At 71.3% G+C, this 49,555-nt stretch carries 36 protein-coding genes and 1 pseudogene; 11 read left to right on the top strand and 26 right to left on the bottom strand.

Annotation, left to right across the window (positions count from 1 at the left end):
- Nucleotides 1–22: 22 nt before the first annotated feature.
- Nucleotides 23–550: pseudogene (locus EES42_RS29440) on the bottom strand (DinB family protein).
- A 246-nt stretch (nt 551–796) separates the two neighbouring features.
- On the opposite strand from EES42_RS29440, the gene EES42_RS29435 reads away from it, so the two are divergent.
- Nucleotides 797–2,026, top strand: a complete 1,230-nt coding sequence (locus EES42_RS29435) for an MFS transporter (RefSeq protein WP_241196648.1) — start codon at nt 797–799, stop codon at nt 2,024–2,026.
- Here EES42_RS29435 and EES42_RS29430 read toward each other — a convergent pair.
- From EES42_RS29430 to EES42_RS29375, 12 genes are all read right to left on the bottom strand, one after another.
- A complete protein-coding gene (locus EES42_RS29430) occupies nt 2,013–2,780 on the bottom strand; it encodes an urease accessory protein UreD (protein WP_124721303.1) in 768 nt (255 codons plus the stop codon). The two genes, EES42_RS29435 and EES42_RS29430, sit on opposite strands and share 14 nt — an antisense overlap.
- Entirely contained in the window at nt 2,777–3,445 is a 669-nt protein-coding gene (ureG, locus tag EES42_RS29425) for an urease accessory protein UreG (RefSeq protein WP_124721574.1), read from the bottom strand. Before ureG ends, EES42_RS29430 begins: the two co-directional genes overlap by 4 nt.
- Nucleotides 3,446–3,548: 103 nt before the next feature.
- Nucleotides 3,549–4,214 carry an urease accessory protein UreF gene (locus EES42_RS29420; protein WP_124721302.1) on the bottom strand — a complete coding sequence of 222 codons (666 nt, stop codon included), beginning with the start codon at nt 4,212–4,214 and terminating at the stop codon, nt 3,549–3,551.
- Complete coding sequence (locus EES42_RS29415) at nt 4,214–5,917, bottom strand: urease subunit alpha (RefSeq protein ID WP_124721301.1); 1,704 nt, start codon at nt 5,915–5,917, stop codon at nt 4,214–4,216. The genes EES42_RS29420 and EES42_RS29415 overlap by 1 nt, the downstream gene beginning before the upstream one ends.
- 1 nt (nt 5,918) lies before the next feature.
- The gene (gene ureB, locus EES42_RS29410) at nt 5,919–6,239 is read right to left on the bottom strand and encodes an urease subunit beta (RefSeq protein ID WP_124721300.1); all 321 of its coding nucleotides are present in this window, start codon (nt 6,237–6,239) and stop codon (nt 5,919–5,921) included.
- Nucleotides 6,236–6,538, bottom strand: coding sequence for an urease subunit gamma (locus tag EES42_RS29405; RefSeq protein ID WP_124721299.1), 303 nt, complete (start codon nt 6,536–6,538; stop codon nt 6,236–6,238). Before EES42_RS29405 ends, ureB begins: the two co-directional genes overlap by 4 nt.
- A 243-nt stretch (nt 6,539–6,781) precedes the next feature.
- Complete coding sequence (locus tag EES42_RS29400; protein ID WP_241196647.1) at nt 6,782–10,450, bottom strand: S8 family serine peptidase; 3,669 nt, start codon at nt 10,448–10,450, stop codon at nt 6,782–6,784.
- 194 nt (nt 10,451–10,644) lie between these two features.
- Entirely contained in the window at nt 10,645–11,796 is a 1,152-nt protein-coding gene (locus tag EES42_RS29395; protein WP_124721297.1) for an XdhC family protein, read from the bottom strand.
- Nucleotides 11,797–11,851: 55 nt separating this feature from the next.
- Complete coding sequence (locus tag EES42_RS29390) at nt 11,852–13,303, bottom strand: NCS2 family permease (RefSeq protein ID WP_124721296.1); 1,452 nt, start codon at nt 13,301–13,303, stop codon at nt 11,852–11,854.
- Nucleotides 13,304–13,720: 417 nt separating this feature from the next.
- Entirely contained in the window at nt 13,721–16,105 is a 2,385-nt protein-coding gene (pucD, locus tag EES42_RS29385) for a xanthine dehydrogenase subunit D (RefSeq protein ID WP_124721295.1), read from the bottom strand.
- A 2-nt stretch (nt 16,106–16,107) separates the two neighbouring features.
- Entirely contained in the window at nt 16,108–16,701 is a 594-nt protein-coding gene (locus EES42_RS29380; RefSeq protein ID WP_124721294.1) for a (2Fe-2S)-binding protein, read from the bottom strand.
- Nucleotides 16,702–16,703: 2 nt separating this feature from the next.
- Entirely contained in the window at nt 16,704–17,594 is an 891-nt protein-coding gene (locus tag EES42_RS29375; protein WP_124721293.1) for an FAD binding domain-containing protein, read from the bottom strand.
- A gap of 270 nt (nt 17,595–17,864) precedes the next feature.
- On the opposite strand from EES42_RS29375, the gene EES42_RS29370 reads away from it, so the two are divergent.
- Nucleotides 17,865–19,616 (top strand): PucR family transcriptional regulator, encoded by a 1,752-nt coding sequence (locus EES42_RS29370; protein ID WP_124721292.1) that lies wholly within the window; start codon nt 17,865–17,867, stop codon nt 19,614–19,616.
- Nucleotides 19,617–19,778: 162 nt separating this feature from the next.
- Complete coding sequence (locus EES42_RS29365) at nt 19,779–20,564, top strand: hypothetical protein (protein ID WP_124721291.1); 786 nt, start codon at nt 19,779–19,781, stop codon at nt 20,562–20,564.
- A 93-nt stretch (nt 20,565–20,657) separates the two neighbouring features.
- Here the strand turns inward: EES42_RS29365 and EES42_RS29360 are convergent, their stop codons facing one another.
- Nucleotides 20,658–21,404, bottom strand: coding sequence for a GntR family transcriptional regulator (locus EES42_RS29360; RefSeq protein WP_124721290.1), 747 nt, complete (start codon nt 21,402–21,404; stop codon nt 20,658–20,660).
- A gap of 146 nt (nt 21,405–21,550) precedes the next feature.
- Between EES42_RS29360 and EES42_RS29355 the strand changes: the two genes are divergently transcribed.
- Complete coding sequence (locus tag EES42_RS29355) at nt 21,551–22,399, top strand: (2Fe-2S)-binding protein (RefSeq protein ID WP_124721289.1); 849 nt, start codon at nt 21,551–21,553, stop codon at nt 22,397–22,399.
- Nucleotides 22,400–22,591: 192 nt separating this feature from the next.
- Nucleotides 22,592–23,668: a DUF2637 domain-containing protein gene (locus tag EES42_RS29350; protein WP_124721288.1), complete on the top strand. Its 1,077-nt coding sequence runs from the start codon at nt 22,592–22,594 to the stop codon at nt 23,666–23,668.
- Between the two features lie 80 nt (nt 23,669–23,748).
- Here the strand turns inward: EES42_RS29350 and EES42_RS29345 are convergent, their stop codons facing one another.
- Nucleotides 23,749–24,111 carry an ATP-binding protein gene (locus tag EES42_RS29345; RefSeq protein WP_124721573.1) on the bottom strand — a complete coding sequence of 121 codons (363 nt, stop codon included), beginning with the start codon at nt 24,109–24,111 and terminating at the stop codon, nt 23,749–23,751.
- 393 nt (nt 24,112–24,504) lie between these two features.
- Between EES42_RS29345 and EES42_RS29340 the strand changes: the two genes are divergently transcribed.
- Nucleotides 24,505–24,903: a guanyl-specific ribonuclease gene (locus EES42_RS29340; protein WP_124721287.1), complete on the top strand. Its 399-nt coding sequence runs from the start codon at nt 24,505–24,507 to the stop codon at nt 24,901–24,903.
- Between the two features lie 95 nt (nt 24,904–24,998).
- Nucleotides 24,999–25,388: a barstar family protein gene (locus tag EES42_RS29335; RefSeq protein WP_124721286.1), complete on the top strand. Its 390-nt coding sequence runs from the start codon at nt 24,999–25,001 to the stop codon at nt 25,386–25,388.
- 99 nt (nt 25,389–25,487) lie between these two features.
- Here EES42_RS29335 and EES42_RS29330 read toward each other — a convergent pair whose 3' ends face one another.
- The gene (locus EES42_RS29330; RefSeq protein WP_241196646.1) at nt 25,488–27,875 is read right to left on the bottom strand and encodes a M9 family metallopeptidase; all 2,388 of its coding nucleotides are present in this window, start codon (nt 27,873–27,875) and stop codon (nt 25,488–25,490) included.
- Between the two features lie 345 nt (nt 27,876–28,220).
- Between EES42_RS29330 and EES42_RS29325 the strand changes: the two genes are divergently transcribed.
- Nucleotides 28,221–29,693, top strand: a complete 1,473-nt coding sequence (locus EES42_RS29325; protein WP_164495361.1) for an aminopeptidase P family protein — start codon at nt 28,221–28,223, stop codon at nt 29,691–29,693.
- A gap of 205 nt (nt 29,694–29,898) precedes the next feature.
- Here EES42_RS29325 and EES42_RS29320 read toward each other — a convergent pair whose 3' ends face one another.
- The 7 genes from EES42_RS29320 to EES42_RS29290 form a co-directional block, all read right to left on the bottom strand.
- Nucleotides 29,899–30,627 (bottom strand): GntR family transcriptional regulator, encoded by a 729-nt coding sequence (locus EES42_RS29320; RefSeq protein ID WP_124721284.1) that lies wholly within the window; start codon nt 30,625–30,627, stop codon nt 29,899–29,901.
- Between the two features lie 88 nt (nt 30,628–30,715).
- Nucleotides 30,716–31,660 carry an ornithine cyclodeaminase family protein gene (locus EES42_RS29315; RefSeq protein ID WP_164495360.1) on the bottom strand — a complete coding sequence of 315 codons (945 nt, stop codon included), beginning with the start codon at nt 31,658–31,660 and terminating at the stop codon, nt 30,716–30,718.
- On the bottom strand, nt 31,657–32,658 hold the full coding sequence (locus tag EES42_RS29310) for a proline racemase family protein (RefSeq protein WP_124721283.1): 1,002 nt from the start codon (nt 32,656–32,658) through the stop codon (nt 31,657–31,659). The genes EES42_RS29315 and EES42_RS29310 overlap by 4 nt, the downstream gene beginning before the upstream one ends.
- Nucleotides 32,659–32,790: 132 nt before the next feature.
- Nucleotides 32,791–33,699 (bottom strand): dihydrodipicolinate synthase family protein, encoded by a 909-nt coding sequence (locus EES42_RS29305; protein ID WP_124721282.1) that lies wholly within the window; start codon nt 33,697–33,699, stop codon nt 32,791–32,793.
- A 191-nt stretch (nt 33,700–33,890) separates the two neighbouring features.
- Nucleotides 33,891–35,357, bottom strand: a complete 1,467-nt coding sequence (locus EES42_RS29300; RefSeq protein WP_124721281.1) for an FAD/NAD(P)-dependent oxidoreductase — start codon at nt 35,355–35,357, stop codon at nt 33,891–33,893.
- On the bottom strand, nt 35,338–35,664 hold the full coding sequence (locus EES42_RS29295; protein ID WP_241196645.1) for a (2Fe-2S)-binding protein: 327 nt from the start codon (nt 35,662–35,664) through the stop codon (nt 35,338–35,340). Before EES42_RS29295 ends, EES42_RS29300 begins: the two co-directional genes overlap by 20 nt.
- 40 nt (nt 35,665–35,704) lie before the next feature.
- On the bottom strand, nt 35,705–36,871 hold the full coding sequence (locus EES42_RS29290; protein WP_124721279.1) for an NAD(P)/FAD-dependent oxidoreductase: 1,167 nt from the start codon (nt 36,869–36,871) through the stop codon (nt 35,705–35,707).
- A gap of 155 nt (nt 36,872–37,026) precedes the next feature.
- Between EES42_RS29290 and EES42_RS29285 the strand changes: the two genes are divergently transcribed.
- Complete coding sequence (locus EES42_RS29285; RefSeq protein WP_124721570.1) at nt 37,027–40,146, top strand: alpha-mannosidase; 3,120 nt, start codon at nt 37,027–37,029, stop codon at nt 40,144–40,146.
- A 39-nt stretch (nt 40,147–40,185) separates the two neighbouring features.
- Here the strand turns inward: EES42_RS29285 and EES42_RS29280 are convergent, their stop codons facing one another.
- The 3 genes from EES42_RS29280 to EES42_RS29270 form a co-directional block, all read right to left on the bottom strand.
- Nucleotides 40,186–41,928 (bottom strand): pyruvate dehydrogenase, encoded by a 1,743-nt coding sequence (locus tag EES42_RS29280; protein ID WP_124721278.1) that lies wholly within the window; start codon nt 41,926–41,928, stop codon nt 40,186–40,188.
- Between the two features lie 65 nt (nt 41,929–41,993).
- Nucleotides 41,994–43,661: a protein phosphatase 2C domain-containing protein gene (locus tag EES42_RS29275; protein ID WP_124721277.1), complete on the bottom strand. Its 1,668-nt coding sequence runs from the start codon at nt 43,659–43,661 to the stop codon at nt 41,994–41,996.
- Nucleotides 43,662–43,788: 127 nt separating this feature from the next.
- Nucleotides 43,789–47,559 (bottom strand): S8 family peptidase, encoded by a 3,771-nt coding sequence (locus EES42_RS29270; protein ID WP_124721276.1) that lies wholly within the window; start codon nt 47,557–47,559, stop codon nt 43,789–43,791.
- Nucleotides 47,560–47,769: 210 nt separating this feature from the next.
- Here EES42_RS29270 and EES42_RS29265 point away from each other — a divergent pair, with 210 nt between their 5' ends.
- The gene (locus tag EES42_RS29265; RefSeq protein ID WP_124721275.1) at nt 47,770–48,759 is read left to right on the top strand and encodes a helix-turn-helix transcriptional regulator; all 990 of its coding nucleotides are present in this window, start codon (nt 47,770–47,772) and stop codon (nt 48,757–48,759) included.
- 125 nt (nt 48,760–48,884) lie between these two features.
- Nucleotides 48,885–49,367 (top strand): DUF456 domain-containing protein, encoded by a 483-nt coding sequence (locus tag EES42_RS29260; RefSeq protein ID WP_124721274.1) that lies wholly within the window; start codon nt 48,885–48,887, stop codon nt 49,365–49,367.
- The last annotated feature ends 188 nt before the right edge of the window (nt 49,368–49,555 follow it).

Raw genomic sequence — 49,555 nt, 5'->3', positions numbered from 1 at the left:
CGGGCGGCGGGCGGCGGGCAGATCAGTAGTGGCCCGTCCGGCCGTCCAGGAGCTCCCTGATGGCGTCCAGGTGGCCCGCGTGCCGGGCGGTCTCCTCGATCATGTGGAACATGATCCAGCGCAGGCTCGCGCCCGACGCCTCGAAGTCCGGGTGTCGGCCCACGTCGTCGAGCGACCGTCCCGCGAAGATCTCGTTCGACACCGCGACCTGCCGGTCGTAGTCGTCGAGAAGCTTCGCGAGCGGAACGCCCTCGACCCTCATGTCGGAGTCCTCGGGCTCGTCGAACACCGGCCCCACGGCCGGGCGGCCCAGCAGGACGACCTCGAACCAGAGGTGCTCGGCCCAGCGGAGGTGTGACATGACACCTGCCGTCGTCATGAGCGGCGAGGACGGCAGAACGGCGCGGTGCGCGTCCGCCTCCGACAGCTCCTCGCACTTTCATCGGGCCGTCGCCCGCTGCGTGTCGAGCCAGCCGACGAGCTGGGTCCGCTCGTCCGCTTCGAAGTCGGGGCGCACGCGGGAGGGGTACGAGGAGGGCGGCATGGGCATCGACACTACCCGCGGCGATGTCACATGGCACCTCACGTGCCGGCGGACACGACCGCCGAACTCCCCCTCCCCCCGGGCCTGTCGCCCTGATACCTTGGCCGCCATGTTCCTCTCCCGTGCGTAGGACCCCGTACTGACCGCACCCCCGCTTCCGCCGGGTGCGGCACTTCGGTGTCCCCGCATGCCCGCAGCGCCCTCTGCCGCGCTGCCCTCACAAGGAACAGATCGATGCTTTCGCCATCACCCATGCCTTCACGCACGCCTTCGTACGCCACCGTCCTGCGCACCCCTCATGCCACCCGCACCTTCGGCGCCGCCCTGCTGGGGCGGCTGTCGTACGGGATGGTCTCCCTTTCCCTGATGCTGGCAGTGAACGCCTCCACCGGCTCCTACTCCGTCGCCGGGGCTGTCATGGCGGTGTTCGGGGCGACCAGCGTCTTCCTCTCCCCCGCCCGTGCCGCGCTGATCGACCGGTACGGGCCGCGCCGGGTCCTGCCGCCGCTGGCCGGCCTCTACGCGGTGCTGCTCGCCGCGCTGGCGTACGCCACCTGGCGGCCGGGGGCCCCGGCGTTCCTGCTGGGGGTGCTGACCGCCGCGGCGGGGGCCTCCACTCCACCGCTGGGGCCGGTGATGCGGACCCTGTGGAGCGACCTCGTCGCCGACCGGGAACTGTTGCGGCGCGCCTACAGCCTGGACGGTGTGGCCGAGGAACTCCTCTTCGTCAGCGGCCCGTTGCTGGTGGGCCTGGTCGTCAGGTCCGCCCCGCCCGCGGCCGGGGTCGCGATCAGCGCCGCGCTGGTCTTCGTGGGCACGCTGGCACTGGTCTCCTCACCGGCGGTGCGCGGCAGGGGTTCGGCGGCGCCCGAGGAAACGGCGGCCGGTACGGACGTCCCGCCGGCCGGGCGGCGGCTGCTCGGCATCGCCGGGCTGCGGCGCGCGGTGCTGGTGACGGCGGCCGTTGGGCTGTGCCTGGGAGGTCTGGATCTGCTGGTGGTGGCGTTCGCCGAGCAGCGTCACCAGAGCGGGGCGGTGTCATGGGTGCTCGCCGCGCTCTCGGCCGGAAGCGCGGTCGGTGGACTGGCCTACGGCGCCGTCTCCTGGCGGGCGTCGAACCGGGTGCGGCTGCCGCTGCTGGCCGTCGGCCTGGGCGTCACCATGGCCGGAGCGGGGCTGTCGCCCAATGTCTACGTCCTGGTCGTGGTCACCGCGGTGGCCGGGCTGTTCATCGCGCCCGCCCTGACCACCGCGTACCTCATCGCGGACGAGTCGGTGGGCGCGGGCAGCCGTACGCAGGCGGGTGCCTGGGTGAACACCGCGATCAACGCGGGGTCATCGGTGGGCGTCGCGGTGGTGGGCCTGCTGGTGGACCACCTGTCGCCGGCCGTCTGCTTCGCGGTCGCGGCGGTCCCCGCGCTGTTGTGTGCGGCCGTGGTGACTCGCGGCTCGACGGACGGCGGTACGGTCAGCCGGTCGTGACCGGCTGACCCGGCACTCCCGGTCCGCCGTCCGCGAGCCATTGCTCCCAGACGGCGGCCAGTTCCGCCTCGGCGGCCGGCGCCACCGTGTCCAGCAGCCGTACCTGCGCACCCGGCCCCGCCAGGTCCGTGCGGTACGGGTGGGGCCGGCCGCCCGGGGCGGTGCCGAGGGCGGTGACCGAACCGATGACGCGGTTGGGGCCCAGGATGCCGGGGAGTTCACGCGTTTCCGGGTCCATGAGATCCAGGTCCTCGACCAGCAGCTCACCGCCGTCGTACGTGGCATGCGTCATCGCCCGCACACCGCCGCCCCGCTCTCCGGAACGCCCGAGGACCAGGGTGTCGCGCCACAGCATGCGCGCCCCGGCCGCCAGTGACACCTCCATCGAGCGCTCGACCCGGGCACCCGCCGAGATCACGAACGGCCGTGCGTCCCAGTGGAGTTCGCCGCCCTCGGCGATGTCGACGCGGGCCCGCCAGCTCGACGTGCCGCCACGGTGGTCGTACGCGACCAGGCCGGACGGCTCGACCAGCTCCAGCCGGGCGCCGGGGCCGACCGAGACGTCCAGCCGCAGATCGTCGCCCGCGAGCAGGCCCGCCCGGGTGCCGACCAGCGCGATCCGCAGACGGTCGGGGGACGGCAGCAGGGGCCGGGGCGCGAGGAAGGCGCCGGGGCGCAGTTCCCGGGCGATGTGGCGGCCCGAACAGTCGAGCTCCACGGTGACGACCGTGGGCTCGGCGGACTCCCCGGTCACGAGCCGTCGTGGCTGTGGCTGTGGCTGTGGGGCGCCATCGGGCCCGGGTCCGTGGGGACATGGGTTCCGGAGCGGTGACGCACGAGCAACTCCCGTACCCAGTCGGTGAGTTGGGCCACGGAAGCCGGGTCGTGCCTGGAGAGCGCGAGGACCGGCAGGCCGTCGCGGGCCCGCGACGCGTCGGCGACCATCGCCGCTACGTCGACCTCCACGTGGGGCGCGAGGTCGGTCTTGTTGATGATCAGGAGGTCGGCACCGGTGATGCCGGGGCCGCCCTTGCGGGCGACATCGCCGCCGCCCGCGACATCGATGCAGAAGAGCTGGGCGTCGGCGAGGGCCGGGCTGAAGGTGGCGGTGAGGTTGTCGCCACCGCTCTCCACGAGCACCAGGTCGAGCGGTCCGTACGCCTCCTCAAGGTCCTCGACCGCGTCGAGGTTGGCGCTGACGTCGTCCCGGATCGCGGTGTGCGGGCAGGCGCCCGTCTCGACGGCCCGGATGCGCTCGGTGGGGAGCACTCCGGCCGAGCGGAGGAACCGGGCGTCCTCGTCGGTGTAGATGTCGTTGGTGACGACGGCCATGGCGAGTTCGCCGGCCAGCTCCCGGCAGAGGGTGGCGAGGATCGAGCTCTTGCCCGTGCCGACCGGCCCGGCCACACCGAGGCGCAGGGCGCGCCGGGGGTGGCCGTCGGGAAGGTGCGGGGTGTTGTGGTCGGGGTGCCGGTCGGGCGTGGTGTCGGGGTGCCGGTCAGGCGTGGTGTCGGGGTGCCGGTCAGGCAAGGAACAGTCTCCGTTCTCGTTGTGCGTGTTCGAGCGCCCACTGTTCGGTGAGCGGGGGTGTACGGGCGGGCAGCCCGGCCGGGGTCCGCACGGCGAGGGCCTCGGCCACCGCGGCCGCCGCGTGCGGCTCGGCGTCGAGGATCCAGACGACCGAGTCCAGCGGGTCGCCGGGCAGCAGCTTGAGCGCCGCGGAGGTGATGGTCTGCAGTTCGTCGTAGACGACGCCCCGCGCCAGCTCCTCCTCCGTGACCCGCATGACGGCCCCGAGCGCGCCGAGGGCGACCGGCCGCAGCGGGCGGGGGCCGATCCCGGACAGGGCGGCGACCGCCGGGTGCCCGGGATCCAGCCTGCGCGCCAGGCGCTGTACGCCGCGCCCGAGCGTCGCCGATGCCTCGCGCAGGGGCGCGGCCGGGGTCCGGGCGGCGAGTGCCTGCTGTACGGGGCCGTAGTCCACCGGGTCCCGCCCGGCGGCCCGCAGGGCGAGTACCGCGGCGGCGGCCTCGGTGACGGCCGCGGTGTGCAGCCGGGCCCGCAGCAGGGCGGGGATCCGGTCCCGGGTGAGGCCCGCCGCGACGGCCGGTTCGAGTCCCGCGCTGTAGGTGTACGCGCCGACCGGGAGCCGTCCGTCCCCGAGCAGCAGGTGTGCCAGGCCGGCCATCAGAACATGGAGTACCGCTGGGCCAGCGGCAGTTCGGTGGCGGGCGCGGGCTCCACGAGCTCTCCGTCGATCCGGATGGCGAAGGTCTCCGGGTCGACGTCGATGTCGGGGAGGGCCGTGTTGTTCGGCAGGTCCGCCTTGGTGAGGTGGCGGGTGGGCCGTACGGCGACCAGCTCCCGTACCAGACCGAGCCGTTCGGCCAGTCCGTCGTCCAGGGCGGCCGGGGCCACGAAGCTGACCGAGAGGTGCGGGGCGGCCTCGGCTGCGGCGGTGGGGCGCATGAGGACGGGCTGGGTGGTGGGGATCGCGGCGTTGGCGTCGCCGAGCGGCGCGTACACCACCATGCCGCCCTTGATGACGGCGGCGGGGCGGATGCCGAAGAAGGCGGGGTCCCAGAGCACCAGGTCGGCGAGCTTGCCCGGTTCGACGGAGCCGACGACATGGTCGATGCCGTGGGCGACCGCCGGGCAGATCGTGTACTTGGCGACGTAGCGGCGGGCGCGTTCGTTGTCGGCGGGCAGTTCGCTGCCGCGGTCGCCGAAGCGCTGCTTCATCACATGCGCGACCTGCCAGGTGCGGCAGACGACCTCGCCGATGCGGCCCATGGCCTGGGCGTCCGAGGAGGTGATGGAGAGTGCGCCGATGTCGTGCAGGACGTCCTCGGCGGCGATGGTGGTGGCGCGGATGCGGGACTCGGCGAAGGCGAGGTCCTCGGGAACGCGCGGGTTGAGGTGGTGGCAGACCATCAGCATGTCGAGGTGTTCGGCGACGGTGTTGACGGTGTGCGGGAGCGTGGGGTTGGTGGACGCCGGGAGGATGTTGGGGTGGGAGGCGACGGTGATGATGTCGGGTGCGTGGCCGCCGCCCGCGCCCTCGGCGTGGAAGACGTGGATGCCGCGTCCGGCGATCGCGTCGAGGGTTCCTTCGACGTAGCCTGCCTCGTTGAGGCTGTCGGCGTGCAGGGCGACCTGGAGCCCATGGGCGTCGGCGGCTTTCAGTGCCGCGTCGATGGCGGCGGGGGTGGCGCCCCAGTCCTCGTGGACCTTGTAGCCGCCGGCCCCGCCGAGCGCCGCCTCGCGCAGGGCCTCTTCGCCGACGGTGGAGCCCTTGGCGAAGAGCATGACGTTGAGCGGGACGCGGTCCAGGGACCGGTGCATCATCGCGAGGTTCCAGGCGCCGGGGGTGACGGTGGTGGCCTTGGAGCCTTCGGTGGCGCCGGTGCCGCCGCCGATGACGGTGGTGGTGCCGGTGGCGAGGGCCTCGTGCAGGGTCTGAGGCATGAGGAAGTGGACGTGGGTGTCGACGGCTCCGGCGGTGAGGATGCGGCCCTCGCCGGAGACCACGTCGGTGCCGGGTCCGATGACCAGGCCGGGGTGGACGCCGTCGCTGATGTCGGGATTTCCGGAGCGGCCGAGCGCGACGATGCGGCCGGCCCGGACGCCCACGTCGGTCTTGACGATGCCCCAGTGGTCGAGGACGACGACATTGGTGATGACGAGGTCGAGGGCGCCGTCGGCGCGTGCGGCGGTGGACTGGGCCATGGATTCGCGGATGGACTTGCCGCCGCCGAACACGGCCTCGTCGCCTCCGAAGCAGCGGTCCTCCTCGACCTCGATCCAGAGGTCGGTGTCGGCGAGGCGGACGCGGTCGCCGGTGGTGGGGCCGTAGAGCGACGCGTAGGCGGCGCGGGTCATTCGTGCCATGTCATATGCCATCCGTTCGGGCGGCGCGGGTCCCCGGCACGACGATGCCGGGCACCTTCCGGAGGCCTCCCAGCTCGACGAGGGTGACCTCGGCGCCCACTCCGGGCTCGAAGCGCAGAGAAGTGCCGGAGGGAATGTCGAGCCGGAATCCTTCGGTCAGGGACCGGTCGAAAGAAAGCGCCGGATTCGCGTCGGAGAAATGCAGATGCGAGCCGATCTGAATGGGACGATCACCGTCATTCACTACGGTCACATGCAATTGAGTGCGAGTGTCATTGATTTTCAGTTCACCGGGTCCGGTCCGGATCTCACCGGGGATCACGGGATCGGCGAGGTGATCGTGACGAGCTTGCGCCCGTCCGGGAAGGTCGCCTCGACCTGGACGTCATGCAGCATCTCGGGAACGCCTTCCAGCACGTCAGCGCGGGTGAGGACATTCCGCCCCGCGACCATCAGGTCACTGACGCGGGCACCCTCGCGGGCGCGTTCCACGGCCCAGCAGGAGAGCAGCGCGACGGCCTCGGGGTAGTTGAGCCGAACGCCACGATCCCGCCTGTCACGAGCGACCATTCCGGCGACGCTCAGCAGCAATTTCTCCGTGTCGGACGGAGTGAGAAACATTGGGAAACCTCCATGGCGGCAGTCCCCGGAATTCCCGGAATCGCCCTGGCCACGTTCCTCTTATAAGCCTCCCGGCCACGCCGTGGCAACTTGCACCGCTCCGCGATAAGTCCCTTTCTGCCCTTATCGCCCACCATATACGGGCAAAGTAGACAAATTTTGTCCATCAAGAAACAGTAAAGAGAGGCGGCCGCACACCCCGGCATGGGGTGCACGGCCGCCTCAAGAGCAAAGCTCAGCAGGTCACTTCAGGCCGAAGGCCCGGATGATCTCCTGATCGACGCCCAGCCCGCCGGCCGCCTCGGCGTGCGCCTTCAGCGAGACGAACGAGCCGGCCTTCTTCGGGGTCTTGAACCGGGCGGTCCAGGAACCGGCCGCGTCCTTGTGGAGCCGCACCGCCTCCCAGGTCTTCCCGTCGTCGTAGCTGACCGACAGCGAGGCCCCGGAGGCCTTCACCGCACCGTCCAGCCACTCCTGCGTACCGGAGGAGAGCCCGACCTCGGTCCACTTGCCGGCCCTGACGTCACCGGCCAGGTCGGTGTCGACCTTGTAGTCCAGCTGGAGCATCGGGATGTCGGCCTGGAACGGGCCGTTCTCGTCCATGGCACCCGAGACGAAGTCCCACTCGGTGTGGGTGCGGGTGGACGTCCGCCACCGGTCGCCGTCGCGGGCGGAGTCGAGGACGAAGCGGTACGGCAGCTTCTCGGGCGAGACGTCCCAGGCGAAGCCCGCCCGGCCCGCGGCCTTCTTGATCAGGGTGTCGCCCTGGTAGAACGCCGTGGTGGTGGTGTCGTACTCGTCCTCCGGCATGGCGCCCGAGTGGCCCGCTCCGGAGTCCGTCCACGGGGTGAAGTTGTACTGGATGTCGTTGTAGACGGACCGGAACGGACCCCAGTAGCCGGTGCCCAGGCGCGGCCGGGTGACCGGCGCGAACCACTGGGCCGGGTAGGTGCGGCCCGCCGTGTAGTCCAGCTCGCCGCTGCGCATCTCCTGCGCGGAACCCGACTCGTCGGCGTTGAGGACCGAGTGGTTCTCGTACCAGAAGGAGGCGCCCGGAAGCGGGGTGACCCACTCGTCGCGGGTGCCGGGGAACTTCTCGTACTCCTCGAAGCCGATGCCCGGACCGTAGTCCGGGATGTCGTAGCGGTAGCCGCCGCCGAGCACGCTCTTGTGGCCGTAGAAGGTGTTCTCCACCTTCGCCAGCTGACGGGCCGACGGGGCGTACGCCAGCGAGCGGTCCGGGACGACGCCGTCGTGGCGGTCGACCAGGTCGTACACGTAGCGGGCGAACCTGCGCTGCTCGATCGTCACCTTCGAACCGTGCCGGGCGGACTCGATCAGCTTCTCGCCCGCCAGGCGCTGGACGGAGGCGACCGGGACGGCGGTCTCGGTGCCGTAGGGGGCGTACGTCTCCATCGCGACGCCGTCGCCGTCGTTGACGACGAAGAGCGCCCTGGCACCCGCGGCCACCGCGTTCGCGGCCCGGTCCTCGGGGGCGACCGCGTCGCTGCGGCGGACGACGACCGCCTTGCCCTTGACGTTCAGGCCCTTGTAGTCGGCCACCGCGCCGTTGCCCGCGAAGACGGCGGCGAGCTTCTGCTCACCGCTCTCCGCGACCGGCGAACCGCCCTGCACGGCCACCGGGACATCACGGCCGCCGGCCGTCAGGTCGATCAGCTTCTCGCCCTGCCGCCAGCGGGTCAGGAACGAGAAACTCCCCTGGGTGACCTTCTTGGTGGGGCTCGCCCACAGCTGGTCGTACGTCAGCGGGATCTGGTACGCGTCGCGCTGGACGGTGCCGTCCGGTGCGGTACGTGCCATGTCATAGCGCAGCTGCCGGGTCTCGGTCTCCTTGGGCGTCCGCACGCTCACCTTGCGGGCCTCGGAGGCGTCGAGGGTGACCGTGGACGGCTTGTCCAGGATGATCTCGGGGGCCGCGAGGAAGGCGAGGGCCTTGGAGTCCGCGCGGTCACCCGCGATGTCGGCGGCCGTCCACGCGGTGTAGTTGCCCGGCGGGAGCCGGAGCGTGGTCTCGCCCGACACCTGGACCGGCATCAGCTGGGGGTCGCCGAGGGCACCGAGGACGACGACGCCGTCCATCGGCTTGCCGCCCCGGTCACGGAGCTGGAGCTTCAGGTCGTACAGCTCCTGTTCCTTGTTCAGGGCGAAGCCGGTGTGGGCGACGGTGGTGCCCGCCGCGTCCTTGGCGACGACCTGGCCGGAGAACCGGGTGTTGTTCGCGACCTTCGACGGGTCCAGCGAGAGCACGGCCTCGGCGGTGGAACCGGCCGGGACGGTGAGCTGCTTCGCCGAGAGGGTGTAGGCGTCGGCGTCCGTGTCCGTCGCCAGGTCGAGCGTGACGTCCTTCGCACCCGTGTTGCGGTACGTGATGGTCCGCTCGGCGACCGGGTCGGACGGGGAGTGCGGCCAGTCGTAGGAGGCGACCGCGACGGAGCCGGTGGCCTCGATCGTGGTGTCGACCGCCGCCTTCACATCGAGCCGGCCGGTGCCCTGCTCGTACGGGGTGTACTGGGCCAGCTGCTTGGACGAGCTCATCAGCGCGTCCTTGATCCGCTGACCGGACCAGTCGGGGTGACGCTGCTTCAGAATCGCCGCCGCGCCCGCGACGTGCGGGGTCGCCATCGACGTACCGGACATCGACTGGTACATGCCTTCGATGCCCGGCACGGACTGGGAGGCGGCCGCGTTGATGTCCACGCCCGGGGCGGAGAGGTCGGGCTTGAGTCCGTACGACCTGACCAGCGGGCCCATCGAGGAGAAGTCCGCGCGGTTGTCCTGCTTGTCGACGGCGGCGATGGTGAGCGCCTTCTGCGCCGAGCCGGGCGAGCCGATGGTGCCCTCGCCGTAGGCGTTGCCCGCGGCGATCACGAACAGCGGGCCGCCGTCGGCGGAAAGGGCGTCGACGGCCTGGGACATGGGGTCGGATCCGTCGTCCGGGATGCTGGAGCCGAGGCTCATGGAGACGACGTCGGCGCCCTCGGCCTTCGCCCACTCCATGGCCTCGATGATGCCGGAGTCGGCACCGGAGCCCTCGTCGCTGAGCACCTTGCCGACGATCAGGCCGGCGCCCGGGGCGACGCCCTTGTTGACGCCCTCGGAGGCCGCGCCGGAGCCCGCGATCGTGGAGGCGACGTGGGTGCCGTGGCCGTTGCGGTCGACGACCTCCTCGCCCGGCACGAAGCTCCTGGTCTCCAGGATGCGGTCCTTGACGTCCGGATGCGTCGCGTCGATGCCGGTGTCCAGGACGGCGACCTTGGAGCCCTTGCCGTCGTACCCCTCGGCCCAGGCCTGCGGGGCGTTGACCTGCGGCACGGAGTCCTTGAGCGCCGCCTCGGCCCGGCCGTCGAGCCAGAGCTTGGTGATGCCGCCGTCCAGCGAACGGGCCGCGGGAGCGGTGGTTATGCCGTTCCAGAAGGTACGGGCGGTGTCCTTGTCCGCCTTCAGCGCGGCGCCGTGGATGCTTTCGAGGGTACGGACCTTCTCGGCACCTCGCGGGGCGGCGGGCAGCGAACGGCCCTTGCCCGCCGGGTAGGTGGCGATCACCGGGATGCCGCCCGACCGCTTGTCGTCGTACCCCATCTTCGCGAGCGCGGAGACGTTGAACAGCCTGCGGTCCAGCTTCCCGGCCGCGAGCAGCGCGGTGGCCTCGTCGGGCAGTACGTAGATGTCGTCGCCGGCCTGCTGGACGTGCACCCCGCCGAACGCGCCGTCGGGGCGGTCCACGGTGACGGTGTCCTGCTTGCCGGCGCCGTCGGTGTAGTGCACGACATCGCCCGTGAGCAGGGTGATGTCGTACTCCTGGACGGAGGGGACGTGGCGGCCGGCGGGCCGGGGCGTGTCCGCGCCCGCGGCTGAGGCGGCGCCGGCCGCGGGGACCAGTGCGCCGCTCATGAGGGCGACCGTGGTCGCCAGCAGCAGCGCTCTGCGCCCCGTACGGGCGGATCTGGCCCGGCCGGAGGCGGAGGAAGGTATAGGAGTCATGCTGCTGATCTACCGGCAAAAGCTCGGCTACGGCTGAGTTGGCACCTGGCGTGAAGCCGCCGTGGCGGCAACCCGCCCCGGGCCGCCGGGTTCCGGAGGCCGGTTCAGGCCACGGAAGTGATCACTCCGGTGGGCGGCTGACCGGCCTCGTGATGGATCGGGGTGTGCGCGCCCTTGAGCGGTACGCCACTGCCGCCGCGCCGGTCGGCGACGATTTCCGCGGCGATCGAGAGCGCGGTCTCCTCGGGGGTGCGCGCTCCGAGATCGAGGCCGATCGGCGAGTGCAGCCTGGCCAGTTCCAGCTCAGTGACTCCGACGTCACGCAGCCGGTCGTTGCGCTCCAGATGGGTGCGGCGCGACCCCATCGCCCCGACATAGGCGACCGGCAGCTTCAACGCCAGTTCCAGCAGGGGGACATCGAACTTGGCGTCGTGGGTCAGGACGCACAGGACGGTGCGCGCGTCGACCTCGGTCTCCGAGAGATAGCGGTGCGGCCAGTCGACGACCAGTTCGTCGGCCTCGGGGAAGCGGGCCTTCGTCGCGAAGACCGGGCGGGCGTCGCACAATGTCACGTGGTACCCGAGGAACTTGCCTGCCCGGACCAGCGCCGAGGCGAAGTCGATGGCCCCGAAGACGATCATCCGGGGCGGCGGGACGCTCGATTCGACGAGCAGGGTGATCGGCCGGCCGCAGCGCGAGCCGTCGGTGCCGATGGTGACGGGGCCGGTGCGGCCTGCGTCCAGCATGGCGCGGGCGTCGGCCGCCGCGGTGCGGTCCAGCTCCGGATGTCCGCCGAGCCCGCCCTCGTACGAGCCGTCGGGGCGTACGAGCAGGGGGCGGCCGAGGAGTTCGCCCGGCCCGTCCGTGATCCTGGCGAGCGCCGCCGCCGTCCCCCGGGCGGCGGCGGCGAGCGCGGCGGCGAACACCGCCTGTGCGGGGTCGTCCGCACGGACCGGTGTCACCAGGATGTCGATGACGCCGCCACAGGTCAGTCCGACCGCGAAGGCGTCCTCGTCGCTGTAGCCGAACCGTTCGCGCACCGCGGCGCCGTCGGTCAGCGCCTGCTCGCACAGTTCGTAGACCGCGCCCTCCACACACCCGCCGGAGACCGATCCGATCGCCGTGCCGTCGCGGTCGACGGCGAGCGCGGCTCCGGGCTGCCGGGGCGCGCTGCCGCCGACCGCCACGACGGTGGCCACGGCGAATTCGCGTCCCTGCTCGACCCACCGGTCGAGCTCCTCGGCGATGTCCAGCATGGCGTCTCTCCTTCTACGGGTGTGCGGAGGGGGCGGGGCCCGGTGCGGACCGGTACTACTTGGCGCCGATCCAGCTCTCGATCGGGCTGAGCGCGAAGTACACGACGAACACCGCGGTCAGTACCCACATGAAGACGCCCACCTCGCGGAACTTGCCCTGCGCCGCCTTGATCGCGGCGAAGGAGATCACTCCGGCGCCGACACCGGCGGTGATCGAGTAGGTGAACGGCATCAGTGCCACGGTCAGGAAGACCGGCACGGCGACGGCGCGGTCGCTCCAGTCGACGTGACGGGCGTTCTGCATCATCATCGCGCCGATGACGACGAGCGCCGCGGCGGCGATCGGCCCCGGCACGATCTGGGCGAGCGGGGTGAAGAACAGCCCGGCGGCGAAGAGCACGCCGGTGACGACGGAGGACAGTCCGGTGCGGGCGCCTTCGCCGACACCGGTCGCGGACTCGATGAAGACGGTCTGGCCGGACGCCCCGGAGACGCCGCCGATCGCACCGCCCGCACCGTCGATGAACAGGGCCTTGGACAGGCCCGGCATCCGGCCCTTGCTGTCGGCGAGTCCGGCCTCGGTGCCGACCCCGATGATGGTCGCCATCGCGTCGAAGAAGCCGGCCAGCACCAGGGTGAAGACGATCATGCCGACGGTCATCACGCCGATGTCGCCCCAGCCGCCGAACTCGACATGGCCGAAGAGTCCGAAGTCGGGCATCGAGACCGCGCTGCCCTGCAGTTCGGGTGCACTGCCGCCCCACGCCTTGGGGCTGATGTCGGTGACCGCGTTGACGATGACGGCGAGGACCGTGCCGACGACGATGCCGATCAGGATCGCGCCGGGCACATTACGGGCCTGGAGCATGAAGATGAGCAGCAGAGTGACGCAGAAGAGGAGTACCGGCCAGCCGGTGAGCTGCCCACCGGTACCGAGCGTGACGGGGGCGCCCTTGCCGACGAAGCCGGCGTTGACCAGGCCGATCAGCGCGATGAACATGCCGATGCCGATGGTGATGCCGTGCTTCAGGGCCAGCGGTATCGCGTTCATGATGATCTCGCGCAGCCCGGTGACGACCAGCAGCACGATCACGGCGCCGTACATCACGCACATGCCCATGGCCTGCGGCCAGGTCATGTGGGGTGCCACCTGGGTGGCGAGCACGCCGGAGACGGAGAGTCCCGCGGCGAGGGCGAGGGGCACCTTGCCGATGAAGCCCATCAGCAGGGTGGAGACCGCGGCGGCCAGGGCGGTCGCGGTGATCAGTCCGGCGTGGCTGAGCCGGTGGCCCGCCGCGTCCGGCCCGGACAGCAGGAGCGGGTTGAGCAGAAGGATGTAACACATCGCCATGAAGGTGGTGATGCCACCGCGCACTTCGCGTGCGACGGTGGAGCCACGGTCGGAGATGTGGAAGTACCGGTCGAGCCAGGATCTTCCGGCGGGGACGCGCGAGCCTGAGCCCGCGTCTTCCGCACTTGTCCTGGGCTCCACTGACTGCTGGGTCATGATGCCTGACTCCCAAGGTTCACAGGGGCACCCGCGATGAAGAATCGATATGCGGGATTTGGGATGACTGCGCTGGCGGCACGACCCGGGGGACGGCCCGAGACGAACTGTTCATGCAGAGTGGAATGTGACGTGTGACGTGGTACTAGCGGTGTGATGTCGTACTTGACGGTGTGGTGTGACGTGTTACATGTGCCGCGTCACCCGCGCTGCGAGTACTGACGTGTTACATGTGCCGCGCCACCCGCACTGCGGGTACTGACGTGTTACATGTGCCGCGCCACCCGCACTGCGGGTACTGACGTGTCGCGGTACTGCCGTGTTGCCGTACTGCGGATCTCCGGGCGGTGCGGGCGACGGAAGTGTGACGTTCCTGGGAGGCACGCACCGCCCGGAGAGTTCGGTCGGAGCCGCGGCTCAGGTGCCGGTGAGGTGCTCGGGACGTACCGGCGTCCGGTTGAGCTCCAGACCCGTCGCGTTCCGGATCGCCGCGAGGACGGCCGGGGTCGACGACAGGGTGGGTGCCTCGCCGACGCCACGGAGCCCGTACGGGGCGTGCTCGTCGGCGAGTTCGAGCACGTCGACCGGGATGGTCGGCGTGTCGAGGATCGTGGGAAGCAGGTAGTCCGTGAAGGACGGGTTCCTGACCTTCGCGGTCCTGGGATCGACGACGATCTCCTCCATCACCGCGATGCCCATGCCCTGGATGGTGCCGCCCTGGATCTGGCCGACGACGGAGAGCGGGTTGAGCGCCTTGCCGACGTCCTGGGCGCAGGCCAGTTCGATGACCTTGACCAGGCCGAGTTCGGTGTCGACCTCGACGACCGCGCGGTGGGCGGCGAAGGAGTACTGGACATGGCCGTTGCCCTGTCCGGTGCGCAGGTCGAACGCCTCGGTGGGCCGGTGGCGCCACTCCAGCTCGATGTCGACCGCCTCGTCCTCCAGCACGTCGACCAGGTCGGCCAGCACCTCGCCGCCGTCGGTGACGACCTTGCCGCCCTCCAGGAGCAGTTCGGCGGTGGCCCAGGCGGGGTGGTACGTACCGAACTTGCGGCGCCCCATCTCCAGGACCTTCTCGCGGACGGCCTCGCAGGAGTGCTTCACGGCGCCGCCGGTGACATAGGTCTGCCGGGAGGCGGAGGTGGAGCCGGCCGAGCCGACCCGGGTGTCGGCCGGGTGGATGGTGACCTGGGCGACGCCGAGTTCGGTACGGGCGATCTGGGCGTGCACGGTGACACCGCCCTGCCCGACCTCCGCCATGGCGGTGTGCACGGTGGCGACCGGTTCGCCGGCGATGACCTCCATGCGCACCCGGGCGGTGGAGTAGTCGTCGAAGCCCTCGGAGAAGCCGACGTTCTTGAGGCCGACCGCGTAGCCGATGCCGCGCACCACGCCTTCGCCGTGGGTGGTGTTGGAGAGTCCGCCGGGCAGCGCCCGTACGTCGGCCTGCTCACCGGCCACCTCCCACTGCCGCTCGGGCGGCAGCGGCCTGGCCTTGACCCGGCGCAGCAGTTCGGCGACCGGGGCGGGCGAGTCGACGACCTGTCCGGTCGGCAGCAGGGTGCCCTGCTCCATTGCGTTGAGCTGTCTGAACTCGACCGGGTCCATGCCCAGTTCGGCGGCGAGCCTGTCCATCTGCGCCTCGTAGGCGAAGCATGCCTGCACCGCGCCGAAGCCGCGCATCGCGCCGCACGGCGGGTTGTTGGTGTAGAGCGCGACGGCCTCGATGTCGACGTCGTCGATGACGTACGGGCCGACGGAGAGCGAGGAGGCGTTGCCGACGACGGCCGGGGAGGCGGACGCGTAGGCGCCGCCGTCCAGCACGATGCGGCATTTCATATGTGTCAGCTTGCCGTCGCGGGTGGCGCCGTGCTCGTACCAGAGCTTCGCCGGGTGCCGGTGGACGTGGCCGAAGAAGGACTCGAAGCGGTTGTAGACGATCTTTACCGGCTTGCCGGTGCGCAGGGCGAGCAGGCAGGCGTGGATCTGCATCGACAGGTCCTCGCGGCCGCCGAACGCCCCGCCGACGCCGGAGAGGGTCATGCGGACCTTGTCCTCGGGCAGGCCCAGGACCGGGGCGATCTGGCGCAGGTCGGAATGGAGCCACTGGGTGGCGACGTACAGGTCGACGCCGCCGTCCTCGGCGGGCACGGCCAGACCTGACTCGGGGCCGAGGAAGGCCTGGTCCTGCATGCCGAAGACGTACTCGCCGCTCACGACGACATCGGCGCGGGCCGCCGCCGCGTCCGCGTCGCCGCGGACGATGGGCTGGCGGTGGACGATGTTGGGGTGCGGTACGTGCCCCGCGTGGTGGTCGTCGCGGCCCTCGTGGACGAGGATCGCGTCGGGGGCGGTCGCGGAGGCCTCGTCGGTGATGACGGGCAGTTCGCGGTAGTCGATCCTGATCTTCGCGGCGGCGCGGCGGGCCGTCTCCGGGTGGTCGGCGGCGACGAGCGCCACCGGTTCGCCGTGGTGGCGGACCTTGCCGTGGGCGAGGACCGGGGTGTCCTGGATCTCCAGCCCGTAGTTCTTCACCGTGCTCGGCAGGTCGTCGTAGGTGAGTACGGCGTAGACGCCGGACGTGGCGAGCGCCTCCGAGGTGTCGATGGAGACGATCTCGGCGTGCGCGACCGTGGAGCGCAGGGTGTGGCCCCAGAGCATGTCCTCGTGCCACATGTCGGAGGAGTACGCGAACTCGCCGGTGACCTTGAGGATGCCGTCGGGGCGGAGCGTGGACTCGCCGATGCCGCCCTTGGTGCGGGTGCCCTGGTTGATGCTGGTGGGGTTGCCGGTTACGCCCATCGTCAGACCGTTTCTTCCGCGCGGGCGGCCGCGAGGCGGACCGCGTCGAGGATCTTCTCGTAGCCGGTGCAGCGGCAGAGGTTGCCGGAGAGCGCCTCGCGGATGTCCGCGTCGGACGGCTCCGGGTTGCGCTCCAGCAGCTCGTCGGCGGCGACCAGCAGGCCGGGGGTGCAGAAGCCGCACTGGACGGCCCCGGCGTCGATGAACGCCTGCTGGATCGGGGAGAGCTCACCGGTGTCCCGGCGCTCCTCCCCGGCCGGCCCGGCCTCCCACCGCCGGGCCCGGTCGAGCGCCGTGCCGCACGCGCCGGAGGCGCAGCCGCTGCCGGGGTGCTGCTCGGAGCGGTGGGCGGCGAAGTCCGCGAGGCCCTCCACCGTGACGACCTCGCGGCCCTCCACCTGGCCGGCCGCGACCAGACAGGAGCAGACCGGGACGCCGTCGAGGCGGACCGTGCAGGAGCCGCACTCGCCCTGCTCGCAGGCGTTCTTCGAGCCGGGCAGGCCCATCCGCTCGCGCAGCACGTAGAGGAGGGACTCGCCCTCCCAGACGTCGTCCGCCTCGTGCCTGCGGCCGTTGACCGTGAAATTGACGCGCATGATCAGGCAGCTCCTTCGGTGCTGCGGCCGTTGCCGCGGTACGACTCCCAGGTCCAGCCGAGGGTGCGGCGGGCCATGATCCCGACCGCGTGCCTGCGATAGCTCGCGGTGCCGCGCACGTCGTCGATGGGGTTGCAGGCGCCCGCGGCGAGCGCGGCGAACTGCTTGGCGACGGACGGCGTGATGATCGCGCGGCTGTCCCAGAACCCGCCCTCCTCCAGCGCGGCGCTCAGGAATTCCTCGGCCTCCCTCGCCCGTACGGGCGTGGGGGCGGCCGATCCGATTCCGGTGCGCACCGTGCGGGTCCCGGGGTGCAGGGCCAGGCCGAAGGCGCAGACGGCGATGACCATCGCGTTGCGGGTGCCGACCTTGGAGAACTGCTGCGGCCCGTCGGCCTTCTTGATGTGCACGGCCCGGATCAGCTCGTCCGGTGCGAGGGCGTTGCGCTTGACGCCGGTGTAGAAGGCGTCGATCGGGATCATCCTGGTCCCGCGCACGGACTCGGCCTCGACCTCGGCGCCCGCGGCGAGCAGTGCCGGGTGGGCGTCCCCGGCGGGCGAGGCGGTGCCCAGGTTGCCGCCGACGCCGCCGCGGTTGCGGATCTGCGGCGAGGCGACGGTGTGCGAGGCGAGCGCCAGTCCGGGCAGCTCGGTGCGCAGGTGCTCCATGATGCGGCTGTACGGGACGGAGGCGCCGAGCCGTACGTTCTCCTGGCCCACCTCCCACTCGGACAGCTCTCCGATGCGGTTCAGGTCCAGGAGGTACTCGGGCCGCCGGTGGTCGAAGTTGATCTCGACCATCACATCGGTGCCACCCGCGATGGGCACAGCCGTCGGGTGCTCGGCCTTGGCGGCGAGCGCCTCCTCCCAGCTGGCGGGGCGAAGGAAGTCCATGAGTGGCTCTCTTCTTCTCAATCGGGTCGTTCGCTGGGGGCTGGGGACGGCCGGCCCTCGACTGGTCTTTCGGATCGTTCATGTTGTTGTTGACGCGGTGTGGGGCCAAGTACACAAGCCGTGCTCCACCCGGTGCAGTCACCGAAACCATGAAGGAGTTGGCTGGTCGATCTCCTCGTCTTGTAGATTCGAACGAATGGCGGGGATCGGTGACCTCACCGCAATACCCAGTTTTCACCCGCACCAACGAAATAGATCGGCGGCGACGAGATGCGGCTGCGCGCACTGCTGGAGACCGACGCGCTGGGCCTGCGGCTGCTCGGCGGCGAGGACGAGCTGGACCGTTCGGTCCGCGGCGTGATGACCACCGACCTGCGGGATCCCAGCCGCTATCTGTCGGGCGGCGAGCTGGTCCTCACGGGTCTGGCCTGGCGCCGGGACGCGGCGGACTCGGAGCCGTTCGTACGGATCCTGGCGGGTGCCGGGGTCGCCGGGCTCGCGGCGGGCGAGGCGGAGCTCGGCGACATCCCCGCCGATCTGGTGGAGGCCTGTGCGCGGCACCGGCTGCCGCTCTTCGCCGTCCATGAGACCGTCGCGTTCGCAACGATCACCGAGCATGTGGTGCGCCAGGTGTCCGGGGAGCGTGCGGGCGATCTGGCGGCGGTCGTGGACCGGCACCGCAGGCTGATGACCTCTGGCCCGGCGGGCGGCGGGCCAGAGGTGGTGCTCGATCTGCTCGGGACCGACCTCGACCTGCACGCCTGGGTGCTCTCCCCCACCGGCCGGCAGATCGCGGGCGCCGGTGAAACGTCACTGCCCGGCCCGGTGGGCGCCGCGCTCGCCGGCCACCATCTGGCCGCCGTCCGCACCGGCCGCCGCGCCCCGCACCGGGCCACGGTCGACGGCACCGCGTATTCGCTCTTCCCGATCCGGAACACCGTCCGCGGCGCCCTTCCGGCCTCCCGCGACGTCCGTGAGTCGGTGCTCTCGGACTGGCTGCTGGCGGTCGAGGCCGACGCGAGCGACTGGCCGCCGGCCCGGCTGGACCTGCTCCAGGGTGTCACCCAGCTGATCGCCGTCGAGCGGGACCGCCGCGACGCGGCGCGTACGGTGCGCCGCAGGCTCGCCCAGGAGGTCCTGGAGCTGGTCCAGACGGGCGCCCCGCCGGCCGAGATCGCCGCCAGGCTGCGCGTAGCGGCCCCGGTGCTGCTGCCGGGGCTCGGGAGCGCGCCGCACTGGCAGGTCGTGGTGGCGCGGGTCGAGTGGAGCGACGCGGAGGGCCGGTCCGCCGGCGGCGCCCAGGCGGGCTCCGGGGCCTCCGGCTCCGAGATCGCGGGCGGCCCGGTCGCCCAGGCGCTCCTGGAGGAGATCCTGGTCGACCCAGCGGTGACCGGCCCCGACTCGGCGGACCGGATCGCGGTCGCCCATACGGGCGAGGAGGCCGTCGCCCTCGTACCGCTGCCCGCCGTCGGCGCCCCCGCACCGGACCGGGAAGGCGGGCGCGCCGAGGGGCCGGACCGGGACCCGGCGCTCCATGCCGATGTGCTGCTGGCCGCCGTCCGCGAACCGCTCTCCGCGGGCCTCGCCGACGACGGGCGGCTGACCCTGGGGGTCAGCGCGGCCGTCCATTCGCCCGAGGGGCTGCGCGGCGCCCTGGAGGAGGCCCGGCACGCCCGCCGGGTGGCGGCGGCCCGCCCCGGCCGGGTCTGCGCGGCCGGCCACCACGAGCTGGCCTCGCACGTGCTGCTGCTGCCGTTCGTGCCGGACGACGTGCGCCGAGCGTTCACCGCACGCCTGCTCGATCCGCTGCGCGAGTACGACCGGCGCCACCGCGCGGAGCTGATCCCCACGCTGGAGACGTTCCTGGACTGCGACGGTTCGTGGACCCGCTGCGCCGCCCGGCTCCACCTGCACGTCAACACGCTGCGCTACCGGGTAGGACGAATCGAGCAGTTGACGGGACGCGATCTTTCGCGGCTGGAGGACAAGCTCGATTTCTTCCTCGCCCTGCGTATGAGCTGATCTCCCGGCCCTGTCACGGCTGTTGGCCGCTCCGTTCGTTTGTGAAATCTTTCACCTGAGATTGAACGAACCCTTGGCCCGGCATGCGGATCCGTGCTGAGATGCCGCCAGACTCAACAGCTCGATGGCGCGCTCGGGGAGGGCAATGTGGCGCATACCGCCATGTCTGGTTCCGGAACGACAGCAGATGACGATCCGCCGCTCCAGACAGCGGTATGGCGGCTGCGGTCACGCGCCTGCTGGACGGACGCCGCCGCGCTGCTCGAACCCGGCGCCGCCACCGATCCGGCCGCCGCGCTCCAGCGGACCGCCCTGCTGACCGAACGGTGCCTGTACACCGGAAAGGGCTGGACCGACGCCGAGGACGCCCTGCGCACCGCGGAGGCGCTGGCCCACGACGACGCCGAACGCGGCGCGGCCGCCTGTGAACGCGGCCATCTGGCCTACGCGTCGACACTCCTCGGGGTACGGGACCGGGCCGACGAGGCCAGCGTCGCCCTGAGCCGGGCCGCGGCGCTGCTCGCCCCGTCCGCACCGGGCCGCCCGCTGCTGGACTTCCGGCGGGGGCTGATCGCGCAGAACATCGCCGATTCGCCGCAGGCGGCGCGCGCCGCGTACCGCAGGGCCCATGCCGGGGCCACCGCCCAGGGCGACGCGCTGTTGCTCTCCTCCACCTGGCGCCATCTCGCCCTGCTGTCCCTGCGCGAGGGCGAACTGGCGGAGGCCCGGCACGGCTTCGCGGAGTCCCTGCGGATAAGGGAGGAGCTGGGCTATCTGATCGGTACGGCCCCGGCCCTCATCGCCCTCGCGGACTCCGAGCCGGAGCCGGAGCTGGCGACCCGGCTGCGCGCCGAGGCGGGCCGGCTGTTCCGGCTGCTCGGCGGCGTACCGACGTGGCTGGCCCCGCATCTGGACCCGCCGCCCGAGGAGGCCGTCGAGGCGAACTGAGACCGGGGCCGGCCGAGCCGGTCATCGGCCGGCCGGCCCCGGACCACGGTCGGCCCTCGGCCCCGGACCACGGTCGGCACCGCCCCCGGACGGTCAGAGTTCGGCGCCGGCGAAGTGCTCCCGCACGAGCGACTGGACGACGGGCAGGTCCTGCGCGATCAGCGCGTCGAGCAGCGCGGTGTGTTCGGCTGCGTCGGCGAGGAGGTCGGCGCGGCGGGTGGCGGGGTTGTTCTCCAGTGGCCACTGGGAGCGGCGGTGCAGCTCGTCGGCGACCGTCACCAGCTGCTCGTTGCCGCAGAGCGCGAGGACCGCGCCGTGGAAGGCCCGGTCGGACTCGGCATAGCTCGCCCGGTCGCCGACGGCCGCGGCGGCCACCGTGGCATCGGCCAGCGGGCGCAGGGAGCACCAGGTGCCGGGCGCGACGGTACGGGCCAGCCGCAGCATCACGGGGACCTCGATCAGGGCCCGCACCTCGGCCAGCTCGGCGAGCTCGCGCGGGCCGCGCTCGGAGACCCGGAACCCCCGGTTCGGCACGACCTCGACGGCACCCTCGACCGCAAGCTGCTGCATCGCCTCGCGGACCGGGGTGGCGGAGACCCCGAACCGGGCGCCGAGGGCCGGGGCGGAGTAGACCTCGCCCGGCACCAGCCGGCCGTCGACCAGGGCGGCGCGCAGCGCCTCCAGGATCTGGCCGCGCACGGAGTGCCGCTGCACCGGCCGCGGGGCGGGCGGCTCGCTGTGGGTGTGCTCGCCGCGTGCCTGCTCGGGCACCCGGACGGCCGCCGGGGCGGTCGCGGGCGCGGCGGTCCCGTACGCCTCACGCGCTCTGCCCTGCTCCACTCGGACCTCCTCGGCCTGCCGTGGGCGCGGCTCGCGTGCGCCATGCCCCTTGTGCACGATAGGCGCAGGACGCCGCAGTTCAAACATCGATCCGTTCGGGTAAGGTAAGGCTAACCTGCAAACGGTCGCGATTCGGTGGTCCCTGCATGACACTCCCCGCCCTGCTCCCCGGCACCACGGCGTCCGCCGTGACGGACGCGTACGCGCGCCTCGCGGAGGTCTTTCCGGGCCTGCGTGCCCAGGTGCTGACGGATGGCGAGACCGCCCCCGGCGGTGCCGGCTGGGTGGGCGCGGCCGAACTCGCGGCCGGGGGCCCGGCGCTCGACGCCTTCCTCGACTGGGACCACGCCCAGGTGGTCCGGGACTACGGGCAGCAGCCCCGCCCCGACGTGGTCGCCAGCTTCGGCCTGCACCGCTACGCCTGGCCCGCCTGTCTGCTGGTGACGGTGCCCTGGTTCCTGCACCGGCGGGTGCCCCGGGTCCCCGTCGCGGATGTGTCGTTCCAGCGGGCGCTGGGCCATCTGACCCTCCGGGTGAAGGAATTCGCCTGTCTGCCGGACGATCCGGCCGCGGTGCTGCCGGGCGCCCGGGTGGTGCCCGACGAGGCCGCGCTGCGGGCCGAGGTGCTGGCGGCGGTGGCCGACCACATCGGCCCGGTGCTCGACGGCTTCGGACCGCGGATGCGGCGCGGCCGGCGCGCGCTGTGGGGCATGGCGACGGACGAGATCGTCGAGGGCCTCTGGTACGTCGCCCATCTGCTCGGCGAGGAGCGGCGGGCGATGGCGGAGCTGGAGGCGCTGCTGCCGGGTACCACGAAGCCGTACGTCGGCACCGCGGGCTTCCGTGAACTGACCGGACCGAACGGCGAGTCGCTGCCCACCCGCGACCGGGCGAGCTGCTGCCTCTTCTACACGCTGCGCCCCGAGGACACCTGCGTCACGTGTCCGCGTACCTGCGACGCCGACCGGGTGCGGAAGCTGACGCCCGCTCATTGATCAACACCACCCGCGCGAGTAGTACAATTCGAACGCAACTCGTCGGACGCGTACGGCCATTCGACCGGATCCCCGTCATCCGTACGCCGTGCCGACCCAATGGCGTTCTCTTGCCCCGAAACCCCCGTGTGCACGATGGGGTTTCGGCAATCATGGCGCCCGAAATGCCCTACGCAATGCAAGGGACCGCGCATGAGACTGACCGACATATCGCTGAATTGGCTGCTTCCGGGCGCCGTGCTGCTCGTGGGAGTCCTGGCGGCGGTGGCGGTGGTCGCACGCGGCAAGCGTGCCGCTGACACATCCGCGGCCGACGACAGCTGGGAACGCAGCGAGGAGCGCCGCAGACGCAAGGAGGCCATGTACGCCACCGCCTCGTACGTCCTGCTGTTCTGCTGCGCGGCGGTCGCCGCCGCGCTCTCCTTCCACGGGCTCGTCGGCTTCGGCGAGCAGAACCTCGGCCTCTCCGGGGGCTGGGAGTACCTCGTCCCGTTCGGCCTCGACGGGGCGGCCATGTTCTGTTCCGTACTGGCGGTGCGCGAGGCCAGCCACGGTGACGCGGCGCTCGGCTCGCGCCTGCTCGTGTGGACGTTCGCCGGTGCCGCCGCCTGGTTCAACTGGGTGCACGCACCGCGCGGGATCGACCACGCGGGCGCCCCGCACTTCTTCGCGGGGATGTCGCTCTCGGCGGCCGTGCTCTTCGACCGGGCGCTGAAGCAGACCCGCCGTGCCGCGCTGCGCGAGCAGGGCCTGGTGCCCCGCCCGCTGCCGCAGATCCGGATCGTACGGTGGCTGCGTGCCCCCCGGGAGACCTTCGGCGCCTGGTCGCTGATGCTGCTGGAGGGCGTACGCACCCTGGACGAGGCGGTTGACGAAGTACGTGAGGACAGGCGGGAGAAGGAGCAGAACCGCCTCCGCAGGAAGGACCAGGAGAAGCTGGACCGGGCCCACATCAAGGCGTTGAACCGGCAGAACCGGGCCTGGCGCCGGGTCGGCCGGGGCGGCACCCAGGTGGATGTCCAGGCCCTCGCCGCCACGCCGGGCTCCGCGCAGTCCGTCGTGGAGCCCGCCATATCCGAGCCGGGACAACTGCCTCTGCGCCCCCGGCCATCCCTGCAAGCCGTGACGGGTCCGAGCACCGGCAGCTCGGACCGGAGCCCCAATGATCCGGTCACCGTCGACCTCACCGCCGAGGACGACACCCAGGCGCTGCCCCGGCTCGATTCGCTGGAGCGGAAGCTGAAAGATCTGGAGCAGCAGTTCGGCTGAAGCCGGCAAGGCCCTGACGGCCCGGTCCCTTCCGGTCCGTCAGGGCTTTTCGCTGTCCCGGTACCGGCTTCGACACCTGGTCAGGATCTTTCGCCGTCCAGTTCGAACCAGACGACCTTGCCCAGCGCGTGAGCGCCGACGCCCCAGGCGTCCGCGAGGCTCCGCACCAGGAGCAGCCCCCGGCCGTGCGTACCGTCGTCGGCGGCCGGTACGTACGACAGGGGCAGTCCGGACACGAAGTCCCGCACTTCCACCCGTAACCTGGCGGGCGCCATGCTCACCGTGACGACCGCGCCGTGCGGGGTGTGGATCAGCGCGTTGGTCACCAGCTCGCTGAGCAGGAGCTCCGCCACCCGGGCCGGCTCCTCCTTCCACCGGTAGCGCAGGAACTCCCGTAACGCACCTCTGACTTCGCCCACGGACGCCAGGTCGGTGTGGGCCAGTCTGCGGTGCAGCCGGACCGGCCGCCGGTCCCGCGGTCCCGGTTCGTGTGCCCCCGGCTCGTGCGAGGCCTCGCCCTTCATGGAATCGGCATCTCCCTGACGCTCCATCGTCTCCCCCGCCCGCACAGTGCATCGCCCCCTGCCCGTGATCCCGGCTGCCCCGGGTGTCTGCTGCTCGTCGGACTCCTTCGCGGAACACGTTCACCGGGATGCATGCCCCACAGACGGGCCGCCACGCTTGTCGACTCATCAATAAGTGAACAGAGGCGCGGAACCGGCCCGCGGCCCCCCGGACATCGGCACGTCACATTTCCTACCCCCGGGTTAACTTCCAAAAAATTCACATCGGTTGGCGTTGACGGGACCGTGTCTACGCGCGTCATCATGGTGGCTATGCGAATCCCCCCACGGATCACCACGCTCGGTGGCGCAGCCGCCCTCCTGTCCGCCCTCCTCGTCGGCGGCCCGGTCACCGCGGCCACCGCCTCGACCCCGTCCACCGATTCGGTCGGCAGCATCTGCTACTCGGCGCTGCCCTCCCAGGCCCACGACACCCTCGATCTGATCGATGCGGGCGGCCCGTTCCCGTACTCCCAGGACGGCACCGTCTTCCAGAACCGGGAAGGCGTCCTGCCCGGCCAGAGCACCGGCTACTACCACGAGTACACGGTCATCACTCCCAACTCCCCGACCCGTGGCGCACGTCGGATCGTGACCGGCGAGCGGTCGCAGGAGGACTACTACACCAGTGACCACTACGCCACCTTCGACCTGATCGACCAGGGCTGCTGAAGCCCGGCCCCTCCGGACCGATCCGCGCCGTAGCCCCCCACCTGCGGCGCGGATCAACGGACCCGGAGAAGCAGACGGACTTGTACCCTCCACCCATGACCGTGACCTATGTGATCGAAGGCTCCCGGGTCACCGGCCTGGAGCAGTTCTGGACAGTGATCGGCGAGTCGGTGAACGGCCCGGGCGGGTATTTCGGCCGCAACCTCGACGCGCTCGCGGACTGTCTCGGCGGCGGCATGGGCACGCCCGACGACGGCGATTTCGCCTTCGAGTGGCGGGACCACGCCTCCTCCGCGCGGGCCCTGGGCCATGAGGAGACGGCGCGATATCTGCGGCAGAGCCTGAGCCGGGCACATCCCACGAACCGGGCGTCGGTCCAGCAGCGGCTGGACGAGGCCCTGGCGGGCCGGGGACCGACCCTCTTCGATCTGATCGTGGCGGTCCTGTCGGACGGTGCGACCCCGGGCACGCTGCTGCTTTCGTGAGCCCCGGGCCGTGACCGGCGGACGCCGGCCGGGACGACGGCACCGGCCGGCCGAGCGGGATCATCACTCGGCCGGCCGACACCATGGGGGTCGTAGGGATCAGAACTCGGTGGTGACCTTGGCGCCGTCGAACTTCTCGTTGCCGTAGAGGCTGATGAAGTGGTAGCCCGGCGCCGGGTTGTTGACGGTCAGGGTGTGCTCGTTGCCGGCACCGACGGACTTGTCGGTGTAGACGCTGGTGGTCGCCCAGTTCTCCGAGCTGTAGTAGAGGTCGGCGTCGCCCGTGCCGCCGGAGGCGGTGATCTTCAACTGGGTGACGCCGTCCGGGACGACGACGGTCAGGTAGGCGTAGTCGCCCTTGACTGCCTTCAGATCGCTGCGCATGCAGTTCCGGCCCAGCAGCCTGGTGTCGGCATCCTTGCACTCGGTGATCTCACCGGGCGGGTTGGTGGACCCGCCGCCGCAGGCACCGGCCGCACAGGCGGTCAGCCAGGTGTTCCAGTCGGCGTCGTAACGGCTCCCGATGGTCGACGTGAGCAGCGTGCGGGCGCCGTCCCAGTCACCCTTGCGGTAGAGACCGAGCAGGGTGTCGAGGTCCGAGCGGTGGGATTCGAGCATGTAACGGACGGCCAGGTAGCCCCAGTTGTACACGCGGGTCTGGTCGGCGTTGTCGTAGGTGGTGTCGAACAGGGTGCGCAGTGTGTAGGTGTGGTTCGCGGCCTGGGCGATGGCGTCGTCGTAGGCGACCTTGCGGTACGAGTAGGAGACGAACTCCGCGAAGCCCTCGACCCACCAGACGGTCGGCGTGGTCATTCCGGCCTCGAAGTCGCCGTACATGTTGAAGCGGCCGTCGAGGTAGTGCGTGTACTCGTGGTTGAGGTTCCAGATCTGGAAGTCGGGACGGGCCCACTCGGCCTCGTAGGCGATGAACCGGGGCTGGTTGCCCTCGGCCTTGGGGTCGCCCTCCAGGTACATGCCGCCGTTGTTGGTGTCGATGCCGAAGATCACTCCGGCGTAGGTCTGGTAGTCGGTGCTGGAGTCGAAGGCCACGACCTCGATGGTCTTGTTGTTGTCGTCGGCGACCGCGCCGTTGTCCCGGGCCACCTCGTGGAAGTAGGCGTCCTGGGCGCGCAGGCTGGAGCAGCTGGCTTCGAGCTCCGCCTCGGTCATGTCCTGCGCCCGGATGGTGATGCTGTCGCTACAGGTGTACTTCACCGGCAGGACGGTCTTCTCCAGACGTGCCGCGAGGTCACAGGCGCCGTAGTCCGCGCAGTTCTCCTTGTCGTAGGCGTCGACCATCATGGCCACGCTGACCCAGAGCGGGGCGGTGGGGCCGTCGATGGAGCTCTTGCCCATCAGGTCGATCGCGAGCGGGCTCGCCTTGGCGCGCAGCGAGTCCTCCTTGAGGAAGCGGCCGAGCTCAAGTCCCGCGTTGGAGACCAGGAACGACTGCTTGGTCCCCAGCAGGTCGAGGTGGTTCGCGGCGAAGTCGCGCAGGGAGGTCAGCACGCTGGGATCGGCCTCGATGGCGCTGATGAACTCGGGCACCTGGTGACCGCGGAACATGATCGTGTACACGCTGTTCACGGCGTTGACCATGTACCAGGAGCTGTTGTACGACTCGTCGTAGTCGGCCAGCATCCGCTTGACGATGTTCAGGTAGCGGGCGTTCTCCGCGGCGCTGTCGACCAGGATGATCGCCTCGGACAGGCTCTCGCCGTTGGCGTCGGTGACGTCGAAGGCGTGCGAGGAGCCGAAGAAGCCGTCGAGCGCTCCCTGGATGGCCGTGCGCAGGCGCGGCCCGTACTCTCCGACGGTGTCGGGGTCGTAGTACTGCACGTAGTAGCCGGCGCGGAGGAAGAGGACCAGCTGGGGCATGCCGGTGCTGCCGTCGCCGGGGTATGAGGCCGACGCGTCGCGCATCGCATCGGCGATGGTGACCATCTGGTCCTCGCGGAAGGCGTTGTAGCCGTCCTGGCCCTGGATACGGAACAGCGTGTTGACGCAGTCGGTGGTCGCCGCCTTGACCTTCTCGACCAGGGCGCTTCCGGTGTTGTTGGTGAAGTCGGTGACGTTGCACTCGGCCGCGGCCTCGCCGGACTTCTTGGCGCGGGCCCGCTTCTCGGCCTTCATCGAGGGCGCCAGGTGGCTCGGAAGCGCGTCGGCCTGGTCGTCGTAGTCCCGCTTGAGTGCGTCCTTGGACGCGGACAACGGCGGCCGGTCGGCGGCCTTGAGCGACTTGCGTTCGACGTGAGCGGCATCGCCGGCGGGTGCCGTCAGCGCCTCGGCGGTGGGGCCGCCGGGGACCTCGGTCCGCTGTTCCGCCCGGCCCCGGGCGGCCTCCGAGTGGTCGGGGGCCGTGGCCGATACGGCGGGGTGCCGCTCCACGGCCTGGCTCGGTGCCGTGAGCAGGCCCACGCCCAGGCATGCTGCCAGGGCCACGGTGGACAGTCCGGTTATTCTCCGTCGAACCCTCAGGTTCTTCACGTGCCGCCTCCCAGCGGAGTGGTGACCGCGCGACAGCGCGCGGTTGTGGGGGAATGCAAGGGGTCGGTGCGGGACCGAATCCGAAGTGCACTCATGTCGTGACATGAGCACGACCCCTTCTCCCTTGCGCGCTGTACAATGGCACATGTCACATGTTCTTTGGAACCCCTCTCGCGCACATTCATCCGCGCGACAACTTCTCGTCACTGCACGGGATATGACACGCGGCCCCCGAACGCACCGGCCGCCACCGCCGGTTTCCCCGCCACCGCACCACCGTGTCCTGGGAGAACCGCGAATTCCGGCCCCGACCCCGGTCCCACCGAGCCCCGAGGAGCACTGCCCGTGTCCCGTTCCTTCTCCGCGCCCCGCACCGGCAGCCACGATCTGCCGGTGTCACCCGCCCTGGACGCCTTCATGGGCACCGGGTGGGCCAAGTCCCCGCTGCCGGAGGACCTTCGCGTCCCCTCCATCGGCACCACCCCCGCGCGCCGCGCCCGGCTGGCCGCCCGCTTCCCCGGCGAGCGCCTGATCATCCCGGCCGGTGCGCTCGCGGTCCGCTCCAACGACACCGACCACCGCTTCCGGCCGCACACCGGATACGCCTGGCTCACCGGCCTCACCGGCGAGGACCAGACCGGTCACGTCCTCGTCCTGGAACCGGACGGCGACGAGCGGCACGAGGCGGTGCTGTATCTGCGGCCCCGGTCACCGCGCACCGGCCAGGAGTTCTACCGCGACCGCAGATACGGCGAGTTCTGGGTCGGGCGCAGGCCCGACCTGGCGGAGGCGGCCCGGCTGACCGGCATCCGCTGCGCGCATCTGGATGCCTGGGAGAAGCTGCTCACCGGGCCGCAGCCGCCGGTACGGGTGCTGTCCGGAGTGGATCCGTCCGTCGACGAACTCCTGCGTTCCTGCCGCGCGTTCCCGCTCGGGCGCTCGGCACCGGCCGGGCTCGAAGCGGTGCTCAGCGAGCTCCGGCTCGTCAAGGACCCCTGGGAGGCCGGGCAGCTGCAGCAGGCCGTCGATGCGACGGCGGTCGGCTTCGAGGACGTGGTACGAAGCCTGCCGCAGGCACTGCGCCACCCGCGCGGCGAGCGCTGGATCGAGGGCGTCTTCGATCTCCGGGCCCGGTCGGAGGGGAACGGCCCCGGCTACTCCACGATCGCCGCCGCCGGAGCGCACGCCTGTGTCCTGCACTGGACCCGCAATGACGGCCCGCTGGAGCACGGGCAGTTGCTGCTCCTGGACGCCGGGGTGGAGACCGACTCGCTCTACACCGCCGACATCACCCGCACCCTGCCGCTGTCCGGCCGCTTCTCCCCGGTGCAGCGAACGGTCTACGAGCTGGTGCTGGCAGCGCAGGACGCCGGCATCGCGGCCCTGCGTCCCGGGGCTCGGTTCCGTGACTTCCATCTGGCCGCCATGCGCGTCATCGCCGAGGGGCTGCACGAGTGGGGCGTGCTGCGGATGTCGGTGGACGAGGCACTCGACCCGGACAACGGCTTCTACCGCCGGTACACGCTCTGCAGCAGCGGTCACATGCTCGGCATGGATGTGCACGACTGTGCGCAGGCGCGCGCCGAGGCCTATCTCGACGGACGTCTGGAGCCCGGTCAGGCACTGACGGTGGAACCCGGGCTCTACCTCCAGCCCGACGACGAGACGCTGCCCCGGTCGCTGCGCGGGATCGGGGTGCGGATCGAGGACGACCTGGTGATCACGGCCGACGGTGCCCGGCTCATGTCGTCGGCGCTGCCGCGCACCGCCGACGGCATCGAGGAATGGATGGCCTCGCTGCTGGAGTCCCGGGGCTGAGACAGGACCCCGCGAACCGTTTCAACGGCCGCCCGCCGGGAGGCCGTTGAACGGCTGGGCGGACTCGCCGGCAGGAGCCTGCAACGCTCCGTGTCCCCAGGGCTCAGGCGCTCAAGCGCTCCGGGCTCCCGGGCTCCCGGGCTCCCGGGCTTGGAGGCTCCAGGGGCTCCGGGGGGCTCCGCGGCCTCCGGACGGAATCGGCGGATCAGGCCTCTGCGGCCGGCAGCGACACCCTTCTGATCCGATTGCCTCCCGTCGCGATCTCGTCGGCCTCCTCCTCGGCCCAGAGATTCCTGACATGTGACATATGGGAGAGCATGCACCTCTCGGCGCGCTCCGCGTCGCCCGCGATCAGAACGTCGAGCAGCTGGGCGTGCTCCTCGGCCGACGTGACCAGCAGACCGGACTCGTCGAGCCGGTTGAGTCCGAAGAGGCGCGATCGCTTGCGCAGATTGCCGACCTCCTCCACCAGGCGGCGGTTTCCCGCCAGACCGAGCAGTTCGAGGTGGAAGCGGCGGTCGGCCTCCAGGTAGCCGATGATGTCGTGCTCGGCTGCGGCCGCGACGATCGCCTGGGCCAGCGGCCGCAACGCCTCCAGCTCCCTGGTCCGGCCCATCCGGGCGATGCGGCCTATGGTGGGGACCTCGATCATGACCCGCAGCTCGGTGAAGTCGTCGAGGTCCTGTTCGGTCAACTCCGTTATCCGGAAGCCCTTGTTGCGCACCGCTTCCACCAGGCCCTCGCGTGCCAGGTCGAGCATGGCCTCGCGCACCGGGGTCGCGGACACTCCGAAGTCGGCGGCGAGTGCGGGTGCGGAGTAGATCATTCCCGGCCGGAGGTCGCCCGCGATCAGGGCCGCCCTGAGGGCATTTGCCACCTGGTCACGCAAGTGCTCCTGCGCGGAGATGGCGTTGAGCGTCGTCAGGCGGGCCATATCTGTTCCTCCAGCGCCGTGCGGGGCCTCAGAATACAATGGCACGATTCGGTCAGGGCCCATCGCTCCGAGGCTGTGGACAACTCGCTCAGGGCGCCGAATCACGGTGCACCGCGGCGGCGACGGCGAGGTCCTCCCAGCCCATTCCGACGCTCTTGAAGAACCGTGGCCCCTCGAAGCCGGCCGGCGCTCCGCCGGGAGCGCGTCCCGTCACCAGTTCGGCCAGGTTGGCGTGGATGTCCTCGGCCCGGAAGGCTCCCTCGGCCATCGGGATCAGCAGGTCACCCGCCTCCGACAACGCGGCCGACCGCGATTCGACGATGACGGCGGAGCGGGCCACCAGAGCGGTGTCGACCTCCCGGGCATCGGGGGTGTGCGAGCCGACCGCGACGACCGTCGCCCCGTCCGGCACCAGGGCACCGTCGAACAGCGGAGTGGCGGAGGTGGTGCAGCAGAGCACCAGATCGGCCGTGGCGACTTCAGCGTCGCCGGGCGCCTGCGCCGTACGGGCGTCCACGCCGAGGCGGCGGGCGTGCGCTGCCAGCGCTTCGGCCCGGTGCGCGGTGCGGCCGACCACGGTGACCCGTTCGACCTGACGTTCCGCGAGCACCGCGTCGAGGTGTCCGTAAGCCTGGGGTCCCGTACCGAAGAGCACCAGGTGGTGTACGACGGGGCCGGTGAGGTGGCGGATCGCCAGTGCGGACACGGCCGGGGTGCGCAGGGTGGTGAGCGCGGCCCCGTCCAGCAGGGCGAGCGGCAGCAGGGTGGGGCCGTCGAGCAGCAGATAGCTTCCGGTGATCCGGGGCAGGTCGCGGGACGGGTTGTCCGGGGCCACCCCGGCGATCTTCACGCCGGTCACCTGCTGTGTGGTGGCGGGCATGATCAGCAGCTCCCCACCGGGCACTGTGACATGGTGCCGGGCGGGGGCCGTCTCCGGATCCAGCCCCCCGCTCAGCGCCGCTTCCAGTGCGTCCACGGCTCCGGTGGGTCCCAGGGCCTGGATGTCGTCGGCGCCGAGCAGGGGGAGGTTCACAGCAGGAATCCTTCGGGGAAGGGGTCGGACGGGTTCAGGAAGAATTGTGCGGTACCGGTGATCCAGGCGCGGCCGGTGACGGTGGGGACGACGGCCGGCAGCCCGCCCACGGTGGTCTCCCGGACCAGACGTCCGGTGAACGAGGTGCCGATGAACGACTCGTTCACGAAGTCGGTGTCCAGGGGGAGTTCACCGCGTGCGTGCAGTTGCGCCATGCGTGCCGAGGTGCCGGTCCCGCAGGGTGAGCGGTCGAACCAGCCGGGATGGATGGCCATCGCGTGTCGGGAGTGGCGGGCGTCGGACCCGGGCGCGACGAACTGCACGTGCTTGAGGCCGTGGATGTCCGGGTCCTCGGGGTGGGCCGGCCGCTCGGTGGCGTTGACCGCGTCCATCAGGGCGAGCCCGGCGGCCAGGATGTCGTCCTTGCGCGCCCGGTCGAAGGGCAGCCCCAGGTCGGACAGCTGCACCATCGCGTAGAAGTTGCCGCCGTAGGCGAGGTCGTAGCGCAGCGTCCCGTAGCCGGGTACGTCCACCGTCCGGTCGAGCGCGACACTGAACGCCGGAACGTTGGTCAGGGTCACCCCGGTGGCCGCGCCGTCCTTCACCTGCACGTCGACGCTGACCAGCCCGGCCGGGGTGTCCAGCCGCACGGTGGTGACGGGTTCGGTGACCTCCACCATGCCGGTCTCCACCAGAACGGTCGCCACCCCGATGGTGCCGTGCCCGCACATCGGCAGATAGCCGGAGACCTCTATGAACAGCACGCCGTAGTCCGCGTCCGGCCGGGTGGGCGGCTGGAGGATCGCGCCGCTCATGGAGGCGTGGCCGCGCGGTTCGTACATGAGCAGGGTGCGCACGGCGTCCCGGTGCTGCTGGAAGTGGATGCGCCGCTCGGCCATCGTCGCACCGGGGATGGTGCCGATGCCTCCGGTGATGACTCGGGTGGGCATGCCCTCGGTGTGTGAGTCGACGGCATGGAAAATGTGACGTGTCTGCAAGGCTCCCCCTGGTTCGTCAGGTCGGACACGAAGAACACTGGAAACGTGCGGAACGGGTCTTGACGAAACGGGCCGGGCCGCGCACTCCGTCCGGCGTACGACGGCCCCGCCCGCTGCGACCGCGAGCCGGTCTCAGTGAAGGCCCCCGGCGAGTGCCTTCTCCGTCGCGGCACGTACGGCGGCCAGGTCGTCGGCGGGGAGGGGGAACCGCGGCGGCCGGGTACGGCCCCCGTGGCGCCCGACGACGTCCATGGACGCCTTGATGGCCTGGACGAACTCCGGCTTCGAGTCCCATCGAAGCAGCGGGTGCAGTTCCCGGTACAGCGGCAGGGCGGTTGCCATGTCACCGGTGACAGCGGCCTGGTACAACTCGACACAGCAGGACGGCAGCATGTTCGGGCAGCCCGCGATCCAGCCGACGGCCCCGGCGAGTGCCAGTTCCAGAAGTACGTCGTCGGCGCCCACCAGCACGTCGAGCCCGGGTGCCTGTTCGGCGATCTCGTAGGCCCGGCGGACGTCACCGCTGAACTCCTTGACGGCCACGATGCTGCCGTCCTGGTGGAGGCGGGCGAGCAGATCCGGCGTCAGGTCCACCTTGGTGTCGTACGGGTTGTTGTACGCGACGACCGGCACCCCGGCCTCGGCCACATCGGCGTAGTGGGCGCGCACCGCCGCCTCCTCGCAGCGGTACCCGTTGGGCGGCAGGAGCAGCACGGAGCCGGCGCCCGCCGCCGCGGCCTGTTCCGCCCAGCGCCTCGACTCCGCGCTGCCGTAGGCGGCGACGCCCGGCATGACGCGGTTGCCGTCGCCCGCGGCCTCGACGGCGACCCGGACCACCTGCTCGCGTTCGCTGTCGGTCAGGGTCTGGTACTCCCCCAACGAGCCGTTGGGCACCACTCCGTCGCAGCCCGCCTCGATGAGCTGCCGCACATGGTCGGCGTAGGCGTCGTAGTCGATGGTGCAGTCGTCGCGCAGGGTGATCGGGGTGGCGACCATGACCCCGTGCCAGGGGCGGGTGCGCGAGTCGGTGTTCGTCTGCATCGTGGCTCCTTGAGAGGTGTGACATGTCACGGTGTGGCGGAAACGCGGAACCGCGAAACCGCGAGAAATGCGAAACCGCGAGAACGCGAGAACGCAGAAGCGGAAGGGAACGCAGAAGCTGGAAGGAAGAACGCGGGGCAAGGCACAACGGTCGGCGCACAGAGCGCCCCTGGGAGCGGACCGGACGCGGCCTACCCGGGGCCGGACAGGTCGGCGAGGGTGGAGAGTTTCACGGGGCAGGCCAGCGGGCGCCGGTCGGGTCCGCCCGGCTCCTGTCCGCCGCCGTGCGCGGCGGCGAGTTCCCGGACGGCGAATCCGCACGTCCGGCCCTGGCACCACCCCATTCCGGCCCGGGTGAGCAGTTTGACGGTCCTGGTGTCACCGGCTCCCAGCTCCTCGCACGCGGTACGGATCCGGCCCGCGCCGACCTCTTCGCAGCGGCATACCTCCGTCCCGTCGGTCAGCCACTCGCGCCAGCCGGGCCCCGGCCGGTGCACGGCCCCCATCAGGTCGGCGAAGGCCCGCAGACGACGGCGGGAGCGGCGCAGCGCGACGGCCCTGCGCGCTTCCCGCCCCCGCACTCCGCCCCGTATCTCACGGACGACGGAAAGTGCCGCCAACTCGCCTTCACAGAGGGCGAGTTCGACGCCTCCGATGCCGCCGGACTCGCCGGCCGCCCACACCCCGGGGACGGTGGTCCTGAGCTGTTCGTCGAGGGTGACCGCGTGCGTGCCGTCGGGGCCGGGCCGTGTTCCGCAGCCGGCTGCCACGGCGAGGTCGAGCTGCGGCATCAGCCCGTGTCCCACGGCGAGCGCGTCGCAGGCGATCCGGCGGCCGGTCCCGGGGACGGGCCGCCACCGGCGGTCCACCCTGCTGACGGTCACCGCCTCCACCCGCTCGTCCCCGTGCACCTCGGTGACCGCCCGATGGCTCAGCACCCGCACCCGGGCACCGGCCAGCTCCGCCGCGAACCGGGCCCCTTCCGCCGCCTTGCCCGGGTTGGCCGCCAGCACCCGGGGAGCACGGGCGTACGCCCCGTAGCCGGCGGCCTCGACCAGCGCCGGGACCCGCGCCCCCGCGCGGGTCAGCGAGAGGGCGACCGCCTGGAGGAGCGGTCCGCTCCCCGCGACCACGATCCGGCTTCCCAGCAGCACCAGCCCCGACTTCAGCATGGCCTGGGCCCCCGCCGCGCCCACCACTCCGGGAAGTGTCCAGCCGGGAAAGGGCAGTTGGCGTTCGTGGGCGCCGGTCGCGAGGAGCATCCGGCGGGCCCGGACAGCGGTGCGGACCTCCTCGTCGGCCCCGGTGACCGCGTGCAGGATCCAGTCGCCGTCACCGGTTCGTTCGACCGTCCACACCTGGTGGCCGGTGAGGTGGCGGATCGTGCCGGTGTCGCGGTGTGCGGCCAGCCGGGCGGAGAGTTCGGTGAAGGTGGGCCAGTCGTGGTGCAGGGCCCCGGGCCGGGTGGCACCGAGTCCCTCGGCCGGGCTGCGGTAGTACTGCCCGCCGGGTGCGGCGGCCGCGTCCAGCAGGACCACGTCGAGTCCGTGGTCGGCAGCGGTGACGGCCGCGGCCAGGCCCGCCGGTCCGGCGCCCACCACGGCGAGTTCGACGCGGCCGGTCTCCCGCGTCCCCGGCTCATCGTTCGAGTTCGGCATGGCCGTCACCCTCCTGCGTCATCACCGTGTCGCCCGGCGCCGCGGGCAGCAGGCAGGCTCGCTGGTTGGGCCGGCCGTTGACGGTGGCCAGGCAGTCGTAGCAGGCGCCGATCCCGCAGAAGGCCCCTCGCGGCCGGCCGTGCACCCGGGTGGTGCGCCAGGTCAGGATGCCCGCCGACCAGAGTGCGGCGGCGATGGTCTGGCCCGGCAGTGCGCGGACCGGGCGGCCGTCGAAGGTGAGCTGGAACTCCGTCTCGGGCGCGGCCCCGACGAGTTCGGCGGGGGTACGTGCGCGGGTGCGTCTCACTGGTTCCTCTCCTGGGGCGCGGGCGCCCCGCTCTCCACCGTCATGTGACATGGCATGTGGCATCGAACCGGTCCGGGGCGAAGGGTCCGAGATCGAGCGCGGGCCGCTCTCCCCGGATCGCGTCGGCGATGAGCAGTCCGGTCGCGGGCGCCAGCCCGATCCCGGCACCCTCGTGGCCGCAGGCGTGGAAGAGCCCCGGCACCCGTGGGTCCGGTCCGATCGCCGGGAGGTGATCGGGCAGGTAGGGGCGGAATCCGTGGTAGGCGCGCATCACCCGTACGTCGGCGAGCGCGGGAAAGAGCGCGGCGGCGCCCGCCGCCAGGCGGGAGATCACCGCGACGGACAAGGTCCGGTCGAAGCCGACCCGTTCGCGGCTGGCCCCGATGAGCACCGGCCCCGCGGGCGTTCCCTCCACGACGGGCGAGGTCTGGAGCGCCGCGGACCCGCTCGACACGTCGGCCACGTACTCCGCGGCATAGACCTTGTGCCGGATCAGCCGGGGCAGCGGTTCGGTGACCAGGACGAACCCTCGGCGTGGCAGGACCGGCAGGTTCACCCCGGCCAGCGCGGCCAGGTCGCCGCCCCAGGTACCCGCCGCGTTGACCACGACGGGGGCGTGCAGTTCGCCCCGCGCCGTGCGTACCCCGCGTACGGCGCCCTTCCCGTCCCGGAGGATCCCGGCCACCTCCTCCCCCGGGCGCACCAGCGCACCCGCCCTCGTAGCGGCGCTCAGCAACTCGGCTGCCGCCAGGGCCGGTTGGACCTGGGCGTCCTGCGGGTAGTGGCAGCCACCGGACAGGTCCGGTGCGAGGTGGGGCTCGATGTCGCGGAGCCGGTCGGATGTGACGTGGTACGCCTCGACACCCGCCGCCCGCTGGGCATCGGCGGTGGCGGTCAGGGCGGCCAGGGAGTTCTCGGACGCCGCGACGACCACACCACCCTTGAGTTCGTACTCGATGCCCTTGGGTAGTTCCTCGGACAGTTGCCGCCACAAGGAGGCGGAGAGCAGGGCGAGTTCGAGCTCCGGTCCGGGCACTTTGTCGGAGACCAGGAGGTTGCCCTCGCCGGTTCCGGTGGTACCGCCGGCCACCGGCCCTCGGTCGACGACGGCTACGGAGAGTCCGGACCGGGAGGTGTAGTAGGCGCAGGCGGCGCCGACCATTCCGGCCCCGACGATGACGACATCCAGGGGGCGTCTCGTGAGCACGACAGTAATATGTCACATTGCTCAAGGGTCGCCAAGGGTGCGCACAGGGCCAGTTGATCAACCATCACTCCCCCGCACCGCTCGCAGGGGTGCCGGATCGGCCGCCGGGGAAGTGGAGCCATGAACCCCGCAGGCGCCGACCGTTTGGAGCCGTGATGCACGACGACCGCACCCTGGTGGAGGACCGCCTCGAACGAGCCCTTCACCAGTTCATCCGCCCCGCCCAGTACTCGGCCCGCACGCCGCTCGCGCTCTCCGTCCGGCACATCCCCGGTGAGCCCGTTCCGGTGGCACGGGTCCTCCAGGAACCGTTCGAGCCGTTCCGTGCCGGCACCGAGTGGGGGAAGCCCTGGTCCACCAGCTGGTTCCGGCTGGAGGGGACCGTGCCGTCGGAGTGGGCGGGGTGCCGGGCCGAGGTCGTCGTGGATCCCGGCTTCTCCGGCCAGGGGCCGGGGTTCCAGGCCGAGGGCATGCTGTACGACACCAGCGGCGTCCCGCTCAAGGGCATCCATCCGCGCAATCGCCATCTGACGGTGGCCGCCCCGGCGGCGGGCGGCGAGCCGGTCGCGCTGCTGCTGGAGGCGGCGGCCAACCCCGCCGTACTGGAACACGGCTTCGCGCCGACACCGCTCGGGGACGTGCGGACGGCGGGCGACCGGCCGCTGTACCGGTTCGCCTCCGCGGACCTGGCGGTGCTGGACGAGGAGGTCTGGCATCTGGTCCTGGACATCGAGGTGCTCTCCGAACTGATGCGGGAACTCCCCGTCGAACGCTCCCGGCGGCACGAGATCCTGCGCGCTCTGGAACGCATGCTGGACGCGCTGGATCTGCACGACGTGGCGGGAACGGCGCGGGCCGGCCGGGAGCAGCTGGCCGAAGTGCTGTCCCGTCCGGCCGAGGCGAGCGCGCACCGGATCTCGGCCGCCGGTCATGCGCACATCGACTCGGCGTGGCTGTGGCCGCTGCGCGAGACGGTGCGCAAGGCGTCGCGCACCTTCGCCAATGTCACCGCGCTGGCCCGGGACTATCCGGAGCTGGTCTTCGCGGCCTCGCAGGCCCAGCAGTACGCCTGGGTGAAGGAGCACCAGCCGCACATCTGGGAGCGCATCAAGCAGGCCGTGGCCGAGGGACAGTGGGCGCCCGTCGGGTCGATGTGGGTGGAGTCCGATGCCAATATGCCCGGTGGCGAGGCACTGGCCCGGCAGCTCGTGCACGGCAAGCGGTTCTTCCGGCAGGAGCTGGGAGTGGAGACCGAGGAGATCTGGCTGCCGGACACCTTCGGCTACACGGCGGCCTTCCCGCAGCTGGCCCGGCTCGCAGGGGTGAAATGGTTCCTGACGCAGAAGCTGTCCTGGAACCAGAGCAATAAAATGCCACATCACACCTTCTGGTGGGAGGGCATCGACGGGACCAGGGTCTTCACCCATTTCCCGCCCGTGGACACCTACAACGCGCAGTTCCACGGCAGCGAACTCGCCCATGCCGAACGGAACTTCGCGGAGAAGGGACCGGCCACCCGCTCCCTCGTCCCGTTCGGCTGGGGTGACGGCGGGGGCGGCCCCACCCGCGAGATGCTGGAGAAGGCGCGCCGGCTCCGGAACCTGGAGGGCTCCCCCAGGGTCACCATCGAGCGGCCGGCGGCGTTCTTCGCGGCGGCCGAGGAGGAGTACGGGGCACAGGCTCCGGTCTGGTCGGGCGAGCTGTACCTGGAACTGCACCGGGCCACGTACACCACCCAGGCCAAGACCAAACAGGGCAACCGACGCAGCGAACACCTGCTCCGCGAGGCCGAGTTGTGGGCGACGACGGCAGCCCTGCGCAGCCCCGGACACCGCTACCACTACCCGTACGAGGCGTTGGACCGGCTGTGGAAGACGGTCCTGCTGCACCAGTTCCATGACATCCTGCCCGGCTCGTCGATCGCCTGGGTGCACCGCGAGGCCCGCGAGACCTACGAGCGGGTGCGAGCGGAACTGGCGGATCTGGTGGCGGACGCGGTGGCCGCACTGCGCGGGGCCAAGGGGCTGGTGGCGCTCAACTCGTCCCCGTACCACCGCCGCCAGGTGGTCGAGCTGGACCAGGAGGCGAGCGCGGTGCTGCCGTCCGGCGCGCAGGTGCAGCACCTGGCCGGCGGCCGTACGGTGGTGCCCGCCGACGCACCAGGGCTCGGCACGGGTCCGCTGAACGGCTCGGCGGCGCCGGAGCACCCCGTCTCCGCGACCGGTTCCGCGGACGGGGGTCTCGTGCTCGACAACGGGCTGCTGCGGTTGGTGGTCGACGCCGACGGGCTGATCGCCGCCGTCCGCGACCTCGGCGCGGGGCGGGACGTCCTCGTCCCCGGCCACCGGGCCAACCTTCTCCAACTGCACCCGGACCACCCCAACCACTGGGACGCCTGGGACATCGACCGGCACTACCGCCGCACCCGGACCGATCTCACCGATGCCGACTCCGTCGAGCTGGTGGAGGAAGGGCCGTTGCGGGCCGCGGTCCGCGTCCGGCGGTCCTTCGGGCAGTCACATGTCACACAGGAGATCCGGCTGAGCGCCGGCAGCCGTCGGATCGACATCGGTACCGAGGTCGACTGGCGGGAGTCGGAGAAGGTCCTCAAGGCGGCTTTCCCGCTCGATGTGCACGCCGAACGGTCCACCTCCGAGATCCAGTTCGGCCATGTCCACCGCCCCACGCACGACAACACCGGCTGGGACGCCGCCCGTTTCGAGATCTGCGCCCACCGCTGGCTGCGGGTCGCCGAGCCGGGGTACGGCGTGACATTGCTCAACGACTCGACGTACGGACACGACGTGACCCGGACCCCCCACCCTTCGGGCCTCGGCACGACCGTACGGCTGACGCTGCTGCGCGCCCCGCACAGCCCCGCCCCGGAGACCGACCTCGGCCGGCACCGGTTCAGGTACGCGCTGGCGCCGGGCGGCGGGATCACCGACGCGGTACGCGAGGGGCTCGCGCTCAATCTGCCACTGCGGGCGGCGGTGGCGCCGGTACTGCCTTCGTTGGTCGACACCGGGCATCCGGCGGTCACGGTGGAGTCGGTGAAGCTCGCCGAGGACCGCGGCGGCGATGTGATCGTGCGGCTCTACGAGTCGGCGGGCGGCCGCGCCGGCACCACACTGCGGGTCGGGTTCCCCGTCGTGCGGGCCCAGGTCACCGACCTGCTGGAACGGCCGTTGCACGATGCGGACACCGACGAGCACGGTCTCGTACTGTCGCTTCGGCCGTTCCAGATCCTGACGCTGCGCCTGACCCCGGCGTGACGGTTGCCGGACACCGGCCCGCCCTGTCCCGGGCCTCGCTCAGGGGCGGGGCACGTTGCGCAGGTTGGAGCGGGCCATCTGGACCATCCGGCCCACTCCCCCGTCCAGCACGATCTTGCTGGCGGAGAGCGCGAAGCCGGTCACCATCTCGGCGCTGATCTTCGGCGGGATGGAGAGGGCGTTGGGGTCGGTGACGACATCGACGAGTGCGGGGCCCTTGTGCTTGAAGGCTTCCTTGAGGGCACCTTCGAGCTGCTTGGGCTTCTCCACCCGCACGCCGTACGCCCCGCACGCTCGGGCGACCGCGGCGAAGTCCGGGTTCTTGTTGGCCGTACCGAACGACGGCAGGCCCGCGACCAGCATCTCCAGCTCGACCATGCCGAGCGAGGAGTTGTTGAACAGCACGACCTTCACCGGCAGGTCGTACTGCACCAGGGTCAGGAAGTCGCCCATCAGCATGGTGAATCCGCCGTCGCCGGACATCGAGACCACCTGGCGGTTCCGGTCGGTGAACTGGGCGCCGATGGCCTGCGGGAGTGCGTTGGCCATCGAGCCGTGGCTGAACGATCCGATGACGCGGCGCTTGCCGTTGGGGGTGAGGTATCGCGCGGCCCACACATTGCACATTCCGGTGTCGACGGTGAACACGGCGTCGTCGTCGGCCAGTTCGTCCAGCACCGATGCGACGTACTCCGGATGGATCGGGATGTGCTTCTCGACCTTGCGGGTGTACGCCTTGACCACGCCCTCCAGTGCCTCGGCGTGCTTCTTCAGCATCCGGTCGAGGAACTTGCGGTCGGTCTTCTCCTTCACCTGCGGCGTCAGACAGCGCAGGGTCTCGCGGACATCGCCCCAGACCGCCAGATCCAGCTTGGAGCGGCGGCCCAGGTGCTCGGGGCGCACATCGACCTGGACGATCTTCACATCGGTCGGGAGGAAGGCGTTGTACGGGAAGTCGGTGCCGAGCAGGATCAGGAGGTCGCACTCGTTGGTCGCCTCGTAGGCGGCGCCGTAGCCGAGCAGACCGCTCATGCCGACGTCGTACGGGTTGTCGTACTGGATCCACTCCTTGCCGCGCAGCGCGTGCCCGACCGGGGACTTCACCCGTTCGGCGAACTCCATCACCTCGGCGTGGGCACCCGCCGTGCCACTGCCGCAGAACAATGTCACACGCTTCGCCTCGTCGACCATCCGGCGGAGCTTGTCGATCTCCTCGTCGCCGGGCCGGACCGTCGGCCGTGAGGTGACCAGCGCGTGCTCGATGGACTTCTCCGGGGCCGGCTGCGATGCAATGTCACCCGGCATCGTGACGACGCTGACCCCGCCCCGCCCGATCGCGTGCTGGATGGCGGTCTGGAGCAGCCGGGGCATCTGCTGCGGGTTGGAGATCATCTCGTTGTAGTGGCTGCACTCCTGGAAGAGCAGTTCCGGGTGGGTCTCCTGGAAGTAGCCGAGTCCGATCTCGCTCGACGGGATGTGCGAGGCGAGGGCGAGCACCGGGGCCATGGAGCGGTGCGCGTCGTAGAGGCCGTTGATGAGGTGCAGATTGCCGGGGCCGCAGGATCCCGCGCAGGCCGCCAGCGAGCCCGTGACCTGGGCCTCCGCGCCGGCGGCGAAAGCGGCGGTCTCCTCGTGCCTGACCTGGATCCAGTCGATGGCCCGGTTGCGGCGGATGGCGTCGACGACCGGGTTGAGGCTGTCGCCCACGACACCGTACATACGCCTGACGCCCGCCCGGACGAGGATGTCGACGAACTGCTCCGACACATTCTGCTTGGCCATGGGTGCGTACCCTTTCCGCGCTTCGGCTTCCGGACTCCGCATCCATCAACCCATGGCGCACGCGGTTACGCCTCCCAGACGCCCACACCCGTACGGTCGTCGGAGTACCCCTTCACCCGGAGCTGGATGTCCGCGAGGAAGGCCACGAGCCCAGGCGCCTCCTCGGTCGTCCAGCGTGCGGCGAGCTCCTCGGCCAGGGCGGGCTCGCCGCGCATCGGTTCGGCCAGCCCGGGACCGCACAGCAGCAGGGCGTCTCCCGTCCGGGCCACGGAGCCCCGGAAGCGGAACGGTTCTGCGGGCGGGTCGGCAGGATCGGCCGGTTCGGGCGGTTCGGGTGAGGACTCGGCTTTCCCGGCGTCCCCGACTGCCGGGATCTCCGGTTCGAGGTCGTGCCAGACTCCGTCGCGCAGCCGGAAGAGGCCACCGGCCCCGACGCCGAAGAAGACCCGTGTACGGCAGTCCGGATCCGCCGGCAGCAGGAGGCAGCGCAGCCCCGCCGTGTACTGCTGCGGCTCCACCCCCAGCTCGGCGGCACGGGCACGCAGCTTGCCGTACGTGCGGTCGGTGAGGCGGTTCAGCCCGGACTTGAGGTCCCCGCGGCGGCCCGCCCTTATGTCCTCGGAGAGCCGGGCGTGGCTGCGGCCGACCGCTGCGCCGATCCAGCGGCAGGCGTCGGCCGCCGCCAGGTGTGCCGAGTCGGCGGCGCGGGCCCCGGTGGCGACGGCGACCAGGACCAGGGCGCGTTCGTCGGTGCCGAAGCGCGCCGTGAGCAGCGCGTCGCGGCGGGGTTCGCCGCGGAACCGCGCGGAGTCCCCGCGCACGGAGGCGGCGCGCAGGGTGTACGTGCCGTAGCGGGCACCGTCGAGCACGGTGTCGGCGACCAGGCCGTCCAGCTCCTGCGGGACGGCTGCGGGCAGCGCGGTGGGCTCGGGGTCGTAGGTGGGCGGCCGGTCACCCACATGGCCGATCACGGGACGGACAGCGGGGCCGGATTCGCGCTCCGCCTCCTGCGCGGGTGTGACAGATGCGATGGATATGACAGATGCGTCGGGTGTGATGGGCGCGGCAGCGGGTGGCGGTGGGGCGGAGGGCTTCTGGGCCACCGGCCGCTTGGGCAGAGGCGGCACCGAAGGCGGAGGCGGCGCGGCCGGCGGCCGCTCCACGGCCTGCACAGGCTCGGTCTCAGGCACAGGCTGACGCGGAAGCGAAGGCGGAAGCGAAGGCAGCGGCGGTTCCACGGGAATCGGCGGGGCGGCGAAGGTACGCGGCCGCGTCGGGCCGGCCGTGGCCACCCCCGGCCCGCCCACGGTCGCGGCAGGCGGCTCCCACGGAGCGCGCTCCCGCAAGGTCTCCTCCCGCACCGGCCGGGACACCACCACCGGATCCACCTCGGGCATCACCTCGGAAGGCGTCCCCGCACCCCCGCCGGCTCCACCAACGGACCCGCTGCCGAACCCACCATCGGCTCCACCGACGTACCCACCGACGTACCCTCCATCGGGCCCACCATCAAACCCCTCTCCTGAAGCCCCGCCCCCGGCCCCACCTCCGCCCTCGACCCCGCCCCCGACCGGACTCACCGCGCCCGGACTCACCGCGTCCGATGCCGAGTCGAAGCGGTCGTCGAGACTGTCGGCCGCGTCGCTCGTCCCGGTGTCCCGGGCGTTCTCGTCGTACAGCCTGCGCCACCAGTCGTCCTCGTTGGCGGCGGGTTTCTCCCCCTGCTGACTCATGTCCTTATTGTCGACCGCGAGGGCCGTACGAAAACGGGTCATCCGGAAATAGTGGCCGCGAACATGGGTCCGCCGGGCGGCCCCACCCCCCACGGGAAGGACGCCCGGCGGACCGGTCAGTTCGTGATCAACGCACGGCGTACGCGTCGTTCACGGTCTGGATGACGGAGTTGCCGTTGGCGTCCGTCAGTTCGGTCTTCAGGGTGACCGGCTTGCCGGCCGCGCCCGCGTGGTTCACGGTCGCGGTCCAACGGCCGCCCTGCTGTGCGGTGGTGGCGTCGTTCCAGGTCTCCCCGCCGTCGTACGAGTACGAGACCTTGGCGGCGACCAGCTTGCCGGGCGTGTAGCCGGCGTGGCCGCTGACGCTCAGGCCGATCTTCTGACCGTCCTTCGCCGCGAGGGTCTTGAGCCCGTCCGTGTCCAGGTCGTAGCCCGGGAAGAGCAGCGGGATCCCCTGGGAGTAGACGTTCTCGTCCCGCTTCGAACGGAACTTCCAGGTGGTCTCGGTGCGGGTGGACCGCTTCCAGACGGCGGCGGGCTGTCCGGTCCTCGTGGTCATCATGGTGAGCTCGTACGCGGCGTCCTCCGCCGGGACGGTGAACACCCCGGACGGCCAGCCGGTCTCGTCGATCACCTTGCCACCGCTGCTCAGGCGCATGTTGCCCATGTCACCGAAGGAGCCCTGGAGACCGGCGTGCTCGCTGTCGCTCCAGAAGCCCGGGGCGACGCCGATCAGGTTGTCCTGACGCTCGGCGGCGAGCTGGAGCTTGCCGGCGGCGTCGCGCGGGGCGGCGGGGGCCGGGATGCCCCGGTACCAGTTCTCCGTGCGCTTCGAGCCCGCCTTGTAGGTGCGCGGCTGGTCGACCATCAGCTCGCCCCAGGGGAAGCTGGAGGAGAGGTACCGCACCCAGGCGGTGTCGCCCGCCGAGTAGTACTCGGTGCGCTTGCTGGGGGCGGCGACCACGTCGCTGACCGCGGAGAAGGCACCGCCGTACGGCCGGTTGATGATCATCGTGTCGACGTAGTCGGCAGCGACGCCCATCGCCTCGTAGTTGGCGGTGACCTTGCCGAGCTTGGTGTCGCGGACCTTGTAGGTGCGGTCCGAGGTGACCGGGCCGGTCTCGGGGAACGCCAGGTTGTAGACGAACGGGCTGACGGCGGTGGCCTTCCAGCGCAGCTTGACCGGGCCGTCGGCCAGGGCGGCCTTCAGCGCTGCGGCTTCGTCGGCCTCGATGCCGAGCGCGGGCACCGGCGCCTGGGCGTAGCCGACGGACGCGTGCCACGGTCCCGCGGAGGGGCGGTGGGCGATGACGGCCTTCGCGCCCGCGGCCTTGGCGTCGCGGGCCTGGACGTACACGTTGCTGTTGTCGTCACCGACCTCGACCAGGGCGATCTTTCCGGCGACGCCCGCGGCCTTCAGCTCGTCGGGGGTACCCGTGCCGGCGTCGACGAGTGCGGCCTCGCCCGTACCGTCGAGGTTGACGGAACCGGTGCTCGCCGTACGCGGGTGCAGTTCGGCGCCGCCGACGACCGACAGCTTCTCGATCTGCGGGGCGTACGCGCGCCAGAAGCTGCCGAACTCGAAGTCGCCGTCGTTCGCCCGGCCCTGCACGTCGGCCAGGTAGTTCTCGACGTCGGAACCGGCGGTGATGGAGCCCGAGTGCAGCCAGACATCGTCCCAGCTGCGGCCGAACGCGAGCGTCGTGGAACGGTTCTCGGAGGCGCGGTCCTCGGTCTTCACCTGGATGCGGTGGGCCTTGCGGGCGTCCAGGACCACGGTGGTGTCCTTGGTGACGTTCAGCTGCGGCCGCGCGAGGTAGGCGACGGACTCCTCCAGACCGCCTGTGACGTCCTTCGGGTCGGACGTGGTGACGAAGCTGGACACGAAGTACGCCCCGGGGCGCACCTGGTAGACCTGGTCGGTGGCACCCTCGTTGAAACGGCGCTCGCCGCTGGCGTCGTCGGTGCCGATGAGGTCCAGCGAGGAGGAGCCGGCGGCGGGCTTGCCGGCACGGTCGACGAGCTTGACCCGCAGGGTGACGGTCTCGGCCCCGACGTACAGCGAGAACGGGGTGGAGACCTTGGCGCCGCCGGGGCCGGTGGCCAGCACGCGTCCGGTGACGTCACCGTACTGGGCGGCCTTCAGCTTCGCCGTCGGGTCGATCTGCAGCGGGACCTTGACGGTGGCTCCGGCCGGGACCGTGACGGTGCTCGCGTCGAGCTTCGCCACCGAGGAGCGGACGGCCGAGCCGTCGTTGCCGGTGACGCCCTGGACCTTCAGCGACAGCTTCACCGGCTTGGTGCCGGAGTTGGTGTACGGGACGTCGACCGTGGTGCGGTCGGACCGGTCCTGCGGCCAGTTGAAGGTGCCGCCCTGGACGGCGGGGGCGCCGACGACGGTGGTGTCGATGGCGGCCTTGACGTCGAGGCGGCCGCCGCCGGTCTCGCGTACGTCACCGGGGATGTCGCTCTTCGCGGACGAAACGAGGGCCGCCTTGATCTGCTGGGCGGTCCAGTCCGGGTGACGCTGCTTCACGATGGCCGCGGCGCCCGCGACATGCGGGGTGGCCATCGACGTACCGGACATCGACTGGTACGCGTAGAGGCCGCGGCCACCTGCCGCGGCGGCCGAGATGTTGACACCGGGGGCGGTGATCTCGGGCTTGAGGGTGTGCGATCCGATCACGGGGCCGCGGCTGGAGAACCGGGCCGTGGTGTCGTCGCGGTCGACGGCGCCGACGGTCAGCACGCTCGGGGCGCAGCCGGGCGAGGAGACGGTGTTCAGCGTCGGGCCCGCGTTGCCGGCCGCGATCACGAACAAGGTGCCCTTGTTCTGCGCGAGTTCCTCGGCGGCGACGCTCATCGGGTCGGTGCAGTCGGTCGGTTCCGGGCTGCCGAGGCTCATGGAGACGACGTCGGCCTTCTGGTCGACAGCCCACTGCATGCCGGCGATGATCCAGGACTCGGCGCCGGAGCCGCTGTCGTTGAGGACCTTGCCCGCGAGCAGGTCGGCGCCGGGGGCGACGCCCTTCTTCTTGCCTCCGCTGGCCGCGCCGGTGCCGCCGACGGTGGAGATGGTGTGGGTGCCGTGACCCTGCCGGTCGTCGGTGGAGTCGGAGTCGGTGAAGTTCTCCGAGGCGGCGACCCGGCCCTTGAGGTCGGGGTGTTCGGCGTCGACACCGGTGTCCAGGACGGCGACCTTGGTGCCCTTGCCGTCGTATCCGGCGGCCCAGGCGAGGTCGGCACCGACCTGCTTGGTCGACTTGTCGAGGGTGGCCTGAACCTTGCGGTCGAGCCAGAGCTTCTTCATGCCGGAGGCCGAGAAGGAGCGGGCGCCGCGGGTGACGTCCGCCCAGAAGTCGGCGGCCTTCTCCTTGTCCGCCTTGAGCGCGACACCGTCGATGGCGTCGAGCGCGAGTCCGCGCTTCGCGCCGCGCGGGGTGGCGAACGTGGAGCGGGCCCGGTCCTTGCCGTAGACCGCGATCAGCGGCAGCGACTTGGTGTGCCCGTCGTCGTAGCCCTGCCGGATGAGGCCGGTGACGTTGAAGAGTTCCTCGTCGACCTTGCCCGCGGCCAGCGCGGCGACGGCGGTGTCGGGGTAGGCGTAGAGGTTCTTGCCCGACTGCCTGGTCTGGAGGAGCGGTACGGTCCCGTCCTCGCGGGGCAGTGCGGTGACCGACGCGGCCCCCGAACTGTCCGTGCTCACCAGGACCTTGTCGCCGGTCACCAGCGTCACGGTGACGGGCTCGGCCTGCTTGGCGTCGGCGGCGGCGCTGCCGGTCAGTGGTCTCTTCCCCGTCGCCTCGTCCTGCGGCTGTGCCGCGGACGGTGCGATCGCGGTGACGGCCAGGACGGCGGCGGTGGCCGCCCCCAGTGCCGTGCGCGATATCGGACGCATCGCTCTCCCCAAATGAATCCGGAACCAATCCGCGCAAACCGCAGTCTTCCGGAGGTTGTTGGTACTTCGGTGGCGCCACATTGGCAGAGCGACGAGCGATAAAGGGATGATGTACACGGCGGGTTTACGCCGTGGCCGCTTTCCGCCATGGACGGACGCCCGGCGACAGCGACATCGTGCGGAATCGATCCGTCCGGGAGGGGTCCGGGGATGCTGGGAGCCATAGGGCTCGACGAGATACAGGAGTCGGCGTACCGAGCGCTCGTGGCGGTGGGGGCCGCGGAGGTCGCCGACCTCGCGCACCGGCTGGCGCTTCCGGAGCCGGACACCGAGCGGGCCCTGCGCAGACTGGAGCAGCACGGTCTGGCCGCGCAGGCGTCGGCGCGCACGGGGCGTTGGGTGGCGGCTCCGCCGGGTGTGGCGCTCGGGGCGCTGCTGACCCAGCAGCGCCATGAGCTGGAGCAGGCGGAGCTGGCGGCGGCGTTGCTCGCCGAGGAGTACCGGGCGGAGGCTGCCGAGCCGGCCGTGCACGATCTGGTCGAGGTGGTGACCGGGGCGAGCGCGGTCTCGCACCGCTTCCACCAGTTGCAGCTCGGTGCGGCGAGCGAGGTGTGCGCCCTGGTCACCGGGAAGCCGATCGCGGTCAGCGGGATGGAGAACGAGGCGGAGGAGCGGGCCGCGACGCGCGGGGTGTCCTACCGGGTGGTGGTCGAGCGCGAGCTGCTCTCGCTGCCGTCCGGGATCATGGAGCTGTCGGCGGCGCTGAGCCGGGACGAGCAGTGCCGGGTGATCGACCGGGTGCCGACCAAGCTGGTCGTCGCCGACGGCTCGCTGGCGATGGTGCCGCTGACCGGACGCGGCGCCGAGCCCGCCGCGCTGGTGGTCCATGCCTCCGGGCTGCTGGAGTCGCTGATGGGGCTCTTCGAGGCGGTGTGGCGCGAGGCGATGCCGCTCAGACTGGGCGAGAGCAATCAGCCCCAGGACGCGGCGACGGGGCCCGATCCGACGGATCTGGAGATCCTGTCGCTGCTGCTGGCCGGACTGACGGACGCGAGCGTGGCGAAACAGCTGGAGCTGGGGCTGCGGACCGTACAGCGACGGGTGAAGGGCCTGATGGAGCTGACCGGCGTGTCGACCCGGCTGCAGCTGGGCTGGCACGCCTACGAGCGGGGCTGGGTCGCCCGCACCCCACGGTTCTGAACGGTCCGGCACAGCGGCCGGCTGCGCAGCGCTACCGCTCCGACACAGCCCTGAGCTGCGCCGACGGCCGCTGCCCCCGGGTGCGCTGACGGGCGGGACCGGCCGGACTCCGGCAGGCTGGTGAGATGAGTGTGTGGCAACTCGTCGCCGTCGGCCTCGTCATGCTCCTCGGCCTGCTGGGCGTGCTGGTGCCGGGGGCGCCCGGGCAGGCGATCGTCTGGGCCGCCGTGCTGTGGTGGGCGCTGACCGACATGACGCCGGTCGCCTGGGGCGTACTCATCGGAGCCACCGCGCTGCTGGTGTTGAACCAGGCGCTGAAGCCGCTGCTGCCGCCGCGCCGCCCGCGCGAGACGGGGGCGCCGCGCAAGACCCTGATGCTCGGCGGAATCGGCGCGATCGTGGGCTTCTTCGTGGTGCCGGTGATCGGTGCGGTCGCCGGATACGTGGGGACCATCTACGGGGCGGAGCGGCTGCGGCTCGGCAGCCACGGGGCGGGGTGGACATCGGTGCGCTCGGTGATGCGGGCGACCGGCTATTCGGTACTCGTCGAGCTCTTCGCGTGTCTGCTGGTGGCGGGAGCCTGGCTCGGCGCGGTGATCTGGGGCTGATCACCTCCCGCCCTGGCGACATCCCGCTGGACGGTGTCCAGATACTCAGAAACACATCGGATCTCTCCTGCTCCATTGACGCAGCAATGGCCCGCGCCTACCTTCCCTGAGGGAATAGCTCGGATGAATTGAAGCGCCTGCGTACGAGTCGCCAGGAGAAGCCTTGTCCACAGCACCGGACCCCTCCC

Source organism: Streptomyces sp. ADI95-17, assembly GCF_003846175.1.
In the GTDB taxonomy this organism is placed as follows: Bacteria; Actinomycetota; Actinomycetes; order Streptomycetales; family Streptomycetaceae; genus Streptomyces; species Streptomyces sanglieri.
Note: the sequence above shows the minus strand (reverse complement) of the source record. Positions and strands in the feature narration are given on the sequence as shown.

Bases quoted from the DNA above. Each gene is read 5' to 3' on its own strand.
- EES42_RS29405 (WP_124721299.1), bottom strand. From the start codon at position 6,538: ATGTTTCTCACTCCGTCCGACACGGAGAAATTGCTGCTGAGCGTCGCC.
- EES42_RS29420 (WP_124721302.1), bottom strand. From the start codon at position 4,214: ATGGCCGGCCTGGCACACCTGCTGCTCGGGGACGGACGGCTCCCGGTC.
- EES42_RS29340 (WP_124721287.1), top strand. From the start codon at position 24,505: ATGCGAATCCCCCCACGGATCACCACGCTCGGTGGCGCAGCCGCCCTC.
- EES42_RS29270 (WP_124721276.1), bottom strand. From the start codon at position 47,559: ATGCGTCCGATATCGCGCACGGCACTGGGGGCGGCCACCGCCGCCGTC.
- EES42_RS29300 (WP_124721281.1), bottom strand. From the start codon at position 35,357: ATGCCGAACTCGAACGATGAGCCGGGGACGCGGGAGACCGGCCGCGTC.
- pucD (WP_124721295.1), bottom strand. From the start codon at position 16,105: ATGGGCGTAACCGGCAACCCCACCAGCATCAACCAGGGCACCCGCACC.
- EES42_RS29355 (WP_124721289.1), top strand. From the start codon at position 21,551: ATGACACTCCCCGCCCTGCTCCCCGGCACCACGGCGTCCGCCGTGACG.
- EES42_RS29320 (WP_124721284.1), bottom strand. From the start codon at position 30,627: ATGGCCCGCCTGACGACGCTCAACGCCATCTCCGCGCAGGAGCACTTG.
- EES42_RS29390 (WP_124721296.1), bottom strand. From the start codon at position 13,303: ATGACCCAGCAGTCAGTGGAGCCCAGGACAAGTGCGGAAGACGCGGGC.
- EES42_RS29280 (WP_124721278.1), bottom strand. From the start codon at position 41,928: ATGGCCAAGCAGAATGTGTCGGAGCAGTTCGTCGACATCCTCGTCCGG.
- EES42_RS29265 (WP_124721275.1), top strand. From the start codon at position 47,770: ATGCTGGGAGCCATAGGGCTCGACGAGATACAGGAGTCGGCGTACCGA.
- EES42_RS29335 (WP_124721286.1), top strand. From the start codon at position 24,999: ATGACCGTGACCTATGTGATCGAAGGCTCCCGGGTCACCGGCCTGGAG.
- EES42_RS29380 (WP_124721294.1), bottom strand. From the start codon at position 16,701: ATGCGCGTCAATTTCACGGTCAACGGCCGCAGGCACGAGGCGGACGAC.
- EES42_RS29275 (WP_124721277.1), bottom strand. From the start codon at position 43,661: ATGAGTCAGCAGGGGGAGAAACCCGCCGCCAACGAGGACGACTGGTGG.
- EES42_RS29305 (WP_124721282.1), bottom strand. From the start codon at position 33,699: ATGCAGACGAACACCGACTCGCGCACCCGCCCCTGGCACGGGGTCATG.
- EES42_RS29285 (WP_124721570.1), top strand. From the start codon at position 37,027: ATGCACGACGACCGCACCCTGGTGGAGGACCGCCTCGAACGAGCCCTT.
- EES42_RS29415 (WP_124721301.1), bottom strand. From the start codon at position 5,917: ATGGCACGAATGACCCGCGCCGCCTACGCGTCGCTCTACGGCCCCACC.
- EES42_RS29400 (WP_241196647.1), bottom strand. From the start codon at position 10,450: ATGAGCGGCGCACTGGTCCCCGCGGCCGGCGCCGCCTCAGCCGCGGGC.
- EES42_RS29395 (WP_124721297.1), bottom strand. From the start codon at position 11,796: ATGCTGGACATCGCCGAGGAGCTCGACCGGTGGGTCGAGCAGGGACGC.
- EES42_RS29365 (WP_124721291.1), top strand. From the start codon at position 19,779: ATGTCTGGTTCCGGAACGACAGCAGATGACGATCCGCCGCTCCAGACA.
- EES42_RS29350 (WP_124721288.1), top strand. From the start codon at position 22,592: ATGAGACTGACCGACATATCGCTGAATTGGCTGCTTCCGGGCGCCGTG.
- EES42_RS29435 (WP_241196648.1), top strand. From the start codon at position 797: ATGCCTTCACGCACGCCTTCGTACGCCACCGTCCTGCGCACCCCTCAT.
- EES42_RS29375 (WP_124721293.1), bottom strand. From the start codon at position 17,594: ATGGACTTCCTTCGCCCCGCCAGCTGGGAGGAGGCGCTCGCCGCCAAG.
- EES42_RS29370 (WP_124721292.1), top strand. From the start codon at position 17,865: ATGCGGCTGCGCGCACTGCTGGAGACCGACGCGCTGGGCCTGCGGCTG.
- EES42_RS29260 (WP_124721274.1), top strand. From the start codon at position 48,885: ATGAGTGTGTGGCAACTCGTCGCCGTCGGCCTCGTCATGCTCCTCGGC.